The sequence below is a fragment of the Sciscionella marina DSM 45152 genome (assembly GCF_000379465.1).
Taxonomy (GTDB): domain Bacteria; phylum Actinomycetota; class Actinomycetes; order Mycobacteriales; family Pseudonocardiaceae; genus Sciscionella; species Sciscionella marina.
In genome coordinates, this window is record NZ_KB905388.1 from 1 (window position 1) to 55,305 (window position 55,305).

55 protein-coding genes, 1 tRNA gene, 1 rRNA gene and 2 pseudogenes are annotated in these 55,305 nt (G+C 67.5%); 28 read left to right on the forward strand and 31 right to left on the reverse strand.

Annotation, left to right across the window (positions count from 1 at the left end):
* The 3 genes from A37U_RS0114515 to A37U_RS0114525 all read right to left on the reverse strand — a co-directional run.
* A 16S ribosomal RNA gene (locus A37U_RS0114515) occupies positions 1-96 on the reverse strand; the annotation flags it as partial.
* Between the two features lie 372 nt (positions 97-468).
* Complete coding sequence (locus A37U_RS0114520; protein WP_020497368.1) at positions 469-1,497, reverse strand: ankyrin repeat domain-containing protein; 1,029 nt, start codon at positions 1,495-1,497, stop codon at positions 469-471.
* 49 nt (positions 1,498-1,546) lie between these two features.
* Positions 1,547-2,542: an amidohydrolase family protein gene (locus tag A37U_RS0114525; RefSeq protein WP_020497369.1), complete on the reverse strand. Its 996-nt coding sequence runs from the start codon at positions 2,540-2,542 to the stop codon at positions 1,547-1,549.
* A gap of 62 nt (positions 2,543-2,604) precedes the next feature.
* Between A37U_RS0114525 and A37U_RS0114530 the strand changes: the two genes are divergently transcribed.
* The 3 genes and pseudogenes from A37U_RS0114530 (at position 2,605) to A37U_RS54425 (ending at position 3,711) form a co-directional block, all read left to right on the forward strand.
* Positions 2,605-3,027, forward strand: a complete 423-nt coding sequence (locus tag A37U_RS0114530) for a MarR family winged helix-turn-helix transcriptional regulator (protein ID WP_020497370.1) — start codon at positions 2,605-2,607, stop codon at positions 3,025-3,027.
* Between the two features lie 121 nt (positions 3,028-3,148).
* Positions 3,149-3,334 (forward strand): annotated as a pseudogene (locus A37U_RS54420) (FTR1 family protein); the annotation flags it as partial.
* A gap of 35 nt (positions 3,335-3,369) precedes the next feature.
* Positions 3,370-3,711, forward strand: coding sequence for an FTR1 family protein (locus A37U_RS54425; protein ID WP_026197228.1), 342 nt, complete (start codon positions 3,370-3,372; stop codon positions 3,709-3,711).
* Positions 3,712-4,029: 318 nt separating this feature from the next.
* On the opposite strand, the gene A37U_RS0114550 is transcribed toward A37U_RS54425, so the two are convergent.
* Positions 4,030-4,482, reverse strand: coding sequence for a MarR family winged helix-turn-helix transcriptional regulator (locus A37U_RS0114550; RefSeq protein WP_026197229.1), 453 nt, complete (start codon positions 4,480-4,482; stop codon positions 4,030-4,032).
* Between the two features lie 121 nt (positions 4,483-4,603).
* Here A37U_RS0114550 and A37U_RS0114555 point away from each other — a divergent pair, with 121 nt between their 5' ends.
* A complete protein-coding gene (locus A37U_RS0114555; RefSeq protein WP_020497374.1) occupies positions 4,604-5,437 on the forward strand; it encodes an aldo/keto reductase in 834 nt (277 codons plus the stop codon).
* A 16-nt stretch (positions 5,438-5,453) separates the two neighbouring features.
* Positions 5,454-6,248, forward strand: a complete 795-nt coding sequence (locus tag A37U_RS0114560) for an SDR family NAD(P)-dependent oxidoreductase (protein WP_020497375.1) — start codon at positions 5,454-5,456, stop codon at positions 6,246-6,248.
* 16 nt (positions 6,249-6,264) lie between these two features.
* Here the strand turns inward: A37U_RS0114560 and A37U_RS0114565 are convergent.
* Together A37U_RS0114565 and A37U_RS0114570 are read right to left on the reverse strand one after the other, a co-directional pair.
* Positions 6,265-6,338 (reverse strand) — tRNA-Leu (locus tag A37U_RS0114565).
* 43 nt (positions 6,339-6,381) lie between these two features.
* On the reverse strand, positions 6,382-7,707 hold the full coding sequence (locus A37U_RS0114570) for an NAD(P)/FAD-dependent oxidoreductase (RefSeq protein ID WP_026197230.1): 1,326 nt from the start codon (positions 7,705-7,707) through the stop codon (positions 6,382-6,384).
* Between the two features lie 251 nt (positions 7,708-7,958).
* Here A37U_RS0114570 and A37U_RS0114575 point away from each other — a divergent pair, with 251 nt between their 5' ends.
* The gene (locus tag A37U_RS0114575; protein WP_020497377.1) at positions 7,959-8,522 is read left to right on the forward strand and encodes a dihydrofolate reductase family protein; all 564 of its coding nucleotides are present in this window, start codon (positions 7,959-7,961) and stop codon (positions 8,520-8,522) included.
* Here the strand turns inward: A37U_RS0114575 and A37U_RS0114580 are convergent.
* On the reverse strand, positions 8,504-9,238 hold the full coding sequence (locus tag A37U_RS0114580; RefSeq protein WP_020497378.1) for a uracil-DNA glycosylase: 735 nt from the start codon (positions 9,236-9,238) through the stop codon (positions 8,504-8,506). The genes A37U_RS0114575 and A37U_RS0114580 overlap by 19 nt on opposite strands.
* A 48-nt stretch (positions 9,239-9,286) precedes the next feature.
* On the opposite strand from A37U_RS0114580, the gene A37U_RS0114585 reads away from it, so the two are divergent.
* Positions 9,287-10,759 (forward strand): S10 family peptidase, encoded by a 1,473-nt coding sequence (locus tag A37U_RS0114585; protein WP_020497379.1) that lies wholly within the window; start codon positions 9,287-9,289, stop codon positions 10,757-10,759.
* Between the two features lie 173 nt (positions 10,760-10,932).
* Here the strand turns inward: A37U_RS0114585 and A37U_RS53640 are convergent.
* Positions 10,933-11,016 (reverse strand): annotated as a pseudogene (locus tag A37U_RS53640) (GtrA family protein); the annotation flags it as partial.
* 74 nt (positions 11,017-11,090) lie between these two features.
* Between A37U_RS53640 and A37U_RS52590 the strand changes: the two are divergent.
* Positions 11,091-11,459, forward strand: a complete 369-nt coding sequence (locus tag A37U_RS52590) for a hypothetical protein (protein ID WP_020497380.1) — start codon at positions 11,091-11,093, stop codon at positions 11,457-11,459.
* Positions 11,460-11,705: 246 nt separating this feature from the next.
* Here A37U_RS52590 and rpmF read toward each other — a convergent pair whose 3' ends face one another.
* Together rpmF and A37U_RS0114595 are read right to left on the reverse strand one after the other, a co-directional pair.
* Positions 11,706-11,882, reverse strand: a complete 177-nt coding sequence (rpmF, locus tag A37U_RS49685; RefSeq protein WP_083933520.1) for a 50S ribosomal protein L32 — start codon at positions 11,880-11,882, stop codon at positions 11,706-11,708.
* Positions 11,883-12,181: 299 nt separating this feature from the next.
* The gene (locus A37U_RS0114595) at positions 12,182-12,835 is read right to left on the reverse strand and encodes a GntR family transcriptional regulator (RefSeq protein ID WP_020497381.1); all 654 of its coding nucleotides are present in this window, start codon (positions 12,833-12,835) and stop codon (positions 12,182-12,184) included.
* A 70-nt stretch (positions 12,836-12,905) separates the two neighbouring features.
* On the opposite strand from A37U_RS0114595, the gene A37U_RS0114600 reads away from it, so the two are divergent.
* Genes A37U_RS0114600 through purU form a run of 5 tightly spaced genes read left to right on the forward strand, consistent with a single transcriptional unit; the run spans position 12,906 to position 18,675 of the window.
* Positions 12,906-14,123 (forward strand): sarcosine oxidase subunit beta family protein, encoded by a 1,218-nt coding sequence (locus A37U_RS0114600; protein ID WP_020497382.1) that lies wholly within the window; start codon positions 12,906-12,908, stop codon positions 14,121-14,123.
* A 19-nt stretch (positions 14,124-14,142) separates the two neighbouring features.
* Entirely contained in the window at positions 14,143-14,415 is a 273-nt protein-coding gene (locus tag A37U_RS0114605; RefSeq protein ID WP_020497383.1) for a sarcosine oxidase subunit delta, read from the forward strand.
* Complete coding sequence (locus tag A37U_RS0114610) at positions 14,412-17,258, forward strand: 2Fe-2S iron-sulfur cluster-binding protein (RefSeq protein ID WP_020497384.1); 2,847 nt, start codon at positions 14,412-14,414, stop codon at positions 17,256-17,258. The genes A37U_RS0114605 and A37U_RS0114610 overlap by 4 nt, the downstream gene beginning before the upstream one ends.
* Positions 17,248-17,817 carry a sarcosine oxidase subunit gamma gene (locus A37U_RS0114615; protein ID WP_020497385.1) on the forward strand — a complete coding sequence of 190 codons (570 nt, stop codon included), beginning with the start codon at positions 17,248-17,250 and terminating at the stop codon, positions 17,815-17,817. The genes A37U_RS0114610 and A37U_RS0114615 overlap by 11 nt, the downstream gene beginning before the upstream one ends.
* Positions 17,818-17,820: 3 nt before the next feature.
* On the forward strand, positions 17,821-18,675 hold the full coding sequence (gene purU, locus A37U_RS0114620) for a formyltetrahydrofolate deformylase (protein ID WP_020497386.1): 855 nt from the start codon (positions 17,821-17,823) through the stop codon (positions 18,673-18,675).
* 40 nt (positions 18,676-18,715) lie between these two features.
* Here the strand turns inward: purU and A37U_RS0114625 are convergent, their stop codons facing one another.
* Positions 18,716-19,369 (reverse strand): TetR/AcrR family transcriptional regulator, encoded by a 654-nt coding sequence (locus A37U_RS0114625; RefSeq protein ID WP_157182832.1) that lies wholly within the window; start codon positions 19,367-19,369, stop codon positions 18,716-18,718.
* A 69-nt stretch (positions 19,370-19,438) separates the two neighbouring features.
* Here A37U_RS0114625 and A37U_RS43800 point away from each other — a divergent pair, with 69 nt between their 5' ends.
* Both A37U_RS43800 and A37U_RS0114635 read left to right on the forward strand, forming a co-directional pair.
* A complete protein-coding gene (locus A37U_RS43800) occupies positions 19,439-20,101 on the forward strand; it encodes a hypothetical protein (RefSeq protein WP_020497388.1) in 663 nt (220 codons plus the stop codon).
* Positions 20,102-20,141: 40 nt separating this feature from the next.
* Entirely contained in the window at positions 20,142-20,675 is a 534-nt protein-coding gene (locus A37U_RS0114635) for a hypothetical protein (protein WP_020497389.1), read from the forward strand.
* Here A37U_RS0114635 and A37U_RS0114640 read toward each other — a convergent pair.
* Entirely contained in the window at positions 20,668-21,384 is a 717-nt protein-coding gene (locus A37U_RS0114640; protein ID WP_020497390.1) for an aminoglycoside 3'-phosphotransferase, read from the reverse strand. The two genes, A37U_RS0114635 and A37U_RS0114640, sit on opposite strands and share 8 nt — an antisense overlap.
* Positions 21,385-21,424: 40 nt before the next feature.
* Positions 21,425-23,857, reverse strand: a complete 2,433-nt coding sequence (locus tag A37U_RS0114645) for a GcvT family protein (protein WP_020497391.1) — start codon at positions 23,855-23,857, stop codon at positions 21,425-21,427.
* Positions 23,858-24,342: 485 nt separating this feature from the next.
* Between A37U_RS0114645 and A37U_RS0114650 the strand changes: the two genes are divergently transcribed.
* Genes A37U_RS0114650 through A37U_RS0114660 form a run of 3 tightly spaced genes read left to right on the forward strand, consistent with a single transcriptional unit; the run spans position 24,343 to position 26,979 of the window.
* On the forward strand, positions 24,343-24,687 hold the full coding sequence (locus A37U_RS0114650) for a bifunctional 3-phenylpropionate/cinnamic acid dioxygenase ferredoxin subunit (protein WP_020497392.1): 345 nt from the start codon (positions 24,343-24,345) through the stop codon (positions 24,685-24,687).
* Positions 24,687-25,841 carry an NAD(P)/FAD-dependent oxidoreductase gene (locus A37U_RS0114655; RefSeq protein ID WP_020497393.1) on the forward strand — a complete coding sequence of 385 codons (1,155 nt, stop codon included), beginning with the start codon at positions 24,687-24,689 and terminating at the stop codon, positions 25,839-25,841. Before A37U_RS0114650 ends, A37U_RS0114655 begins: the two co-directional genes overlap by 1 nt.
* 13 nt (positions 25,842-25,854) lie before the next feature.
* Positions 25,855-26,979, forward strand: coding sequence for an aromatic ring-hydroxylating oxygenase subunit alpha (locus A37U_RS0114660; RefSeq protein ID WP_020497394.1), 1,125 nt, complete (start codon positions 25,855-25,857; stop codon positions 26,977-26,979).
* Between the two features lie 24 nt (positions 26,980-27,003).
* Here A37U_RS0114660 and A37U_RS0114665 read toward each other — a convergent pair whose 3' ends face one another.
* From A37U_RS0114665 to A37U_RS0114675, 3 genes are all read right to left on the reverse strand, one after another.
* Complete coding sequence (locus tag A37U_RS0114665; RefSeq protein WP_020497395.1) at positions 27,004-28,026, reverse strand: LLM class flavin-dependent oxidoreductase; 1,023 nt, start codon at positions 28,024-28,026, stop codon at positions 27,004-27,006.
* Positions 28,027-28,031: 5 nt separating this feature from the next.
* Positions 28,032-29,480: an amino acid permease gene (locus A37U_RS0114670; protein WP_020497396.1), complete on the reverse strand. Its 1,449-nt coding sequence runs from the start codon at positions 29,478-29,480 to the stop codon at positions 28,032-28,034.
* A 158-nt stretch (positions 29,481-29,638) separates the two neighbouring features.
* Positions 29,639-30,421: a polysaccharide deacetylase family protein gene (locus A37U_RS0114675; RefSeq protein WP_205622939.1), complete on the reverse strand. Its 783-nt coding sequence runs from the start codon at positions 30,419-30,421 to the stop codon at positions 29,639-29,641.
* Between the two features lie 372 nt (positions 30,422-30,793).
* Here A37U_RS0114675 and A37U_RS0114680 point away from each other — a divergent pair, with 372 nt between their 5' ends.
* Complete coding sequence (locus A37U_RS0114680) at positions 30,794-32,290, forward strand: flavin-containing monooxygenase (RefSeq protein ID WP_205622940.1); 1,497 nt, start codon at positions 30,794-30,796, stop codon at positions 32,288-32,290.
* A gap of 78 nt (positions 32,291-32,368) precedes the next feature.
* A complete protein-coding gene (locus A37U_RS0114685) occupies positions 32,369-33,322 on the forward strand; it encodes an NERD domain-containing protein (protein WP_020497399.1) in 954 nt (317 codons plus the stop codon).
* Between the two features lie 37 nt (positions 33,323-33,359).
* Here the strand turns inward: A37U_RS0114685 and A37U_RS0114690 are convergent, their stop codons facing one another.
* Complete coding sequence (locus A37U_RS0114690; protein ID WP_240437589.1) at positions 33,360-33,998, reverse strand: TetR/AcrR family transcriptional regulator; 639 nt, start codon at positions 33,996-33,998, stop codon at positions 33,360-33,362.
* Between the two features lie 67 nt (positions 33,999-34,065).
* Between A37U_RS0114690 and A37U_RS43805 the strand changes: the two genes are divergently transcribed.
* On the forward strand, positions 34,066-34,422 hold the full coding sequence (locus A37U_RS43805; protein WP_020497401.1) for a nitroreductase/quinone reductase family protein: 357 nt from the start codon (positions 34,066-34,068) through the stop codon (positions 34,420-34,422).
* Positions 34,423-34,446: 24 nt separating this feature from the next.
* Here the strand turns inward: A37U_RS43805 and A37U_RS0114700 are convergent, their stop codons facing one another.
* From A37U_RS0114700 to A37U_RS0114725, 6 genes are all read right to left on the reverse strand, one after another.
* Entirely contained in the window at positions 34,447-35,388 is a 942-nt protein-coding gene (locus A37U_RS0114700) for a quinone oxidoreductase family protein (protein ID WP_026197234.1), read from the reverse strand.
* Positions 35,389-35,392: 4 nt separating this feature from the next.
* On the reverse strand, positions 35,393-36,295 hold the full coding sequence (locus A37U_RS0114705; RefSeq protein ID WP_020497403.1) for an N-acetylglucosamine kinase: 903 nt from the start codon (positions 36,293-36,295) through the stop codon (positions 35,393-35,395).
* Positions 36,295-37,221, reverse strand: coding sequence for a carbohydrate ABC transporter permease (locus tag A37U_RS0114710; protein ID WP_020497404.1), 927 nt, complete (start codon positions 37,219-37,221; stop codon positions 36,295-36,297). The genes A37U_RS0114705 and A37U_RS0114710 overlap by 1 nt, the downstream gene beginning before the upstream one ends.
* A gap of 93 nt (positions 37,222-37,314) precedes the next feature.
* Positions 37,315-38,217 (reverse strand): carbohydrate ABC transporter permease, encoded by a 903-nt coding sequence (locus A37U_RS0114715; protein WP_020497405.1) that lies wholly within the window; start codon positions 38,215-38,217, stop codon positions 37,315-37,317.
* Between the two features lie 13 nt (positions 38,218-38,230).
* Complete coding sequence (gene ngcE, locus A37U_RS0114720; RefSeq protein WP_020497406.1) at positions 38,231-39,625, reverse strand: N-acetylglucosamine/diacetylchitobiose ABC transporter substrate-binding protein; 1,395 nt, start codon at positions 39,623-39,625, stop codon at positions 38,231-38,233.
* 19 nt (positions 39,626-39,644) lie between these two features.
* Positions 39,645-40,418: a sugar isomerase domain-containing protein gene (locus tag A37U_RS0114725; RefSeq protein WP_020497407.1), complete on the reverse strand. Its 774-nt coding sequence runs from the start codon at positions 40,416-40,418 to the stop codon at positions 39,645-39,647.
* A 251-nt stretch (positions 40,419-40,669) separates the two neighbouring features.
* Between A37U_RS0114725 and A37U_RS0114730 the strand changes: the two genes are divergently transcribed.
* Complete coding sequence (locus A37U_RS0114730; RefSeq protein WP_020497408.1) at positions 40,670-41,563, forward strand: MurR/RpiR family transcriptional regulator; 894 nt, start codon at positions 40,670-40,672, stop codon at positions 41,561-41,563.
* Between the two features lie 4 nt (positions 41,564-41,567).
* Positions 41,568-43,892 carry a DUF4091 domain-containing protein gene (locus A37U_RS0114735; protein ID WP_020497409.1) on the forward strand — a complete coding sequence of 775 codons (2,325 nt, stop codon included), beginning with the start codon at positions 41,568-41,570 and terminating at the stop codon, positions 43,890-43,892.
* Here A37U_RS0114735 and A37U_RS0114740 read toward each other — a convergent pair.
* Entirely contained in the window at positions 43,874-44,305 is a 432-nt protein-coding gene (locus A37U_RS0114740) for a pyridoxamine 5'-phosphate oxidase family protein (RefSeq protein ID WP_020497410.1), read from the reverse strand. The genes A37U_RS0114735 and A37U_RS0114740 overlap by 19 nt on opposite strands.
* A 14-nt stretch (positions 44,306-44,319) precedes the next feature.
* Positions 44,320-44,712 (reverse strand): nuclear transport factor 2 family protein, encoded by a 393-nt coding sequence (locus A37U_RS0114745; protein ID WP_020497411.1) that lies wholly within the window; start codon positions 44,710-44,712, stop codon positions 44,320-44,322.
* Positions 44,713-44,723: 11 nt separating this feature from the next.
* Between A37U_RS0114745 and A37U_RS0114750 the strand changes: the two genes are divergently transcribed.
* Entirely contained in the window at positions 44,724-45,365 is a 642-nt protein-coding gene (locus A37U_RS0114750; RefSeq protein ID WP_083933526.1) for a TetR/AcrR family transcriptional regulator, read from the forward strand.
* Positions 45,366-45,375: 10 nt separating this feature from the next.
* Entirely contained in the window at positions 45,376-46,113 is a 738-nt protein-coding gene (locus A37U_RS0114755; RefSeq protein WP_020497413.1) for a class I SAM-dependent methyltransferase, read from the forward strand.
* On the opposite strand, the gene A37U_RS0114760 is transcribed toward A37U_RS0114755, so the two are convergent.
* From A37U_RS0114760 to A37U_RS0114780, 5 genes are all read right to left on the reverse strand, one after another.
* Positions 46,110-47,036, reverse strand: a complete 927-nt coding sequence (locus A37U_RS0114760) for an oxygenase MpaB family protein (protein ID WP_020497414.1) — start codon at positions 47,034-47,036, stop codon at positions 46,110-46,112. The two genes, A37U_RS0114755 and A37U_RS0114760, sit on opposite strands and share 4 nt — an antisense overlap.
* Positions 47,037-47,112: 76 nt before the next feature.
* On the reverse strand, positions 47,113-47,727 hold the full coding sequence (locus tag A37U_RS0114765; protein ID WP_020497415.1) for a TetR/AcrR family transcriptional regulator: 615 nt from the start codon (positions 47,725-47,727) through the stop codon (positions 47,113-47,115).
* Between the two features lie 250 nt (positions 47,728-47,977).
* Entirely contained in the window at positions 47,978-48,295 is a 318-nt protein-coding gene (locus A37U_RS0114770; protein ID WP_020497416.1) for an NIPSNAP family protein, read from the reverse strand.
* Positions 48,296-48,330: 35 nt separating this feature from the next.
* Positions 48,331-50,508 (reverse strand): ATP-dependent DNA helicase RecG, encoded by a 2,178-nt coding sequence (gene recG, locus A37U_RS0114775; RefSeq protein WP_020497417.1) that lies wholly within the window; start codon positions 50,506-50,508, stop codon positions 48,331-48,333.
* Positions 50,509-52,137, reverse strand: a complete 1,629-nt coding sequence (locus A37U_RS0114780; RefSeq protein WP_040587752.1) for a DAK2 domain-containing protein — start codon at positions 52,135-52,137, stop codon at positions 50,509-50,511. It abuts the gene before it with no gap.
* A 138-nt stretch (positions 52,138-52,275) separates the two neighbouring features.
* Here A37U_RS0114780 and rpmB point away from each other — a divergent pair, with 138 nt between their 5' ends.
* The 3 genes from rpmB to A37U_RS0114795 all read left to right on the forward strand — a co-directional run bounded on the left by rpmB (position 52,276) and on the right by A37U_RS0114795 (position 54,383).
* Positions 52,276-52,467 (forward strand): 50S ribosomal protein L28, encoded by a 192-nt coding sequence (gene rpmB, locus A37U_RS0114785; protein WP_026197237.1) that lies wholly within the window; start codon positions 52,276-52,278, stop codon positions 52,465-52,467.
* Between the two features lie 99 nt (positions 52,468-52,566).
* On the forward strand, positions 52,567-53,454 hold the full coding sequence (locus A37U_RS0114790) for an LLM class F420-dependent oxidoreductase (RefSeq protein WP_020497420.1): 888 nt from the start codon (positions 52,567-52,569) through the stop codon (positions 53,452-53,454).
* A 41-nt stretch (positions 53,455-53,495) separates the two neighbouring features.
* Positions 53,496-54,383, forward strand: a complete 888-nt coding sequence (locus tag A37U_RS0114795; RefSeq protein ID WP_020497421.1) for an LLM class F420-dependent oxidoreductase — start codon at positions 53,496-53,498, stop codon at positions 54,381-54,383.
* Here the strand turns inward: A37U_RS0114795 and A37U_RS0114800 are convergent.
* Positions 54,380-55,276, reverse strand: coding sequence for an SDR family NAD(P)-dependent oxidoreductase (locus A37U_RS0114800; protein WP_020497422.1), 897 nt, complete (start codon positions 55,274-55,276; stop codon positions 54,380-54,382). The genes A37U_RS0114795 and A37U_RS0114800 overlap by 4 nt on opposite strands.
* Between the last annotated feature and the right edge of the window lie 29 nt (positions 55,277-55,305).

Here is a 55,305-nt window from a genome sequence, read left to right on the forward strand (position 1 = left end):
CACTCAACCAACCCCGAAAGGAAGGTCGCGTTCGACTTGCATGTGTTAAGCACGCCGCCAGCGTTCGTCCTGAGCCAGGATCAAACTCTCCAACAACAAACCAAAAGTCGGAAAAAAATCCAAGCAAAAAAAATATAAACTCAAAAACCGCAAACAACCAGAAAACCAGACCCCAAAACACAGAGCCCACAAGCTTTCCACTGTTTAACGGGGGTAAAAACACACCAAAAAACATAAAAAGCATGACACACTGTTGAGTTCTCAAAGAACACACGCACACCCGACCACAACCAGAAACCGGGGGCTTGTACTCTCCACCAACGCTCGGCCCCATCTTTACCGGGTCCGTGCCGCGCTGACAGAAACAAAGTTACACCACACCAAACACCCCACAAACAGGGGGGTCCCCAAAATGATCATCCCAGGTCAGCGCGGCCGTGAGCGGGATGAACGCACAACCAGGCCCGCTCACCCGCCCGGCGGTGTGACCCAGGCCTCCAGAAGTGCGTCGATCGCGGGGTTTCCGATCGGTGGCTCGTGCCCGGTCGGCGCGCCCGCCTCGAGCAATGCCGCCACGGTCGCGGGGAAGTCACCATCCTCGGCGGGGTTGTTGACCACTCCCCACAGGGCGCAGTCCAGCGGGGTCGGGCCGTCTTCGTCGAAGGCGCGGTCGGTCAGGTCGGCGCCGCGTTCGATGAGCAAGCGGACCATGTCGGCGCGCCCGTGCATGGCGGCCTGGTCGATCGGGGTGAAACCACTCCAGCCGCGGCTGTCCACGGACAGGCCCGTGTCGAGCAGGGCACGCACCACCTCGACCCGGTCGAGCAGGGCGAACTGGCCGAGTATCCAGCCGTAGTCCTCCTCGGCCATACCGAGCGCGGGTGGCACGGCATCCGGGAGGCGCACCGAACGGCCTTCGGCGATCGCGAGCACCGCGGCGTCGACCTCATCGAGTTCGGCACTCGCGCCATGCGCGCGCAGCAGTTCGTAACCGTCGAGGTGTCCGCAGCGCGCAGCGAGGGCGAGCGGGCGCCGTCCGATATCCCAGCGGTCCCACGGCAGATTCACATCCGCCCCGGCCGCGATGAGGTCTTCGAGGATCGCCGTTCCCCGGCCACGCGCGATCGCGTGGTGCAGACAGCGGTGGACGTTCACCTCGATGCCCTGGTCCAGGAACCAATGCAGGCCCGCGCGGTCCTCGAAGTCGAGCTTGTGGTTGACCGCGGAGGCGTAGTCCGGTACCCACAGCAGCTCGAGCAACTGCGCTCCGCCGTGTTCACAGGCGTGATAGAAGGCGTCCTCGTCCGGCTCCGCCCCCGCATCGAGCAGGATGCGTGCGCATTCGCGGATCGCCGACGGCTTGGCCCTGGACCGGGTGAGCAGCACGAGCAGGGGCGCGAGACCGGCGACGGGCGCGGTGCTCCGGGATGGTTCCGCACCCAGCAGGAACATCAGGCTCGTGGCTTCGGCGCGGACGAGCGCGCGCTCGAGAGACATCGGCACCGTGCACCTCCGTCCACCACCGCCGGGAACGTATGGCGCCAGCCTACCGAGCGGACAACCGGGGCAGCAGCCGTTTCGCGTTGCCGTGCATCAGCCGATCGAGCAATTCGGGGCGATCGGTGCAGTACCGGTCCACGTTTCCGGTGTACCAGGCGGCGGTATCCCGTGGAATGGCCGGGAAATCGGTGCCGAAGAGGATCTGCTCGGCGGGCACGAAGTTCTCCAGCGCGAGCAGGTTGGTGTCGAAACCGGACAGCGCGGTCTCGAAATAGAAGGTGCGGAAGTCCGCGATGATCTCTTCGGGGGTGAGCTCACAGCCCACGAGCGGCGACAGCCCGGCGACCCGGGAAGCGAGGAACGGCGTGCTGCCACCGGAGTGGGACAGGATGATCCGCACGTTCGGGAACTGCCGTTTGCGGCTACTGGTGACCAGGTCCGCGGCGCCCTTGTAGGTCTCGTTGGGCACCTCGCTGACCGGGACCGGAAGGAACCGGCTCGGCGCGCCGTTACTGCCGGCTGTCTGTTCGCCGTGCAAGAACACCAGTGCCCCGCGCCGGTCGAGCTCGGCCCACAGCGGCTCGAAGACCGGGTCACCGAGTGAGCGGGCTTCGGCGCCGGTGCCGTATACATTGGTCAGGGTCACCCCGTCCGCACCGAGGGTGTCGAGGGCATAACGCAGTTCCTCGAGGGCGCCGTCGATATCGGTGGGCGTCGGCAGGTGGGTGAAGAAACCGAAACGTCCGGGATGTTCGGCGGCGATCCGCGCGGCACTGGTGTTGACCTCACGCGCGAAGCTTCGCCGGTCCTCGGGCGCGAGCGCGTGTTCCAGATCGTTCGGCAGGGACAGGATCGCGGTCCGGATACCGAGCGAGTCCATGGCCGACAGGCTGATCTCCGGCGTCCATCGCGGGAACGGCACGTCCGCACTCGACCAGTCCGTGTTCGCCATGAGGTGCTGGATCATGGCGGTGGCCTGTTCGCCGCTGGGGGCGAAGTGATGATGGAAGTCGACCCGATTCGGGTCCGCTGCGGTACTCATGCTTTTCAGTACAGCGCTGTAATTAACATCTGTCAATAATAGCCATCTGTTAAAGTAACGTCATGAATGAGCAGGCCCTGGCCCTGATCGACCTGCTGTACCGGTTGAACCGATCGATCGTGGACGATGCCCGCGAACACGTCTCCGCGGTGGCGAACCTGGAGATCGGCGAATTCGTCCTGCTGCGCGCGATCACCGCGGGCACCACCTCCCCTGGCGAACTGTCCAGGGCGCTGAGCAACCACCCCGCCGCGACCAGTCGGACCCTCACACAGCTGGTGCGCGCCGGGTTGATCGATCGCCGACCGGATCGGCGCGACTCGCGGCGTACCGAGGTGGTGCTCACCGAGCAGGGCCGGACGGTCACCGAACAGATCGCGGCCCATATCCGCCCCCGGTTGCAGCACCGGCTGGATCAGCTCGACCCCGCCGAGGCGGCGCGGCTCATCGAAACCCTGGAGCGCCTCCTCGGCACCGACTCCTGAGCCTGGAGCCGATCGCCCGCGCAGTTCCCCGTTTCCCCTGCGTAGAAGTGCCTCAGGGCGGGTACTCGGCGCGGTCACGGTCGCCGCCGGGTTCGCGACCATCCGGACCTACTCGACCGATGTGCTCTCCTCCTCGGCGCAGGAGATCGTGGGCGGAACGCTGAGCGTGCTCGCCGTGGCACTGGTGACCGAGATGGTCTTCTGGATGCGCAGAACCGCGGCGAGCATGTCGGCGCAGCTGCGCGGGGAGGTGCACCGCGCGGTCGCTATCGGCGCGGGGGCGCTCACGCTCACGGCGTTCCTCTCCGTCGGCAGGGAGGGCCTGGAGACCACACTGTTCCTGTGGACGGCGGTCAAAGCTTCCGGGCCACGGTCACCCCGTTGCTCGGCGCGGCGCTCGGCCTGGCCATCGCGATCGGCCTGTGCTGGCTGCTCTGCCGGCAGGCGGTGCGGCTCAACCTCGGCGTCTTCTTCGACCGCACCGCCGCCGTGCTGCTGGTGACCGCGGCCGGAGCGCTCGCCTATGACCTCGGTGACCTGCAGGACACCGGGGTACTGCCCGGACACGCCTGGGTCGCCTTCGACCTGACCGGGAGCATCGATCCGGGCTCCCGATGGGGATCGAGCATCACCGGGGTCACCGAACCGGTCCCGCGGATGATCGTGCTGCAGGTCGTCGCCTGAGTGGTCTACCTCGCGATCACCCTGATCGTGTTCCTGCGCGCCAGGAACACCGCGCCACGTCCGGCTCCCCGGCCGGGCAGCCGGAGAACCCGAGCCGCTGGCCTTTTCTGGCCGGGCGGCACACCTGGCTGGTGGCCGCTCGACGACGCAGGCCGGGCACATTTTCGTCTGCTGCCAACAGGACCTGCACCGCCGGTTCGAGACGTGCAGACCAGGCTGATCGACGAACCGCTCGTCGACTACGTACAGCCCTTCGGCGGCGGGTACTTCTTCGCGGTCCCCGGGGTGACCGGGCCGAGCGACTGATTCGCGCGCGGGCTACTGAGCCGACTTCGGGAGTTTCGCGAGCGCGCGCACCAGCGGGGCGAGCTCGGCACGACCACCCGCCTCCTCGAGCGCCTCGGCGAGCGCGGTGTCATGGGTCGGGGTGGCCTCGCGCAGTAGCCGCTGCCCCGCCTCGGTGAGCTCGGTGTAGATGCCGCGCCGATCGGTCGGGCACAGATAACGCTGCAACAGCCCGCGATTCTCCAGCCTGCTCACCAGCCGGGTGGTCGCCGACTGGCTCAGCACCACCGCGTTCGACACCTGGCTCATCCGCAGGTGGAACCCGTCCTGCCGGGAGAGCACCTCGAGCAGGGTGAACTCGCTGACGGACAGCTGGTGCCGGGCCCGGAGCGCGCGCTCCAGGCGGTCCTCGATGCGCGCATGCAGCGAGGCAAGGGTGCGCCAGCCCGTCGCTCGTGCCTCGACGGCATCCTCGGCCAGTGACACCTTCACCACTCCCGCGTTTCTGTTACAGTTGCCCCTGCAATAACCCGCGTGTGCAACTACCGGCGTAAGCTGGTAACTGCTTCACACGCTCTATATTACCGACTCGGAAGGAATCACCGCCATGCCCGCCATTCCGAACGTCACACTGAACAACGGTGTGACCATGCCCCAGCTCGGGTACGGGGTCTTCCAGGTACCCGGGGCCGAGACCGTCGCGGCGGTCAGCGCGGCACTCGAGGCCGGATACCGCAGCATCGACACCGCGACCGCCTACGGCAACGAGTCCGGGGTCGGGCGGGCCATCGCCGAATCCGGGCTCGCCCGCGAGGACCTGTTCGTGACCACCAAGCTGTGGAACGCCGACCAGGGCTACGACAACACGCTGCGTGCCTTCGACACCAGCATGGGCGAGCTCGGCCTGGACTACCTCGACCTGTACCTGATCCATTGGCCCGCCCCGGCACTCGAGCAGTACCCGGAAACCTGGCGCGCCTTCGAGAAGCTGCACGCCGACGGCCGCATCCGGGCGATCGGCGTGTCGAACTTCCAGCCCGCGCACCTGCGCAAGCTGGCCGAGACCAGTGCGCTCATACCCGCGGTCAACCAGATCGAGCTGCACCCCTACCTGCAGCAGGAGCCACTGCGCGCATTCCACGCCGAGCACGGCATCATCACCGAGGCGTGGAGCCCGCTGGCCAAGGGCGGGGAACTGCTCGGCGAACCGGTCATCACCGAACTCGCCGCGAAACACGGCCGCACGCCCGCGCAGATCGTGCTGCGCTGGCATCTGCAGCGCGGCACCGTGGTCATCCCGAAATCCGTGACCCCGGCGCGGATCCGGGAGAACCTGGATGTGTTCGGGTTCGAACTGGACACCGCGGACTCCGAGCGCATCTCCGGTCTGGAAGCGGGGCACCGGACCGGGCCCGACCCGGACGTTTTCAACCGCGCCTGAATTCGCAGGAGAAACCATGCGTATCGATCTCAGCGGGAAAACCGCACTCGTCACCGGTTCCACTCAGGGAATCGGGCTGGCCATCGCCGGGAACCTGGCCGCGGCCGGTGCCCGGGTCGCGATCAACGGACGCAAAGCCGAGACCGTCGACCGCGCCGTGGCCGAGCTGGCCGAACAGGTGCCCGGGGCGGAACTCATCGGCGCACCGGTGGATGTGACGAGTGCGGAAGGCACCGAGGAACTGCTCGGCACACTGCCGAAGGCCGACATCCTGGTCAACAACCTCGGCATCTTCGGCGCACAGCCCGCCATGGAGATCACCGACGAGGAGTGGCGGCGCTACTTCGAGGTGAACGTGCTCGCCGCGATCCGCCTCACCCGCGCCTATCTGCCGGGCATGACCGAGGCCGGTTGGGGACGGATCCAGTACATCGCCAGCGATTCGGCGATCGTCATCCCCGCCGAGATGATCCACTACGGCGTGTCCAAGACGGCGCTGCTCGCCGCCTCACGCGGGTTCGCGAAGGAGGCGGCGGGTACCGGGGTCACGGTGAACGCCGTGATCGCCGGGCCGACCCACACCGCGGGTGTGGAGGATTTCGTCTACCAGCTGGTGGATCCCGCGCTGCCCTGGGATCAGGCGCAGCGGGAATTCATGCGCCTGCACCGGCCGCAGTCGCTGCTGCAGCGGCTCATCGAACCGGAGGAGATCGCCAACCTCTCCGCCTACCTGGCTTCCCCGCTTGCCTCGGCGACGACCGGGGCCGCGGTGCGGGTGGACGGCGGCTACGTGGATTCGATCCTGCCCTGACCACGAGTTCTTTCCGTGCCCCAGACGGGATTCGAACCCGCACCGGTGGCGATTTTAAGTCGCCTGCCTCTGCCATTGGGCTACTGGGGCACGTCAAGCGTAGTGCGACGTGCCCCCTCCGGCCATGGCCGGGTCAGCTCTCGGAGGCCTTCTTGAACGCCTTCTTGGGCTCGTTGATCTGGCCCATGGACACGATCTCGCGGCGGAAGACACCGTTGATCGCCCAGTCGAGCTGGATCTGGATCTTGCGCGGGAAGGTCGGCATCATCATCACGTGATACGCGCGGTGGAACAGCCACGCGAAGAAGCCCTTGATCTTCATGCCCATCGCGTCCGCGACACCCTTGTGCAGGCCGAGCGAGGCGACCGAGCCGAGATTCTTGTGGACGTAGTCCTTCGGTTTGCCGCCGCGCAGCACGGTGAGCAGGTTCTTGCCGAGCAGCTTCGCCTGGCGCACCGCGTGCTGGGCGTTCGGCGCGCAGGTCGCGGTCGGGTCGTCCGCGGTCCTCGCGAGATCGGGCACGGCCGCGCAGTCACCGGCACTGAACACCATGGGCTGTTCCTCGACCTGCAGGCCCGCGCTGACCTTGAGCCGGCCGCGCTTGTCGATGGGCAGGTCGGAGCTGCCGAGCACGGGGTTCGCCTTGACGCCCGCGGTCCAGATGATGGTGTCCGAGTCGAACTCCGTGCCATCGGAGAGCTGCACGTGCCCACCCTCGAAGGACTTGGCCAGCGTGTCCAGGTAGATCTCGACGCCACGAGCCTCGAGCTGCTCCGCGGTCCACACCCCGAGCGATTCGCGCACCTCGGGCAGGATGCGGCCCGTGCCCTCGACGAGCACCCAGCGCAGGTCCGAAGACTCGATGTTCTCGTAGTAGCGGCAGGCGTAGCGGCTCATGTCCTCGAGTTCGGCGAGGGTCTCGATACCGGAGAACCCGCCGCCGACCACGGTGAAGGTGAGCAGCTTCTTGCGTTCCTCCGAGTCGAGCGTGGACGAGGCGAGGTCCATCCGGGACAGGACGCGGTTGCGCAGGTAGATGGCTTCACCGATGGTCTTGCAGCCGATGCCCTGCTCCGCGAGGCCGGGGATCGGCAACAACCGGGTGATGGAACCGAGCGCGACGACGAGGTAGTCGTAACCGATCTCCTCGGTGTGCCCGTCCGCCGCCTCGACGGTGACCCTGCGCTCCGCGTGCTCGATCTTGTTCACCGAAGCGGTGACGACATGGCATTTCTTGAGCGTCCGCCGCAAGGGCACGACGACATGGCGCGGCTCGATGGACCCGGCAGCGGCTTCCGGAAGGAACGGCAGGTACGTCATGTGCGGCTGCGGATCGATCACCGTGACGGAGGCTTCCTTCGCACGGAGCTTCTTCTGCAAGCGCAGAGCGGTGTATAACCCGACATAGCCGCCGCCGAGGATCACTATCCTGGCCGGCTGTTCCTTACCTTTCGCCATGCCTCTATCGTCTCACTGTTTGACCAAGACTTCACCGCAACCCCACCGCAATGTGACCGGGCTCGCTGACCTGCGCTGAATCGTGTGCGGAACCGATCAAGCAACCCGCCATACGATCCGGTAAGGCCATCCGGTAACGAATGTTTTCTCCGCGTTCGAGTGGACACGCGGAGTCAATCGCCCGGCCTCCGATTACCCGCACGGCATCCGGCGGTCACACCGTCGAACCCACTCGGCGAGGAGGACTTCCGATGCGCAGTGTGATCTGTTCGATGAATGTCTCGCTCGACGGCTACATCACCGGACCCGACGGCGGATTCGACTGGACGGAGCCCGATGAGGAGGTCTTCCGCTCGCACATCGACGAGCTCCGCGGGCTCGGTGGCTATCTGCTGGGGCGACGGCTGTACGAGACGATGCTGTACTGGGAGACCGCCGAGCAGGACCCCTCGCTCGACGACGCACAGCTCGAATGGGCGGCGCTCTGGACCGCGCTTCCCAAGGTCGTGTTCTCCGGCACCCTGTCGGCGGTGCGGGGCACTGCCCGCTTGGCTTGCGGGGGTGTGGCCGAGGAGATCGAGCGGTTGCGCACCGAGCCCGGTCGCGGCGACATCGCGATCGGCGGCGCGACCCTCGCCACCGAGGCGAGCGGACGGGGCCTGATCGACGAGTACCGGGTCCGGGTCCACCCGGTACTGGTCGGCGGTGGCATTCCGTTCTTTCCCCGGCGTGAGCACCGGGTGGACCTCGAACTCCGCGAAACCCGCACCTTCGGTTCGGGGGTCGTCTACCTCCGTCACCGGGCGGCGCGCTGACCGTCCACTCCGGCCACCCGCTTCGCCTCTCGCAACACCGCGCGGACCATGTCCGGGGTGAGCCGTCCGGTGAAGGTGTTCTGCTGCGACACGTGATAGCAGCCGAGCAGGGTCAGCTCCCCGATCTTCGCGCTCGCCCCGTGCGCGAACTTGGGCCGGGGTTTCGGCACCGGCCAGCCCGCACCGGCCAGTTCGGTGAGCGCGCACGACCAGCCGAAGGCACCGAGGGCGAGCACCACGCGCAGAGTGGGCGCGAGCAGTTCGAGTTCCCGGTGCAGCCACGGCCGGCAGGTATCGCGTTCGGCCGTCGTCGGCTTGTTCTCCGGCGGTGCGCAGTGCACGGGCGCGGTGATCCGCGTGTGGCGCAGGAACAACCCGTCGTCGGCGGCGATCGCGTGCGGCTGTGAGGCGAGCCCTTCGGCGTGCAGTGCCGCGTAGAGCACGTCGCCGGAGCGGTCCCCGGTGAACATCCGCCCGGTCCGATTGGCTCCGTGCGCCGCCGGAGCGAGCCCGATGATCAGGATCCGTGCGTCCGGCGGACCGAAGCCGGGCACCGGTCGGCCCCAGTACGGCTGATCGGCGAACGCGGCACGCTTGACCTCGGCGATGTGCTCCCGCCACGCGACGAGCCGCGGGCAGGCACGGCATTCGGTGACGAGGGAGTCGAGCTCGGCGAGCCCGCCAGCCTCCGGGGCGATCCGTTCCGGCGTACGCATACCGGTCATCCTCCCGCGCGCCGCCGGAAAAACGAATAGGGTGCGGGCATGGCAGACGAGCAGACCGAGAAACCCGCGGAGAAAACCGAAACCGAGGCCCCGGCCGATGATCTGGTCACCACGAGCCACCAGATGACGGTGAAGCGCAGGAAGCTGAACTACACCGCGACGACCGGAAGGCTCGTCCTGCGCGATGAGGTGTTCGAGGACGGCAAGGTCGACGGGGTCAAACCGAAGGCCGAGGTTTTCCTCACCGCGTACACCCTCGACGGGGCCGAGGCGGGGAGCCGCCCGGTCACCTTCGCGTTCAACGGCGGGCCGGGCGCGGCCAGCCTATGGCTGCACATGGGGCTGCTCGGGCCGCGCCGGGTCGTCTCCGGGGACGCCGGAGCCCTGGAACCGCCGCCCTATCGGCTCGTGGACAATCCCGAGACCCTGCTCGCCAGTTCCGATCTGGTGTTCATCGACCCGGTCTCGACCGGTTACTCACGCGCGGCGAAAGGTAACAAACCGGGCGACTACCACGGTTTCACCGGCGATGTGGAATCCATCGGCGAGGTGATCCGCTTGTGGACCTCCCGCAATGGCCGCTGGATGTCGCCGAAATTCCTCGCCGGAGAATCCTATGGCACCATCCGCGCGGGCGCGCTTGCCGAACATCTGCAGCAGCGCTACGGCCTTTTCCTGAACGGGATCATGCTGCTTTCCTCGGTCATCGACATGGGAAGCGTGTTCTTCTCCGAAGGAAACGACCGGCCCTACGCCCTTTTCCTGCCCACCTACGCGGCGATCGCGAACTACCACGGTAAACACGGGGATCGCCCGCTCACCGAGGTCGTCGCCGAGGCCGAGGAATTCGCCAACCGTGACTATCCGTACGCCCTCGCCAAGGGCGCGCGCCTTTCCGAGCAGGAGCGCACCGCCACCGTAGCCAAGCTCGCCGAGCTGACCGGGCTCAGTGGCGACTACGTCGAGCGCAGCAATCTGCGCATCGAACACCTGCACTTCTTCGCCGAACTGTTGCGGGACAAGGGGTTGGCGATCGGACGCATGGACGGCCGATTCACCGGTTCCCCGGTGGACGGGATCGGCGAACAGATCACCGCCGATCCGTTCATGCAGATCACCGGTTCCTACACCGCTGCCTTCAACCACTACGTGCGCGCCGAACTCGAATACGAGAACGACCTTCCCTATGAATACATCAACCCGAAGGTCATTCAGGAGTGGTCGTACAAGGAATTCGAAAACGCGTCCACGACGGTTACCGACAAACTCGCCTCGGCGATGCGCGGCAACGAATTCCTCAAGGTGCACGTCGCGTTCGGCTACTACGACGGGGCCACCCCGCACCACGCGGCCGAGGACTGCCTTGCCAAGCTCAAGATTCCCGAGCACCTGCACGACAACATCGAGCGCGCCTACTACGAGGCGGGCCACATGATGTACGTGCACGAGCCGAGCCGGATCCAGCAGTCCAAGGATCTCGTGAAGTTCGTGCGGGACGCCTCGAACCGCTGATCTTCCGGGTTTGAATTCCGACCGGTCGGGCCGCGTGCTCAGCGCGATCCTCGGGCAACACGGGATTCCGCCGGGGATCGTGGTTTCGGACTGCGGGAAAGCCCAGCCGGTGAACGTCCACCACCGGAATACCGTCGTGATCAGGGTTCCACGATGATGCCGCGGACGACATCGGCGGCTTCATGGGAACGTTCGCGGCCGCCCCGGGTGCGAAACGACCATTCCCGGCTCAGCACAGCGGAAACGATCGCCGTGACGCGGACCGTAACAGTCCGAGTGGGCGGAGTTATCCGGTCGTGTAACGGGCGGGCCGCTGCGGCGATAAGCGGGAATGAATCCCGTGCGATTCGCCGTGGCGGCCGCCTGTCTCGCGGTCGCTCTCTGTGGCTGCGGCGTGGGGCATTCCGCTCCCCCGGTCTCCTCGCCCACCGCCGCCCGCGTCTCGCCACTCTCCACGCCGACGCCGATGAGCCGGGACAGGGCGCACTGCGGCCCGGCGAGCTACGTACAGGCGAAGCGCGCGCTCGAAACCTTGGAACAGCGGTATTCGGAGCGCGACGGAGTGCACGCATTCGGGATCACCAAGATCGGCCCCGGTTTCGTGGTGCGGCTGCTGATCGCCCCGGGTGCCCAGCCGCCGCGATGTGTGCGGAATGTTCCGGTCCGGTTCGGTTTCGGCGGGCCGATCAAGGTGCAATAGCGATGGCGACCCGGTTCGCCGTGCTTGACCGGGATACAACCGACAGGTACTGGCGGCGCTGAATCTGCGGCCCGGTGCAGCACCTTGAGGATCCTGCCGCGGCGTTCGCGGCGTTCTGCTGGGTGCGGCGACCGGGCGAGATGAACCGGGCGGCCGACCGGTTGGTCTGCTCCGGTGGCCCCGGCCCCCTGACCGCTCGCCCCGGAGCGTGGTGGCCCGCCACTGTCGACGGGCCACCACGTTCACTCATCGGATCGACCGGCCCCGGTACGTACCGCACGCCGGGCAGGCGTGGTGCGCCGGTGTGGGCGCGCCGCAGGCCGGGCACCGCGTCAGCTGCGGGGCCACCGCCTTCGCTTTCCACCGCGCGCGATGCCTGCGCACCCGCGCGCGGGATTTCTTCCGGAACATCGAACTGGACATGAGAATCCTTTCCGCTCGTCGTGGTCGCTCGGTCGCGGCCGGCGGCGGACCCCTGCCCACTTCGGGGCGAACGATCGGCAGGCGTGCTGCGGGCGCACGGAAACAGAAAACGCGCAAGGGGAATTCCAGGAATGTGGATCGGCCAGGGCATACCGAGACGGCCCTGCCGCACCACGGCAGGGCACGCGAAGGTCCTCAGGACGCCTTCGGGGTCTCGGAGCTCACTGGTGCCACGGCGCGAACGGTAACAGCGCGGCGTGGGCGCGCACATCCGATTTTTCGGTGGCGGCGCGGGAGAGTCAGAGCACGTCGCGCACGGACTGCTCGAACTGGTCCACGTGCGCGACCGCGAGCTTGCGCGCCTGCTCGGCATCGCCTTCGGTGATCGCCTGCAGCATCCGGACGTGTTCGCCCGTGTGGTCCGCCTCGGGCAGCCGATCGAGGAACAGGTACCAGATGCGCAGCGAGAGGTTGAAGTAGTGGCTCAGCGTGGCTTCCAGGTACCGGTTGTGCGCGCTCTCGTAAACCCACCGGTGTACCTCGGCGTCCTGCTGCATGCTGCGTTTCTTGTCGCCGCGCTGTTTACGCAGGCTGGTCACCAGGGCGCGCATCTCGCGGCGCTGTTCCCCGGTGGCCAGTTCGGCGGCCCGCGCGGCGGCGTGCCCTTCCAGCTGGCGGCGCACATCGGCGATCAGGCCGTGGTCGGTGATGTTGACTTCGGTGACGAAGGTGCCCCGGCGCGGATAGATCACCACGAGGGTTTCGGCCTCGAGCCGTTTGACGGCATCGCGCAGCGGGGTGCGCCCCACCTCGAGCTCCGCGGAGAGCCGTTCCTCGTGGATCGGCGCCCCGGGCGGTAGCCGGAGGGTGACGATCATATCGCGTAGCCCCAGGTAGGCACGCTCCGCGAGCAGCGGTGCGCCCTGATCGGCGGCATTGACACGTCCTGCCATGCGCCCTATCGTAGCCGACGACTGATATATCAGTTTGCAGTTCAATTGCTCAGCAGACTGGAGGGCAGTCGTGGCGCACACACTCCCCGAGCATCCCGCGAAACTCTGGCGCAATCCCGAGCCGAAGCGTTCGTACGACGTCGTGATCATCGGCGGCGGCGGGCACGGCCTCGCGACGGCGTACTACCTGGCGAGCGAGCACGGCATCCGGAACATCGCGGTGCTGGAGAAGGGCTGGCTCGCCGGCGGCAACATGGCGCGCAACACCACGATCATCCGCTCCAACTATCTGTGGGACGAGAGCGCGGCCATCTACGAGCACGCGCTGAAACTGTGGGAGCGCTGGCCGGATGAGCTCGACTACGACTTCCTGTTCAGCCAGCGCGGGGTGCTCAACCTCGCGCACTCGCTCCAGGATGTACGGGATTCGGTGCGCCGGGTCTCGGCGAACAAGCTGAACGGGGTCGACGCGGAGTGGGTGGATCCGGACGAGGTCGCGAAGATCTGCCCGATCCTGAACACCTCGCACGACACCCGGTATCCGGTGCTCGGCGCGACCTGGCAACCGCGTGCGGGGATCGCCAAGCACGACCACGTCGCCTGGGCGCTGGCCCGGCGCTGCGATCAGCTCGGTGTCGATCTGGTGCAGAACTGCGAGGTGACCGGTTTTCTCAAGGACGGGGACCGGGTCGTCGGGGTGCAGACCGAGCGCGGGCCGATCCGGGCGGGCCGGGTCGGCATGGCCGCTGCCGGGTACTCGAGCGTGCTCGCCGAGGCGGCCGGTTTCCGCCTTCCGGTGCAGAGTCATCCCTTGCAGGCCTTGGTTTCCGAGCTGCTCGAACCGGTGCATCCGACCGTGGTGATGTCCAACCACGTGCACGTCTACGTCAGCCAGGCACACAAAGGTGAGCTGGTGCTCGGCGCGGGCATCGATGCCTACAACTCCTACACCCAGCGCGGATCGGTACACACCATCGAGCACCAGATGGCCGCGGCGATCGAGCTGTTCCCGATCTTCGCGAGCGCGCACGTGTTGCGCACCTGGGGCGGGATCGTGGATGTCTGCCCGGATGCCTCGCCGATCATCGGGCCGAGCCCGCTCGAAGGACTGTTCGTCAACTGCGGCTGGGGAACCGGGGGCTTCAAGGCGACACCGGGGGTCGGCTCGGTGTTCGCGCACACCATCGCCATGGGCAAGGCGCACCCGCTCGCCGAACCGTACGGGCTCGAGCGGTTCACCACGGGCGCGCTCATCGACGAACACGGCGCCGCGGGCGTGGCGCACTAGGCCGCTTGAAGGAGTACCGATGCTGCTGATCGAGTGCCCGTGGTGCGGGCAGCGCGAGGAGACCGAGTTCCGCTACGGCGGACAGGCGCACGTCGACTATCCGAGCGCCCCGGCCGAGACCGGTGATACCGAATGGGCCGAATTCCTGTTCTACCGGGACAATCCGGCGGGACCGTTCGCCGAGCGCTGGATGCACGCGGCGGGCTGCCGCCGGTGGTTCAACGCGGTCCGGGACACCCGGACCAATGAATTCCTTGGCGTGTACCGGATCGGGGAAGGACAACCGGCATGACCGCGAACAGCGAACGGCTCCCCGAGGGCGGCCGGATCGACCGCACGAAACCGCTGCGGGCCACCGTGGACGGCATCGAGATCCTCGGCTATCGGGGCGATACGGTGGCCTCGGCGATGCTCGCGAACGGGATCCGTACCGTCGCCCCCTCGCTCTACCGTTCCCGTCCGCGCGGGATCCTCGGCGCGGGCAACGAGGAACCGAACGCGCTCGTCCGGGTCGAGAGGCGCGGCAGCTCCCCCATGCTCCCGGCGACCACGGTCGAACTCACCGAAGGCCTCCCCGTGCACACGCTCTCCGGGATCGGTGCGCTGGAACCGAATTCGGAGGCCAAGGACCTGGACACCCGGTTCGCGCACACCGATGTGCTCGTGGTCGGCGGCGGCCCGACCGGTCTCGCCGCCGCGCTCGCCGCATCCGAGGGTGACGCGCGGGTGCTGCTGCTCGACGATCAGCCCGAGCTCGGCGGCGCACTGCTGCGCGGCACGGATGCGGAACTGCTCGACTGGGCGGGCGGCGCCGCCGAGCTGCTGCGCGCGCGGCCCGAGGTGACTGTCGTGTCCCGGTGCACCGCCTTCGGCTACTACGACGAGAACTACCTGCTCGCCGTGGAACGCGGGGAAACCCTTGACCGGCAACGGCTCTGGAAGATCCGCGCGCACCACGTGGTGCTCGCGACCGGGGCGAACGAGCGGCCGATCGTGTTCGCGGGCAACGACCTTCCCGGGGTGATGCTCGCCGATGCCACCCGCGCCTATGTGAACCGGTACGCGGCGCTTCCCGGTTCCGAGGCGGTCATCGCGACCACGAACGACACCGCCTACGAGGCCGCGCTCGATCTCGCCGCGGCCGGGGTGAGTGTGCGGGCCATTGTGGACAGTCGCGCCGAGCCCCCGGAGGATCTCGCCGCGATGGCCTGCCAGGCGGGCATCGAAGTGCTCGCCGACTGCGTCGTCGCCGAGGCCACCGGCACCGATTCCGTGGCAGCGGTGCGGATCGTCCGGTTCGAGCAGCCGCGCCGTACGGTACGCACCATCCGGGCCGATCTGCTCGCGGTATCCGGTGGCTGGAGCCCGGATGTGGGACTGTTCAGCCAATCCGGCGGCAAACTGCGGTGGAACGAGACGCTCGCGGCCTTCCTTCCCGAGCACAGCCGCCAGCGCCAGCACATCGCGGGGGCGGCGCGCGGGCGTTACGGCTTCGCTCGCTGCGTTGCCGACGGCCGGTTCGCGGGCGTGAGCGCGGCGGAGAGCTGCGGCTACCCGGCGCCGGATTCGCCGCTGCGGCCGGGGATCTCCGAACGCGCCACCCGGGTGGAGACCGAGCAGCGTCCGGTGTGGATCGTGCCCGCCGAAACCGGGAAACCGGCCGAATGGCGCGAGCACTTCGTCGATCTGCAGCGGGATGCCACGGTCGCCGATATCGCGCGCGCCTGCGGGGCGGGTATGCGGTCCCCGGAACACATCAAGCGGTACACCACGATCGGCACCGGTTCCGATCAGGGCAGGACATCCGGGCTCACCGCGGTCGGGGTGCTCGCCTGGTTGCGCGGAATGGGATCGCCGGGCGCGCTCGGCACCACTTCGTTCCGCGCGCCCGCGGTCCCGGTGTCCTTCGAACTGCTCGCCGGGCGGGACACCGGGAAACTCCTCGATCCGGTACGCACCACGCCGATTCATCCCGCACACCGGGAACTGGGCGCCGAGTTCGAAAACGTCGGCCAGTGGAAGCGGCCGTGGTACTACGCTCGCGAAGGCGAGGGCATGCACGAGGCGGTGCTGCGCGAATGTGCGGCCGCGCGCACCGGAGTCGCCATGATGGACGCCTCGACGCTCGGCAAGATCGACCTGATCGGCCCGGACGCCGGCGAGTTCCTCAACCGCCTCTACACCAACGGTTTCAAGAAGCTGGCGATCGGTTCCGCGCGGTACGGGGTCATGTGCGGCTGCGACGGAATGGTCTTCGACGACGGGGTCGTGCTGCGGCTTTCCGAGAACCACTACACACTCACCACCACGACCGGGGGCGCGGCCGGGGTGCTCGACTGGTTCGAGGAATGGCTGCAGACCGAGTGGATCGAACTGGATGTGTGGGCCACCTCGGTGACCGAGCAGTGGTCCACGGTGGCCGTCGTCGGCCCGCGCTCCCGGGAAGTCATCGGCGCGATCGCCCCGGAGCTGGCCGTGTCGAACGCCGAGTTCCCGTTCATGACCGTGCGGGAAACCGTGCTGGGCAACGGAATCCCCGCCCGCATCGTGCGGGTCTCATTCTCCGGGGAGCTCGCCTATGAGGTGAACGTTGCCAACTGGCACGGGCTCGCGGCCTGGCGGGAGATCGAGCGGGCGGGTGCGGGGTTCGGGATCACCCCGTACGGCACGGAAACCATGCACGTGCTGCGCGCGGAGAAGGGTTTCCCGATCGTCGGGCAGGACACCGACGGCACGGTCACCCCGATCGATCTCGGCATGGACTGGATCGTCTCCAAGCGCAAGGATTTCATCGGCAAACGGTCCCTTTCCCGGCCGGACACCGCGCGCGCCGACCGCAAACAGCTCGTCGGTCTGCTGCCCGATGAGCACGGGACGCTGATCCCGGAGGGATCCCAGCTGATCGGCGAACACACTCCGGTCACCCCGGAGGTGGCCCCGGTTCCCATGCTCGGCCACGTGACTTCCAGCTATCACAGCGCGGCGCTCGGCAGGACCTTCGCGCTCGCCCTGCTGCGTTCCGGTCGCGAACGCATCGGGCAGACCGTGCGCACCCCGGTCGGTGACCGGCTGGTTTCGGCCACCGTCACCGAACCGATCTTCTACGACAAGGAAGGAGCCCGCCGTGACGGCTAGTCTGCTGCGAACCAGTCCGCTCGGCGAACGCGAAGCCGAGTTCGCCGCCTCGGGCATGGACATCCGCGAGGCGGGATTCCGCGCCATGGTGAACGTGCGCGTCGACTCGGCGAGCGCGGCGGCGGACGCGATCGGGATCGCGCTCGGTGTCCCGCTTCCCGTGGTGCCGAACACCGTGTGCGGCGGCGAACGCGCGGCCGTCTGGCTCGGGCCGGACGAGTGGCTGATCTACGGCGCGGACGGGGACACACCGCGGATCACCGCACTGGCCACCGAAGCACTGGGCCCGGTCAGCGGTTCGGTGCTCGACCTTTCCGCGAACCGCACCACGATCGAGATCAGCGGGGCCCGGGCACGCGAGGTGCTCGCCAAGGGCTGCGCGCTCGACCTGCACCCGCGCGTGTTCGGCGAGGGGCACTGCGCACAGACCCTGATCGGCAAGACTCAGGTCCTGTTGTGGCAGTACGGGAACGCGCCGGACTACCGGATCCTGGTACGCGCCTCGTTCGCGAACTACCTCGCCGACTGGCTGCTCGACGCGGCCGCGAGCGGGTGGTGAGGCGTGGACAACGGATTCGTACTCACCCTGACCTGCGCCGAACAACCGGGAATCGTGCACGCGGTCACCGGATATCTCGTCGAGCACAACTGCGATATCGTCGAGCACCGGCAACTCGATTCACCGCGCACCGACCGGCTTTTCATGCGTATGCAGTTCGTCAGCAAGGACGAGAGCACCGATATCGAAGGGTTGCGTTCCGGATTCGCCGACCTCGCCGCGCGGTACGGGATGCAGTGGGACATGCACGAGAGCACCGAGCGCTCCCGCGTGCTGCTCATGGTCTCGAAGTACGGGCACTGCCTCAACGATCTGCTCTACCGGTGGAGCACCGGGCAACTGCGCATCGACATTCCCGCCGTCGTGTCCAATCACCGGGATTTTCAGCGGCTCGTGGAGTCCTACGGGATCCCGTTCATCCACATCCCGGTGACCAAGGAGAACAAACCACAGGCCGAGGCCGAACTGTATTCGCTCATCCAGGAATACCGCATCGATCTCACCGTGCTCGCCCGCTACATGCAGGTGCTCTCCGATGAGATGTGCAAACTGCTCGAAGGGCGGGTCATCAACATCCACCACTCCTTCCTGCCGAGCTTCAAGGGCGCGAAACCGTATCACCAGGCCTACGATCGCGGGGTCAAACTCGTCGGGGCCACCGCGCACTACGTCACCCCGGACCTGGACGAGGGGCCGATCATCGACCAGGAGGTGATCCGGGTCGATCACGTGTCCACTCCGGAGGAACTGGTCGTGGTCGGCCGGGACGCCGAACGGCTCGCGCTGGCCAGGGCGGTGCAGGCGCACGTGGAGCACCGGGTGCTGATCGACGGCCTGCGCACCGTGGTGTTCTCCTGAGCACTCCCCGCAGAACGGATTCCGGAGTGGGGGCGAGCCGTCACTCCGCGGGCCAGTAGGTACCCGCGCCGAAGCGTTCGAAGCCGATCCACAGCACATTCATGGCCGTGGCAACGATCTGGTCGCGCGATACATGCTGGTTTTCGTGCCACCAGAGTGCGAGCCCCTGCAATGCGGAACGGACGATTTCCCACACCATCTCGATCTGCTCGTCGTGACCGGGTTCGCTCATCTCGGCCGGAAGCACCGTGAACAGTTGCGGCAGGATCGCCTCTTTACTCGCCTCGGCGGCCGCGTGATGCATGGCGTGCACCGCCGAGTCACCGGTGGTGTCCCGGAACAGGAGCCGCCACGCATAGGGATGCGCTTCGACGTAACCGAACCACGCGTCCAGTGTGGTGGCGATGCGCTGTTCCAGAGGCCGCTTCCGGCCCAGTTGTGTTCGCCACAGCTGCCGCAGCTCGGCGAAGTGCCGTTCGAGCAGGTGCTCGTGCAGTTGTTGCTTCGACGGGAAATGGTCGTAGACGACCGGCACGGAGACCCCTGATCGCTTGGCGATGTCCTCCATGGAGGTCCCCCGATATCCGTGCTCGGCGAACAGCTCGGTCGCGACCTGCTCGATGAGGCCGCGGCGCTGCGCGGCGGGCATCCTGCCCCGGCCCGCAGGGGGGCGCGAGCGTGAATTCGGCGACAACCTAGTCATCCTTAGGTTAGGCGGGTACAGTACCTAGTCAATACTAGGTTAGCGTCGATCGGAGTTCACATGATCGCCTCGGTCCATATCGCCGATGTGGGTTTCCCCGCCGCGCTCGCCGATCTGCGCACCCCACGAGTCGCCGGTCTCCGGTACGGCGTCATGCTCATCGCGGCCCCACTGAGCGGATCCCTGATACCGCGGCCTCAACCCGGGCGGATCGGTCTGATCGCGTTCTGGCAGGACGATGACGCACTCGACTCTTTCCTGAAACGCCATCGCACGGCCGCGCGGCTGGCAGGCGGATTGCGGGTGCGACTCGCCCCGGTTCGCGCATCCGGCGAGTGGCCAGGGTTCAACCACGATTCCGTGTCCGGCCGCGCCGAGGCGGGCGCGGTCACGGTGACGTTGGGCAGTCTGCGGACCCGGCAGACCGGCCGGTTTCTCCGGGCCAGCGCACAGGCCGGGGCAAGCGCGCTGGCAGCGCCGGGGTTCATCTGGGGCACGGCGCTGGCCCGCCCACCCATCGTCGCCACCTGCTCGCTGTGGCAGGACAGCGCTGCCATCGCCGCCTACGCTTACCGGCCTGGCGCGCACGCCAGTGTGATCGCCGCCGACAACCAGAAACCGTTCCACCGCCGGTCGACCTTTCTCAGATTCCGCCCATACGAGACGACCGGGCAGCTCGGCGGCACGAACCCGCTTCCCGCCGGCCGGTTCCCGGCGGGCTGACCTGCCGGCCGACCGCGACGACACCGACAAGGAAGTACGGATGACGAACACCCGAACGCGTCACCTCGGCCGCAGGACCCGAAAAGCTGTTCTCGTCGTGCACCTCGTGTCGGTCGGTACCTGGATCGGCTTGGACGTGGCGATGGCGATTCTCATCGGTACCGCCGCGATCACCGACGATCGGCGCACCGCCGGAATCAGCTACCAAGCACTTTCCCTGTTCGCCGTATGGCCGCTGCTGATCGCGGGTGTCGTTTGCCTGCTGAGTGGTGCCGTACTCGGGCTCGGCAGCAAGTTCGGGCTCCTGCGTTACTGGTGGGTCGCCGTGAAACTGGTGCTCAACATACTGCTCAGCGCTCTGGTCCTGATCGCGCTGCGGCCCGCGGTCGAGATCGCCGAGGCAACCGGCCGGGAACTGCTGGATGGGTCGAGACGATCCGCGCCGGTCGGTGATCTGCTCTACCCGCCGATCGTCTCGCCGATCGCTTTGTTGGTCGCTGTCGTTCTCGCGGTATACAAGCCGTGGGGCCGGATCCAACGGCGCTCCCGCGAACGACAGGCCGGCGTCAGGTGATGTCCCAAAGCCTGCGGTAGTACGCGATCCGCTCCGGATTGGGCTCGATACCGTAGCCGCGGTACACGGTCTGCTCGTATCCGGGACCGTAGTTCCATTCGGTGCTCCAGGCGGCGACGGCGAGATCGGCCCAGCGGTCGGCGACCCCGAGCGCGTCGAGGTCCACGTGCCCCGCGACGGCGCCGTCCTCGGCGAGCAGGGTATTGGGGGCGCACGCGTCTCCATGGCAGACCACGGCATCGACCGGCGGAGGCGGCCCGATCTCCTCGCGGGCCCGGACTTTGCGGTGTTCCACGCTCCAGTCGAAGGGGCACTCGGTCACCGGAAGCGTGTCGTGCAGCATCCGCAGTCCCTGACCGATCGCAAGGCACGCGGTCTCCGGTTCGGCGACCCAGCGCGGATCCACCGCGGACCGGCCCTCGATCGCCTCGGTGATCAGCCAGGCCCCTTCCTCGTCCGCGCCCTGCTCGAGCACGTGGGGAACCCGCACCCACTGCCGCGCCCAAGTCATCCGCTTCGCCTCGCCCGCGAGATCGAGCTCGGGTTCATCGGCGGGTGCCCACTTCAGATACCGCTGCCCGTCGATCCGGAAGGTGAGGCCACCGAGCTCGTTGCGCCACACCGGAAGCGCGCTGTTCGCACCGACCAGGGCGGCGATCCCCCGTGGCACGGCGACCGGCTTGGTGGGCACCTGGGAGGTCTCCGACATTCCGGCATGTTCGCACAACCACGACTCGCGGGCGAACCCGTCAACAGCGCATCCGCTTCATCTCCGGGTCGAGCAGCGGCTCCTCGGTCACGGTCGCGGCCACATCCCGGTCGAAGTATCGGATGGTCAGCGAGGTGCCCGGTTCGGTGAGGTTCGCGGGCAGCCAGGCGTAGGCGATGCCGCGGCCGATGGTGTACCCGTAGGCCGCACTGGTCACGTAACCGACCGAGCATCCGTCGTGGAACACCGGCTCGTGCCCCATGACGACCTCGACCGGATCGTCCAGGGTCAGACAGGTCAACCGCCGGGTCACCCGATCCTTGCGAGCCAGGACCGCGTCCTTGCCGAAGAACTCGGCCTTCGCCTCCTTGACCGCGAATCCGACTCCCGCCTCCCACGGATCGTGCTCATAGCCCATGTCCCCACCGAAGGAGCGATAGCCCTTCTCCAGGCGGAGACTGTTGAACGCGCCGCGCCCGGCCGCGATGATGCCGTGTTCCCTGCCGGCCTCCCACAGCGTGTCCCAGAGCTTGAGCCCCAGATCGGCGGTGGTGTACAGCTCCCAGCCGAGTTCGCCGACATAGGACAGGCGCAGCGCGGTCACCGGAACGTTCCCGATGTAGGCGCGCTTGCCCCGGAAGAACTTCAGCCCCTCGTGGGAGAAATCCGAAGCGGTGAGCGGCTGCAGCACCTCCCTGGCCAGCGGGCCCCACAGGCCGAGGCAGCAGGTTCCGGAGGTGATGTCCTGAATGGACACTCCCCGCGGGGCGTGGCTGCGCAGCCAGTCCACATCCGCGTGCCCGTTCACGCCGAGCTGGAACTCTTCGCGCCCCAGCCGGGCGACGGTGACATCGCTGCGGATCCCGCCGTCCCGGTCGAGCAGCAGGTTGTAGCCGACCGAACCGACCGAGCGGGTCACGTTCCCAGTGGCCATGTAGTGCAGGAATTCCGCGGAACCCGGGCCGGTGACCATGACCCGGCGCAGTGCGGTCATGTCGTAGAGGGCAACGCGTTCGCGGGTGTACTGCGCCTCGGCACCCACGATCGGCGACCAGTACCGGGCGGCCCAGTCATTCGGCGCCGGAATATCGCGGCCCTCGACCAGATCCGCGTTCGCCGCGTACCACTGTGGGCGTTCGAATCCATGCGCTTCGAGGAAGTACCCACCCAGTTCCTCCTGGCGCGCATGAAACGGGCTGACCCGCAGCGGCCGCGGCTCGGCCATCGGCTGCAGCGGGTGCTTGATGTCGTACACCTCGGCGAAGTTCTGGCAATCCCGGGCGAGCACGTAGTCGGGGGCGAGCTGGTACTCGTCGAACCGGGTCAGTTCGCAGGAATGCAGATCGAAGGAGGAGCAGTAGCCTTCGGTGATCCATTCCGCCATGGCGAGCCCGACCCCGGCGGACTGCGTGACCCACACCGATTCCGCGACCCAGAACCCACGCGCATCCGGGGCCTCACCGAGCAGCGGCATATCGTCCGGGGTGAACGAGAACAGCCCGTTGATCCCCTCCTCGATCTTCGCCTCGGCGGTCGCGGGCAGCAATCCACGCGTGGTTTCCCACGCGGGCGCGAAATCCTCCTCGGTGAACGCGTGCACCGAAGGCATCACCTCGGCCTCCGTGCAGCTGAGGATGCCCTCCTGGGCGACCGGCATCGGCCGGTGCCCGTAGTAGCCGATACCGAGGCCGTCGAACCGTTCCCGGTAGTAGAGGTCGCCGTCCTGATTGCGCAGGATCGGCCGGATCGCCTCGTCCCGCTGCCCGGCGTTGACCGGAACCTGGCTGGTCCACGCGAGCTGATGGGCCAAGGGAGTGAGCGCAAGGGTGAGCCCGACCATCGCGGCGACCTTCGGGCCCCAGATCCCGGCGCAGCACACCACGACATCCGCGGCGAATTCGCCCGCATCGGTGGAAACCCCAGTCACCACACCGTTCTCGGTGTGCACGTCCAGCACCTCGGTGCCCTCGACCAGCCGGGCCCCGCGTGCGACCGCGCGGTCGAGCTGCGCGGTGACCCCGCGGACCGCCTTGGCGATCCCGTCCCCGGGAACGTGCAGCCCGCCGTGCACCTTGGAAACGTCGAGCATCGGCCACAGTTCCTGGCAGCGCTGCGGAGAGATGACCGCGCAGTCGATTCCCCATGCGGCATTCCAGCCCGCCCTGCGGTGCAGTTCGGCGAGTCGTTCCGGGCTGGTCGCCACCTCGAGGCCGCCCACCGGAAGGAAACACGGCCCTTCTTCGGTGTGCAGCTCGGAGAACTTCTCCACCGTGTAGCGCGCGAGTTCCGCCATGGTGCGCGATCCGTTGGTCTGGAACACCAGCCCGGGCGCGTGCGAGGTGGAACCACCTGGGGTCGGCAGCGCCCCCTTGTCCACCACGGTCACCTCATCCCACCCGCGCGCGGTGAGTTCATCGGCGAGGGCGGCACCGACCACACCGGCACCGATGATGACGACCCGTTTTCCGGCCATGACGCAACCTCCGAAATCCCGGCGAGCGATTCGATTGGGGAACCCAGGAGCAGGATATGAAAGTCTCTCGATACGCAACGCGACCCGCGAGACGCAACAAGGATGGCGACGAAACCCGCCAGGTGTCAAGACGGTAACGTTAACAACTTTGTCCATTTGGTGAACTCGGCCCGGGGGTCACTCGGCGCACCGGCCACGGCGGCCGAACCGGACACCGACACACCCGAGAACCGAGGCTCCCACCAGCACTCACAACTCAGCGAACACACTGCGCTTCCGGCACTACATCACGTCACGGTGCGCCCGAACGGAGTATTGAATTTGTCTCGCATTACGCAATGTGACGCGTAATGCGAGACAAATTCTCGTCGTTACCCCATTGACACCGACTTCTTAGTACGGGCATCCTTGTTCCGTATCACACAGATCGTTGCTTATTGAGCAACACATCACCCGCCCCGACGCCCCCGAAGCTGGTGGTACCCATGATCTCGGTTTGTTCCATCGACGACATCCCGGAAGGCGAAGCGTTCCGGTTCAACGCCGACGTGCCGATCGCCGTGTTCAACACCGGTGACGCCCTCTACGCCATCGACGACACCTGCACGCACCAGGACGCCTCACTCGCGGACGGCTGGGTCGAGGACGGCTGCGTCGAATGCCCGCTGCACGCGGCCTGCTTCGATCTGAGCACCGGAATGCCATCCGGTCCGCCCGCGAAGAAGGCGGTGCGCACCCACCAGGTCATCGTCTCGGATCGCACCGTCTACGTGGCGATCAACGAGACACCCGCGGAGCTTCCGGTCGGCGAGGAGATCGGGGTCGCCTGATGCGTTCGATCGCCGTCGTCGGCGCGAGCCTCGCCGGGCTGAACACCGCGCGAGCCTTGCGCCGCAAGGGATTCGACGGAACGGTCACCCTGATCGGCGCGGAATCGGCCGCACCGTACGACCGTCCGCCCCTGTCCAAAGAATTCCTCGCGGGCACGGTGGACGAGGCCGATATCGGGCTCGGTGAACCCGAGGACGATGGCCTGGAACTCGATTGGCGGCTCGGGAAAACCGCGGTGCGGCTGGACACCGGGGACACCGCGGTGGAACTCGAGGACGGCTCGCGGATCCGCGCGGACGGGATCGTGCTCGCCACCGGTGCGGGCGCGAACCCGTTCCCCGGGGCACTCGGGCTGCGCACCATCGAGGACGCGAAGGCGCTGCGCGAGCGGATCACGCCAGGTGCGCGGGTCGTGCTGATCGGCGCCGGGTTCATCGGCGCGGAGATCGCGGCCACGGCGGCGAACCTCGGCGCCTCGGTGACGATCGTGGAACGGGCCCGGGTCCCGCTTTCCGGTCCGCTCGGCGCGGAACTCGGCGCGGTGTGCGCGGGCTGGCACGCCACGAACGGGGTCGAGCTGATCACCGATACGGCGGTGCGTTCGGTCGGCGAACACGAGGTAGAGCTCGCCGACGGGCGGGTGCTGGCCTCGGATGTGGTCATCGCCGGAGTCGGTGCCCGGCCGCACGTGGACTGGCTCGCCGGTTCCGGGCTGCGCATCGACGGCGGTGTGGTCACCGATTCCCAGTGTGCCACCGGGATTCCCGGGGTGGTCGCGGTCGGCGACTGCGCGAGCTCGCACCGTCCGTTCGCCGGACGGGTGCAGCGCATCGAACATTGGACGAACGCGATCACCCAGTCCGCCGCCGCGGCGGGCACCCTGCTCGGCAGCCCGGAGCCGCCCGCCCCGCGCGATGCCATCCCCTACTTCTGGTCCGATCAGTACGGCATGCGGCTGCAGTTCGCCGGGCAGCGCGCCGAAGACGATACCGTCTCGATCGTCGACGGTGACCCGGCGAGCGGGAAATTCGCCGCGACCTATTCCCGCGAGGGCGTACTGCACGCCGTGCTCGCGGTGAACAATCCCAAGCAGTTCGGCAGGCTGCGCCGAGACCTCAGCACCCAGCAAGCAAGCGTCGTCGCACTCGCGTGAAGGACCTATGACTATGACCGCCTCCACAGCGCTTCCCTCCAGTCTCATCGCCACGTTGCCCGGTTACTCGTACACCGAAAGCGAGACCTTCGCGCTCGAGCAGGCGCGAATCCTCGAACAGTACTGGTTCTGCGCGATCCGTTCGGCGGACCTGCCCAATCCCGGTTCCTTCCGCAATGTCCAGGTGGGCAGGGAAAGCGTGCTCGTGGTGCGCGGCCGGGACAAGAAGCTGCGCGCCTTCCTCAATGTGTGCCGGCACCGGGGCGCGAAGCTGTGCACCGAGGAATCCGGGGAGGTGCGCCGATCCCTGCAATGCCCGTACCACGCCTGGACCTACGGGCTGGACGGGAAACTCGTCGCCGCACCGAACCTGTCGAGCATGGCCGATATCGACCGCACCGAATTCGGGCTCATCGGCGTGCACCTTCGGGAATGGCTGGGCTATGCCTGGGTGTGCCTCGCAGAGGAACCGCCGTCGTTCAGCGAGACCGTGATGGGTGCGGTCGCCGAGCGGATGGGCGACGAGAACGCGGTCGAGGAATGGCACATCGAGGATCTCGCCCTCGGCAAGCGGATCACCTATGACGTGGCCGCGAACTGGAAACTGATCATCGAGAATTTCATGGAGTGCTATCACTGCGCGACGATCCACCCGGAACTGACCGAGGTGCTCCCGGAATTCGCCGATGGTTACGCCGCGCAATACTACGTCGGGCACGGCGCGGAATTCGGCGAGGAGGTCGGCGGGTTCACCGTGGACGGAAGCGAGGGCTTCGACCGGCTCACCGATGTCGGCGAGGACCACGACCGGCGCTACTACGCGATCACCGTGAACCCGCAGGTCTTCCTGAACCTGGTGCCCGATCACGTGATCCTGCACCGGATGTTCCCGGTGAGCGTGGACCGCACCATCGTGGAATGCGACTGGCTCTACGACCGCTCGGTCGTCGATTCCGGGACCGATCTCAGCGCGTCCTTCGAACTGTTCCACCGGGTCAACCAGCAGGACTTCGACGCCTGCGAACGGTGTCAGCCGACCATGTCCTCGCGCGCCTACGGCAACGGCGGGGTGCTCGTGCCCAGTGAGCACCACATCGGCGCCTTCCACGAGTGGGTCAACAAACAGCTGGCGGGTTAGGGCGCGTCGGACACACCCGCGGGCTCAGGCCTCGAGCACCGAGCGCATTCCGGCCCGGAAGCGCTCGGTGCCCTCGGCGTCGGCGAACCGTCCGATGTCGTAACAGACGACGTGCTCGCATCCGGCTCGTTCGTAGGCGTGCAACTGTTCGCGCACCTGCTCCGGCGAGCCGTGCAGCACGGCATCGGCGACCACCGCGTCCGGAATGGATTCGAGCAGTTCCGTGGCCCGCTCCGCGGGAACATCGTCCGGGTTGTAACCCTGTTCGAGCGGGAATTCGGCGCCGTGCCTGGCGAAACCATCCGGACCCCGGTACAGGGCGACCGCGCGCACGCTCGGATGCCGCAGCAGGGCCCGGCTTTCCGCGCCACTCGGGGCGAGCGCGGTCCACACGAACAGTTCCGGGCGGATCGCTCCCGGATCGCGCCCGATCGCCTCGGCATGCGCGCGCACCGTGGCGAGCCGTTCGGCGTAGTGCTCGGCGGGCAGACTGGTGGGCAGCCACCCATCGGCGTGCCGCGCGGTCAGTTCCAGCATCCTGGGACCGTGCGCGGCGATGTGCAGACCGAACCCGGCGGTCTCGGTGATCGCGAGCCGCCCATCGGTGCGCAGCGTGCTCAACGTGTCCAGCATCGGGCGCATATAGCCGAGCCGCCCGGTCCGCGAGGTGCCCGAGTGCAGTTCGAACGGGCGCAGCTGGCCGGGATCGCCGACCCCGATACCGAGCGCGAACTCGCGCCTGCCCAGCCAGCTCACCGTGCTCGCAGCGTGCGCGAGCGCCACCCCGGTGCGGCGCAGCGGATCGGTGACCGCGACACCGAGCCGGATCCGTTCGGCTGCCGTGGCCCCTGCCGCGAGCACCGCGAACGGGTCCAGCAGGCGATGCGGATCGGCGAGCGCTCCCGGTTCGGTTCCGCGCGGGTACCAGCCGCGCAGGTGATCGATGGACCAGGCGGCCTCGATTCCCGGTTGCCGGTCCGCCCATCGGATGTCCTCGAGCGGATCGACATCGGGGTGCACCGAGACGGGTGCGCCGAAAGTGAGCATGCTCCTCAACCGACCTCCTCGCGTATCGGGGCGGGCATTCCGGCCTTCTCCAGGCTCGAATGCTTGGCGCCGTAGGTGAAATAGTAGATCAGCGCCGCGCCCACCCACAGGGCGAACAGCAGGTAGGTCTCGGCAGGCAGGCCGATGATCAGGTACACGCAGGCGGCGATGGACAGCAGCGGAGTCACCGGATAACCGGGCACCCGGAACGGCGGGGGCTCCGGGTCGCGGCGGCGCAGCTGGATCACGCCGATCGAGACCACGATGAACGCGACCAGGGTGCCCATACTGGTGAGATTGGCCAGAGTGGACAGTGGAACGAATCCGGCGAGCAGGGCGACGAACACGCACACGATCCAGGTGTTCGCCACCGGGGCGCGGGTTTTCCGGCTCACCGAACGGAATCGCGCGGGAAGCATGCCGTCCCGGCCCATCGAGTAGAGCACCCGGGTCTGGCCGTAGATGGTGATCAGAGTGACCCCGAAGATGGAGATCACCCCGCCGATCGCGATCACCAGCGAGGGCCAGCCCGCTCCGGTGACCGCGTGCATGATCCCGGCGAGGTCCCCATTCGTGCCCGCGAACTCGCCCCAGGGCAGGGCTCCGACCCCGGCCAGCGCAACGAGCGCGTACACCACGGTGACCACGATGACCGAGAACACGATCGCCAGCGGAACCGTGCGCTTGGGATTGCGCACCTCCTCTCCCCCGGTGGCCACCAGGTCGATGCCGATATAGGAGAAGAAGATCATCGAACCGGCCGAACCGATCCCGGCCATCCCGAGCGGGGCGAACGGCGCCAGATTGTGCGAGCTGAACGCGGTGAAGGCCACGCACACGAACAGCGCGAGCACCGCGAGCTTGAGCACCACGGTGATCGCGTTCATGGTCGCCGACTCGCGGACCCCGCGCACCAGCAGCAGGCAGCAGCCGAACACGAGCACCACCGAGGGCAGGTTCACCACGCCGCCCTGGGCCGGTGCCATGCTCAGCTCCGCGGGAAGCGCGGTGCCGAAAGCCTCGGTGAGGAACTGGTTGAGGTATTGGCCCCAGCCGACGGCCACCGCGCCCGAGCAGATCCCGTACTCCAGCAGCAGGCAGGCGCCGATGATGTAGGCGACGAACTCTCCCATGGTCGCGTACGCGTAGGTGTAGGAGGCACCGGAAACGGGAATGCGGGAGGCCATCTCCGCATAGCACAACGCGGTGAGCGCCGCGGTGATCCCGGCGATCAGGAACGAGAGGATCACCGCGGGCCCGGCCTTCGGCACCGCCTCGGTGAGCACCACGAAGATCCCGGTCCCGATCGTCGAGCCGACCCCGACCATGGTGAGTTTGCCGAGCCCGACCGAGCGGTCCAGGGCACCCGAATCGTCCTCCGAACCGGACTCCGCCAGCAGGTTCTCGATCGATTTTCGCCGGGTCATCCGCTGCCAGGTCAGGCTGGACGGCATCCGCGTTGCCCCTTCCTCCGTGTCGACAGCAGGCCGGGCTGGCGGAACCACCCTCTGGCGCAGACCTCGTCGTCCGAAACAGAACTTGTCGGAGAGAAGAGTATTGACGCAAAAAACTTCGGTCAAGACCGGCTAGGCGCTCAATTTTTTCGCGAACTTCACACCGCGGTACGACTCGGGAAGTCGAAATGCCAACCCTCGGCGAGCAGCTTCGGGATGAGCTGGCGCAGCGCGGCGATGGTCTGCGCGCGGTTTCCGCCACCGTCGTGCATCAGGATCACCCCGCCCGGTTTGAGCTCGCGGCGCACCTTGGCCAGGATCACGGAAACCCCGGGACGCTTCCAGTCGGCGGTGTCCACGGTCCACGCCAGCGAACGCAGGTCGTGCCCCGCGGCGACCCGGCGAATGGTCTGATTCCACTTCCCGCCCGGTGCGCGGTAGTAGAACACGTGCGTGTTCGGGCCCGCGGCGCGCGAGATGGCATCCGCCCCGCCGACGATCTCGTGATCGATCGCGGTGAGCTTCTTGCCCGGCAGGCGCTCATCGTGATCGAGGGTGTGATCGCAGAGCCGCATCCCGGCCGCGGCCACCTCGCCGACCACCGCGGGCTGGCCGGCCGCCTGCTTGCCGATCATGCAGAAGGTGGCCTTGACGTGGTATTTCTTCAGCACCTCGAGCACCTCGTGGGTGTAGTTGCCATTCGGCCCGTCGTCGAAGGTCAGCGCGGCCCATTTGCCGCCCTTGTGTTCGGTGCTCGTGGAACTGCTCAACAGGGTCTTGGGTGGCGGGATCACCGGTTCGCTCATCGAGGGGACGGGGCGCCCCTGCGGATCGGGGCCGGGGCTCGAACCACTACACCCGGCGGCGAGCACTCCGCACAGCACCGCGACCGCGATCGCCGCACCCGCTCTCGGCCGTCTACAGCCCACGCGATCGAGCATCAGAATTCCCCTCCCAAGGATTCACGACTCCCGCACACAGCCTATCGATGCAGGTAGCGGCGCCCGAATTCGCACGCATTGACTCGATTGGGACTTTGAGTGCGCCTGGAGGCTCTGGTCCGTCGCGAGCGGGAGTCAGCGTGACGGTGCCCCCGCGGGGCGCTCGCACCCGAGATCGGCAAGGCGGACGACGACAGCGCGGCGGCGTTGCAACGTCGAAAGCCCAGCGGGAGGAGGACGACACCGCGAGGCGCCGCGCCGGCATGCGAAGGCAGTTCGCCGACGTCGCGGCGCAGCAGGGCACGGAGCCCCGGGCTAGACCCTACTCAAGAGTAGGTGTGTGCGTTAGCCTGGTTCGCGGAGGTGGTCAGCGTGGACCACGAGGTCATCATCGTCGGCGCCGGATTCTCCGGGATCGGAATGGGTATGCGGCTGGCCGCGGCGGGGATCGAGGACTTCCTGATCCTCGAATCGGGTACCGAGATCGGCGGGACCTGGCGGGACAACACCTATCCCGGGGTCGCCGTGGACACCCCGCTGGTCTACTCCTATCCCTGGCCCTGGGCCCCGGCCCCGAAGTTCAGCCGCGCCTTTCCCCCTGGGCACGAGATCAGGGCCTATGCCGAGCGGTGCGTCGCCGAGTGCGGGCTCGAACCGCACATCCGGTTCGGGGCGCAGGTCACCGCGGCGCGGTTCGAACCGGACCGGGACACTTGGCTGGTCGAACTGGCCGATGGGGACGGTGACTCGACAAGATACCTGCGCACCCGGTTCCTGATCCCGGCGACCGGAGTACTGGCCCGCCCCAGACCGCCGGAGATCCCCGGACTCGAGGACTATGCGGGCACCCTGGTGCACAGCGCGGACTGGGATCCGGAAGTGGAGCTCGCGGACAAGGCTGTCGCGGTGATCGGCACCGGTGCCTCCGCGCTGCAACTGATCCCGAAGGTGGCGCGGCGGGCCCGTTCGCTCGCCGTCTATCAGCGCACGCCGATCTGGGTGTTCCCCAAGCTCGATCCGCGATTCCCGCGCCCGCTGCGCACCCTGTTCGACCGGGTCCCCGCGGCCCAGCGCGCGGTGCGCACCGGGGCACTGCTCGCCGTGGAAGCGGTGTTCACCGTCGCCGCGCTGCAGTACACCCGGCTGCCGTTCGTCGCGCACATCGCGGAACGAATCTGCACAATGCATCTGCGCGCTCAGGTGCCGGATCCCGAACTGCGCCGCAAACTCACCCCGGATTACGGATTCGGGTGCAAGCGACCGTCCATGTCGAACAGCTACCTGCGCGCCTTCACCAAGAATCACGTCGAACTGGTCACCGATCCGATCGGGAAAATCACCGCGGACGGGGTACTGGGGTCGGACGGCCGCGAACGCCGGGCCGAAGTGCTGATTCTGGCCACCGGATTCCTCACCACCGAACGCGGTAACATCCCGAGTTTTCCGGTCTACGGCAGCGAAGGACGCGAACTCGCCGATTTCTGGGCCGAGCACCGATACCAGGCCTACGAGGGCGCCTCGCTGCCGGTGGCACCGAATCTGTGGCTGATGTTCGGCCCGTACGCGTTCACCGGCGCCTCGTATTTCGGGCTGATCGAGGCGGTCACCAACCACATCCTGCGCTGTATCGAATACGCCAGGGGAACCGGCTCGACCAGGGTGACCGTGCGCGCGGAGGCCAACGATCGCTATTTCGCCACGATGCGGCGGCGATTGCGGTACAGCGTGTTCCACAACAACTGCGCCGGGGCGAACAGCTACTACTTCGACGCGCGCGGGGACGCACCGTTTCTGCGCCCGACAACCACCTACGAGTCGATCTGGCGCAGCAAGCATTTCAGCCTCGCCGATTACGAATTCAGCCCGTAAGTTTGGCGTGGCCTGCTGCAAAATCTCGCTTCGCACAGCATGATGGAGGCAGGGCGCACCAAATTACGGAGAAGAGGAATGCTCGTCAAGGTCGGACCCACCCATGTCCGGCGTGCGGAGGATTCGTCGGGGGCACTACGGCGGATCGCGGAGCTGTTCGCCAGCTCGCTGGACACGCCGGGACTGCTGCTCGTCGGTGCCCGGGTGCCGCATCAGCTGCACGGCCACCGCACGATCGGCGCGCTCGCGATCACCCCGCACGGGATCACCGCGATCGAGGTCGCCGACCTGCTGCAGCGCCAGCGCGGCACCCTGCGCTGCCCGCCCTCGGCGAGCTGGACCGTCGACGGCCAGCCGGCGCTGATCCGCACCCGGCAGGCCAATCCGGCCAGCGAGCTGGACACGAACATCTACGCGCTCGGCGAGGCGCTCGAGGACTACGGCGTGGACGTCGGGCGGATCGGCGGTCTGGTCATCGTCGTCCCCGCCGAGGAACACGACCTGCACATCGCCGGGCACGGCCGGCTGCGCCGGGGGATGAACGTGGTACTCGCCCAGGACCTCGGCAATGCCCGCGACCTGCGCAGACACCTGCACCACCAGGGCAAGCGCAAGGACAACTGGTCCGCGGACGGGGCACTCGCCGTCTGCGAGGCACTCGGCGCCGCCGAGCAGGCCCCGAGCCGCGAGGAACTCATCGCTGAGGGCTTCGCCGCGCAGCCGACCGGAAAGACTCCGTCCCGGGCCACTTCGACACTGCGCGCCCCGGCGCTGCGCACCCCGAAGCCCGCCGTGCTGACCAGCCCCGAACCACCACTGGCCGAGGCGGGTGAGGATCCGCCGACCCCGCCGCACGGTATCGCGGCGATCGTGCAGGAGGAAGAACCCGAGTTCGAGGCGTTCCCGCAGCGCAGGCGCACCATCAGCACCAAGCGATACCGCGGTTTCATCCCCGCGGTGATCGCCCTGTTCATCGCCGTGCTGCTCGGCCTGATGCTGGTGGAGTGGCTACGTCAGGTGTTCCACCCCTAGGGGCGCCCGCGCCGCTAGGCAAACCCCGGCGGCACCGCTAAGAAGTCGCGCCGATCTCCACGGCAAGGGCCTCCGCCGCGAGACGCAGATGGCCCTTCGCCCGCTGCCATCGCTGCTGCAGGCGTCGCTCGTCCGCGTCGATGAACTCGGCAACGAGCAGTCCGCGAATGGTGTCCATGGCGGTGTAGACCCAGTGCCGGAAGCTGGTGTGTTCGGCGAAGGAGGGGAAGATCGCGCTGCCGCGTTCCACGATGCTCGCGGTGACCGCGGGTTCGATCTGGTTGAGCTGCGCCCGCAGTTCCGGATCGGTGCGCGCGGCGGTCCACAGTTCCATGGTCGCGGCGAACACCGGTCCCTGGTGCACCGACCACAGTAAGTCGAGCCCGGCGTCGATCTTGTCCGGGGCCCGCCGTAACCGTTCGATCTGTTCGGCGTCGAGCACGGAACGGCGCTCCGCGAGGTGCCGCACGGCCGCGATGACCAGTTCGGCCTTGGTGTGGAAGTGGTGGACCTGGGCGCCCCTGGTCACCCCGGCGCGGTCGGCGACCCGGGTGGTCGTGGTCCCCGAATAGCCGTGCTCGATGAGGCAGTCCACGGTCGCGTCGAGCAGTTTGCGCCGCATGGACGCGCTGCGTTCCTCCTGGGAACGGCGCTGCTTTCGCGGTTGCTCGGACACGGCCGGAGAATAACACTCACATACAGGCGTGCCTGTCTTTTGAGCGCGCCGCACGCATCGGGTAGAGATGGGCTATGCCACGACGGGGAGAGAGGAGCCCAGCCCCTTCGAGCCGGCCCGCGAACAGGCCGAGGAATTCGAGAAGTCCGGTGGCCAGGAGGCCACGACCATGCACGACCTGCCGATCATCGTGCTCACCAGCAAGGGAGCCAAGACCGGCAAGCTGCGCAAGACCCCGCTGATGCGGGTGGAGCACGAGGGCAGCCACGCGGCGGTGGCCTCGCTCGGCGGTGCCCCGAAGCACCCGGTCTGGTACCACAACCTGAAGAAGGAACCGCACGGCGAGGAGCGGGACATCTGGTGGCGGCGTGCCGTCGAAGCCTTCCCGCCGTACGCCGGATACCAGTCCAAACGGGCCGGGTGATCCCGGTTTTCGTGCTCGATCCGGTCAGCTGATCTCCAGCAGTACCTTGCCGAGCGCCGCCCGGTCGAGCAGTACCCGATGCGCATCGGCGGCCTCGGCGAGCGGGTAACCGGTGGTGCGCGGCCGCAGTGCTTCCGAGGCGGCAAGGCGCAGCAGTTCCCGCCCGTGTTCGGCGTAGCGTTCCGGATCGGCGCGCACGTACGGGGCCATCCCGAATCCGCGTACGCACCGCATGCCCATCCGCAGCGGGGTCGCGTCCACGTACCCGTCGGCCGCGCTGTAGCTGACCACCGTGCCGAACGGGCGCAGCGCGGCGACCGAACGGCCGAGCACCGCACCGCCGACCCCGTCCACGACCCGGTCGGCCACTTCCCCGGCGCCGAACTCCGCGTAGTCGAGTACCTCCGCGGCACCCAGTTCACGCAGGAAGCCCGCCTTGGCTTTGTCTCCGGTCACGCCGAGCACCGATCCCGCGCCGAGCAGTCCGGCCAGCTGCACCGCGAGGTGTCCGACCCCGCCCGCCGCCCCGGTGACCGCGACCGCTTCGCCTTCCCGGATGCCCGCCGTGCGCAGTGCGCCCAGCGCGACCTGGCCGTTGCGCACCAGTGCGGCACCGGTGGCGAAGTCCACCTCAGCACCGAGCGCGATGCTGAACGATTCCGCAGAGAGGGCGTAATCGGCGTAGGCACCGGTGAACGCGACCGCGGCCACCCGGTCCCCCTCGGCGAATCCGGTCACCCCATCACCGACCGCGACCACGGTGCCCGCGATGTCTCCGCCGGGTGCACAGGGCAGGTCCACCCCGTTGCCGTCCGGGCTCCCGCGCAACTGCCGCACGACGGGGGCGCTCAACCCGGCGCAGGCGACCCGCACCAGCAGCTGTCCCTCCCCCGGCTCGGGAACCGGCGCCTCTTCCAGGCGCAGTACCTCCGGACCACCGTATTCGGCGAAGCTCACCCTACGCATTCGTTCATCCTCGCAGCTCTGAACCTTCCGCGCAGGAGATTTCCCGCAATGCCAACCGGGCGGCGGTTTCCGCACCGTCGCCCGCCCGGTGCACCCGGGCCCAGCGTTCCCCGGCGAGCGCGTGCACCCGTTCGGCGAGCGGACCGTTCCCGGTGAGCAGTCCCCCGGCGAGCACGAGTGGTTCGGTCTCGTGTTCCCGGACCAGGGTCGCGGTGGCGAGCAGCTGCGCGGCGGCCTCGTCGAGGATGGCGCACGCCGCGGGCACCGTGCGATCGAGCACGAGCGGGGCGAGCCGGGCGAGGCTGCCCGGAAGGTCCGCGTAGACGACGGCGTAGATGGCCTCGCGATCGCGCGCACCGAGTGCCGTGTACACCCGCTCGGCGAGCTCGTCCGGCCGGTCGTTGTCGAGCGCGTCCAGGGCGTGCTGCACGGCGTGGCGGCCGAGCCACACCCCGGATCCGCGGTCCCCGAGCGCCCAGCCGTGCCCATCGGCGTACCGGACCGCACACCGGTTCCGGATCCGCCCGGCGATCGCGCCGGTTCCCGCGATGAGCGCGCAGCCGTCCGGTTCTCCGGTACCGGCGGCGAAGGCGAGCGCCACATCCCCGATGTGCCGCGGTACCACGGCGATGCCGATCCCGCGCAGCGCCGCGCCGATCGCTTCGAAGGTCCCCACGAGCACGTGTCCGCCCGCCATGCCGAGCAGTACCGCGCGCACATCCGCGCCCCGGTGGCCATCCAGCGCGCGACCGGCCGCCTCGCCGATCCGTGCCGCGCTGGCGGGCACCCCGGCGCTGACCGGGTTCGCCCCGGCCGCGGTCCCGGTGCCGCGCACCGTTCCCGACTCGTCGAGCAGCGCGGCCCGAGTTCGGGTGCCGCCGATGTCCATGCCCAGCGCGAACGGCACTATTTCACCGCGCCCGCGGTGAGTCCGGCCTGAATATGCCGTTGGAAGAGCACATACACGATGATCATCGGCAGGATCGCCATGGACAGCGCGGCGAACAGGGCGGGCCAGTCCGCGCGATAACTGGAACTGATCGCGATGTCCGCGATGCCCTGGGTGAGCACCCATTTGTCCTTGGCCTGACCGGAAAGCAGCACCAGCGGCAGCAGATACTGGTTCCACTGGCCGACCACGTTGAAGATGGTGATGCTGATCAGTCCCGGTTTGGCCATCGGCATCATCACCCGGAAGAACAGCCGGGTGTTCGAGCAGCCGTCGATCACCGCGGCCTCGGCCACCGGGGTGGGCAGGGTGCGGAAGAACGCGGTGAGGAAGAATACCGTGAACGGCAACGAATAGGCGATATAGACGAGGATGACCCCGCCGTAGGAATCGAGCCCGATGAACTGGCCGATTCCCGGAATCTGCCCGATATTGCGCACCACGAAGAACAGTGGGGTCAGCGCGAGAAACACCGGGAAGGCCAGCCCGGCCACGAACACGAAGTAGATGAACCTGGCGCCCCGGAACGGATAGCGGGCCAGCACATAGGCGGCCATCGAACCGAGCACCATCGTGCCGAACGTCCCGGCTGCGACCACCAGAATCGTGTTCAGGAAGAATCGGCCGATGTTCCCCTCACTGAACGCGCGGGACCAGTTGCCGGTGCGCAGCTGCCCGGGAATCGACCACGCATTGGTGAACAGTTCGGTATTGGATTTGAACGAGGAAACGAATATCCAGATGATCGGCACGACGATGAGCACGGCCCATACGAAAAGCACCACGTGCGAGACACCGCCGAGAAAACCCGATGATCTGCGGGTGTTCACGTTCGCGGGTTCGATCTCGCCACGGCCGGTGCGCGCGGGTGCGTCGATACTCATGCCTCGCCTCCTCGCCCGGTGCGCTCCTCACTCGCTGGCGCTCGCTGCGATGCTCCCGCGCTCGTTGCCTTCGGAGCAGTCATGCCCTGCCTCCTAGAGTTCCACCCGCTCGCGCCTGGTCAGCCCGAAAACCACGCCCGCGAAGATCAGGATCACGAAGAACAGCACTACCCCCATCGCCGAGGCGTACCCGAATTTCGAGTACACGAAGGCATTGCGGTAGATCTCGGTGGACAGCACCTGGGTGGAACCGTCCGGGCCGCCCTGGTCGACGGTGAGCACCCAGACGATCGCGAACACGTCGAACGCGGCGATTCCCATGTAGACCCACGCGGTCTGCACCGTGTCCCACAGCAGCGGGAGCGTGATACGGAAGAACATCTGGATCCGGTTCGCCCCGTCGAGGCGCGCCGATTCATAGATCTCCAGCGGTACATTGCCCATGGCGGCGCTGAACAACACCACGTAGAACCCCACCTGCTGCCAGACGAGCACCCCGAGCACCGACCACAGGGCCAGATCCGGGCTGGTGAGGAAACCGATCGGCTGCGCGCCGAGACCGATCAGCGGGCCGTTGATCATGCCTCCGGTGTCGGTCTTGAGCACCGACTGGAACAGCACCGCGACGATCACCAGCGAGAGCACCTGCGGCAGGAAGATGATCACCCGGTACACCTTCGAACCGCCGACCCCGCCCTTGCGCCCGCCCGAGGTGAGCAGGAAAGCGAAGAACATCCCGAGCCCGAGCACGATCAACGGGCCGAGCACGAGCAAAATCGCGTTATGCCCGATCGCGTGCCAGAACGTGGAATCGGCGAACAGCGCCTCGAAATTGGCGAACCCGACGAAGTTCTGGGTCTGGCTCGCTCCGTGCCAGTCGGTGAACGCGATCTGGAACGCCTGCACATACGGCGAGATCACGTACACCACGTAGATCAGCGCCGGCAGGGCGAGGAAACCGACGATGAACAGGAATTTGCGCCGGGTGGCCAGCATTCGCCTGCTCCGCTCAGCGGTGGTACTTCTTGACCGAGGGGTCCTTCTTGAGCTGATCGGCCTTCTGTTGCACCTGATCGCAGAACGCGTCCGGGGTCATGCGCCCGGCCATGAGCTCATTGGTCGCCGATTTCACCGCGTCGAAAAGCTGCTTGTACCAGTATTCGAAGCGCCAGGAAAAGGCGTTCTCCCCGGCGGCCGTGTGCATCTGCACCGTCGAGGCGAGTCCCGGGCTCTGTTTCTCCGGGATCGCGTCCTTGACAACGGTCATCGAGGCCGTCATCGCCGAGTACCGGGTCGCCCCTTCCTTGGACAGCATGGCGCGCAGGTATTCCAGGCCACCGCCCGGGTTCTTCGCCTTGGCCGGGACCAGGAAACCGCCGATGGGGATGGAGTGGATCGCGGTCTGCGGCAGCTTGTCCGAACCGGTGAGCGAGGGAACCGGGAGCACGCCGTAGTCGAATCCCGGTGGAATGGATTTCTTCTGCTCGTTCTCGATCCAGGAGCCGCAGGGCAGCATCGCGACCTGACCGTTGTTCTGTTTGGTCTGCGATTCGGTGTGCGAAATGCCCGCGGTCCCCTCCATGAGGTATTTCGCGCCGATCTCCTGCCAGGCGGCCGCGGCCTGCTTGATCGGCTCCGCCTTCCACGCCCCGTCCTCGAGATTGTCGATGTTCTTCATCACCTCGAGGCCACCGGTCTTGATCGCCATGGTCAGCATGGGTTCCATCTGATACTGCGGGTATTTCCCGGCATAGGTGTACGCGGCCATCCCGGAACCCTTGATGGTCTGGCACAGCTTCACGAACTCGTCCCAGGTCTTCGGCACCTGCCAGCCGCGCTCCCGGAACAGTTTCTGCGAATACCAGATCCCGTAGGAGTTCAGCGTGTACAGCACCTCGACGAGCTTTCCGTTGTAGGTGCCGAATTCCTTCGCCGAGGGATCGAGCAGATCGCCGACCTTCTTACCGGGCACATCCCAAGCGGGCGCGTCCAGCAGCCGCGTGAGATCGGTGAGCTGGCCGTCCCCGCTCAGCGAACCCTCGTCCATCTTGTTGTCGCCGTCGTTGTCCACCACATCCGGTGGGGTTCCGCCGGCGAACTGCGGTTGCAGCACCTTGTTGATTTCCTTGGTGACCTGGATGTCGACCTTGGCGCCCTTGTGTTTCCCCTCGAGCATCGGTTTGTGCACGCTCCTGGCGTATTCGGAGCCGTATCCGCCGTCGAAGATGTACACCTTGACCGGGGTGTCGACGGCCATGCCAAGCGGATTGTCCGGGGTGACCTTTCCGGTGACCGCGGTGTTCCCCCCACCGCCGCCACCGGTCGCGCAGCCACCGACGACCGGGACCGCGAGCAGGCCCGCCAGCGCACTACCCCTGATGAACGTCCGCCTGTCGAGGTTCATTGGTGATCTCCTTTGATCCCTATGCGCTGCGCCGAATCCTCCCGGCGTAACGCGCTTCGAGTGTTTTGTTGTGCTCATCCCCATCCGGAATGTTCGCCGAGCGGTACACCGGGGCGGGCTCACCGTCGAGCGCGAAGGCGCGCACCACTTCCGCGATCGTCAGCTGCACGAGCAACGCCCCGGACATCGAGGAAATGGCACACACCGAACCGCCGTCGGCCATGCGCAGAATCGCATCGCCGTACGGCGCCCCGTTGTCGAGTACCAGGTCGGCGTAATCCCCCAGTTTGTTACCGCTCGGATGCCGAGACGGTACTCCCTCGGAATGTGCCCGCGAATTCACCGCGATCAGCGCGTGCCCCTTGTCCTTGACCAGCTTGGCCATTTCCACGATGCAACCGTTGACCCCGGAATTCGAGGCGATGACGAAAAGATCATCCGGACGCGGATCGGTGAGCGTGTACAGCCGGTGCGCCACTTCCGGATCGCGTTCGAGTTTCGCGTCGAACAGCACCTGCGCCGGTTCGCCGCCGAGCACGACCAGGTCCCGCAGTGCCACCTTGTTCGTCGGCACGAGACCCCCCGCGCGACCGGCGATCTCCATGGCCAGCCCCTCGGAATGCCCGGTGCCGAAGGCCTGCACGATTCCCCCGGAACGCAGGGCATGGGTGATCATCGTGGCCGCTTCGGCGACCGCTTCGACGTTCCGCTCGGCCACCTGGTCGAGCAATTCCCGCGCACGGGTGAGAAATGCGCCCGCACCGACCTCGCTTGCCCCTGCCGGTTGTCCCATGGGCCGACCTCCTGTTGACGCCCCGTAATCGCAAATCCGGATGTGGTGAAGAATTTTTCGCCACGACCGGATCCGCTCGGCGCGTCGAGTAGGGATTGGTGGATACTGTGGAACCCCGGTGCCCGAATGTCAATAGGCCATACGATCCGGGCTTCGGCGCGCGTTCACCGCCCGTTCGTCCTATTGACGCCGAGTGGGTACTGCGCATAATTTTTCTTTCCTCACCGTTCGCCACATCACGCGGAGTGCACGTGGCACCACTTTCCAGCAACGAGCCGGGCGTCAGCGAACGACTGCGCGCGATCCTTCCCGCCCTCCCCGAGGTGCAGCGCGGGATAGCCGAACTCGTCCTCGAGGATCCGGCGGCCGCCTCCCGATCGACGATCGTGGAACTGGCCGATGCGTGCGCGGTGTCCACCGGGAGCATCACCCGGTTGTGCCGGGCACTCGGCCTTTCCGGATATTCCGAACTGCGCCTCGGGCTCGCCTCGGACAGTGGGCGCTCGTACCAGGATTCGCTGGCCGCCACGATCGGCACCGATGTCAGCGCCGAAGATGATCTCGCACAGATCGCCACCGTCGTCTCGGCGAATGTGGGACACGCCGTCACGGAATCGGTCACCAAACTCAACCTCACCGATATCGACACCGCGGCCGGCCGGCTCGCTTCCGCGCGCCGGGTGCAGATCTTCGGCACCGGTGGTTCCGGGGTCATGGCCAATGATTTCCAGCAGCGCGCCTACCGGATCGGGGTGCCCTGCTGGACGTGGGCCGACACCCATCTCGCCCTTTCCGCGGCCGCGCTGCTCGGCAACCGCGATGTGCTGCTGGCGATTTCGCACAGCGGCCACACCCGCGATGTGTACGACGTGCTCACCGAGGCCGGGGACAAGGGCGCGTTCACCATCGCCGTCACCGATGACGCGCAGTCCCCGATCGGAACACAGGCCCGCCTCGTGCTCACCTCCAGCGTCGGGGATCTCGGCTATCACACCGAAGCCATCGCCGCGCGGCATGCCCAGCTGGTCGTGCTCGACGTGCTCTACGTGGCGGTGGCCCAGCGAACCCAGCAGCAGACCCGTGCGGCGATAACGGCGACCGCAGCCGCGGTGAGTGGATACAAACGGCCCGGAAGAGTGAGGTGATCGCATGCAGGCCCGGTCGAAGCAGTCCCCGGCACGGCGCACGCTCGCGCGGTTGGGTGTCGCCGTGCTCGCCGTCATCCTCGGCACGCTCGGGTTCACCGCCCCGGCCGGGGCCGCAGCGAATTCCGGGCCCGCGGTGTGGACCAAGGATTCCGCCGACCGGGTGTTCTCTTCCTCCCCCGAACCGGCCGGCGCGACACGTTCGGTATCACTGGACGCGGCGCGCGGCGAACAGGAAGCCGCACAGATCGCGGTGCGCGCCCCGGCCTACCGGGACCTGAATTTCGTGCACGTGACGACCGGCCTGCTCGCCGGGAGCCGGGGCATCATCCCGCCATCGGCCGTGCAGCTGCGCAAGGAATACAACCATCCGCACATCCAGAAGATCGGCGGCGACATCCAGCAGCCACCCGATGGCGGGAATTCCTATTACGATGCGCTGGTCGACAACAATCCCGGACGGGTCGCCGCGAATTCCACCCAACCGTACTACTTCAGTGTCCGGGTTCCGGAGGACCAGCCGCCCGGGGTGTACCGCGGCCAGATCATCGTGCTCACCGAGGCGGGCGCGCGCGTCCTCCCGGTTTCCCTGCGCGTCTACGATGTGACCCTGCCTCCGGCGAACGAGCAGCATTTCCAGATGAACAACTGGTTCACCTCGGCGGGCTGGGACTACAAGGGCACCGTCGAGGCGATCCCGCTGCAGTACGGGGTGCAGATGTACGACCCGCGCTGGTGGCAGGTGATCCAGAACATCGCACGGAACATGGCCGAGCACCGGAACAACGTCATCTACACCGACTTCCAGGCGCTGCTCATTCCGGCGACCACGATCGACGACAACGGTATCTACCATTTCGACTGGTCTGTCTTCGATCGGTTCGTGCAAACCTTCATCGACGCGGGCGCACTGGAATACATTTACACACCGACCCTGCTCGAACCCAATTCCACGGGCGGATCCGATCTGGAAATGCTCAAGAAGGTCAACGGCAAGACCAAACGGGTCCTGGTACCGCCGGGCAGCCAGGAATCGAACACCTACCTGGACATGCTGCTCCCCGCGTTGCGCGCACACCTGGACGAGAAAGGCTGGACGAAACGGTTCACCATGAGCGCCGTCGACGAGCCCTCGCAGCCGAGCCAGGCCACCGCGGCGAACTGGTTCTACCAGAAATACCGCAACTATTTTCCGGACGGGAACTACAGCACGAACGAGGCGCACAACCACCAGATGCCGGGCATCGATCCGAACCTGACCACGGTCACCCCGGTCATCAATCTCTACGAGCAGAACATCTCCTACTACCAGGATCTGCGCATTTCCGGGACGAAACTCTGGCTCTACACCGCGATCGGTCCGCAGGGCGATGAGATGAACCGGTTCATCTCCTACCACCTGGACAAGACCCGGCTCATCCCCTGGCTCATCTGGAAGGTCGGCGGAATCGGTTACCTGCACTGGGGCTGGAATTACTGGTACCAGTCACAGAATCCGCCATGGGAGAAGATCAACACCTTCGACGCGCCACAGACCGGGGACAATTATCTGGTCCGCCCGGATGTGAAACGGCTCGGCATCTACGACAGCCTGCGCAGCGAAACCCAGCTCGACGGGGTGGAGGATTACGAACTGCTCAGCAAACTCGCCGAGAACAGCCCGCTGACCGCGCGCTCGATCAGCCAGCGAGTCATCGACAGCATCACCGCCTACACCCGCGATGGCAACCGTGTAGTGGACGCGCACAAGGCGCTGCTCGAAGCCCTCGACAAGGGGCAAGGCGATGCGAGCGAACCGTTCCAGGACTCCTTCACCGGCGGGGACACGGCATGGACGCACACCGTGGGGAACTGGTCCGCGGCGAACGGCCAGTACACCCAGAGTGATCCGGGTGCGCCCGATGCCGTCTCCGCGGTGCGCGACCGTGCCTGGGGCGATGCGGAAGTGCGCACCACCCTGTCGCTCGGTTCGGGTGGGTACACCAGCTGGGCCGGGGTGATCCTGCGCAACTCCAACGCCGCCGAGGTCGACACCGGTTATCTGGTCGGCGTGCACCCGGACGGTGAGCTGTTCATCGAGCGCACCGGGAAAACCGTGGCCAGCACGCGTATTTCCGACTACCGGCCGGGCACAAAGCTGCCGCTGCGCATCACCATCCGGGGCACCGAGATCGGCGTCCACCTCGGCGAGAAGCTGCTACTGCGGTACAGCGATCCGCAGAACGGGTTCACCGACGGGCAGATCGGGCTCGCCACGAACGGCACTACGGCCACCTTCGGCCCAGTGCGCATCGATCCGCACCCCGATACTCAGACCTCGCCCGAGTAGTCCTTGGTGCTCCAGCGGTCGGGGCGGATGGTGAACAGCACCGCCTGATCACCATCCGCGTTCTCGGCGAAGGCTCGACCGCTCTCCGGGCCGAGGTAGCGCACCGCGATTCCCTCGCGCGCCTCGAACGGGGAAGGAGTGACGGCCTCGGTGACGGTGCCCTCCACGATCACGTACTGGTACGGCAGGGTGCCGCGCTGGATGGTCAGCGTCACCGCGCCCGACTGCTCGATGAGCCGCGCCTTGCGGGTCGCGGCGCCGGTGTTGATCAGGAAATCGCCGCCCGAGGTGTACTCGTACCAGATCGGGAAGGCCATCGGCGGGCGTCCGTCGTCCGCGGCGACCGAGACCACGGCGATGTGGTCCCCGGCCAGGAATTCCTCACGTTCGGCTTCGGTGAACGATTTCGGCATGGTGAAGCTCCTCCCTACGCCGCGACCAGTTGCAGCGGGTTCATGTAGTCACGGATGTGGGTCACCTTGCCAGCGCGGCGGGTGATGATGAAGACGTAGTCGATGTCCCGTGGCGCGTCGTCGGCGACCGAGTGGTGATGGCCGGTGAATTCCACGATCGTCTCGTCCTCGGCCTGCCGCACCCGGATGTCGGTGAACGGCCCGAAGCGGAGCAGGCCGGGAAGCCCGCGCATATAGGCCGCGATCTCCGCGCGCCCTTCCAGACGGCGGGGCGCCCCCTCGGGAGCGAACGGGAACTCGTGCACCGCGTCGGGCGCGTACATCTCCAGATAGCCGTCCACATTCCCGGACTTGAGCGCCTCGAGGCTACGCGCCAGCCACTCGGGCAGCGTGGAAGTTGGTGCCATGCGATCCTCCGATGTATTTTCGGACTGTGAGTCCACATCAGCCTAGCAGACTTACGGACCATCAGTCCGAAACCTCTGCGCGGCGCGGCCGTCCGCCGGTCCCCCGCGCGCGCGTCCTCGCCGCGGCCGGGGAACTCTTCGCCGAGACCGACGCCCCGCACACCATTTCGATGGACACCATCGCCGCCGCGGCCGGGGTCGGAAAAGGAACCCTGTTCCGGGCCTTCGGCAACCGCGACGGACTGCTCGACGCCCTGTGGAACGCCAAACTCACCGCACTGCGCGAGGCCGTGGAGAACGGCGAACCGCCACTCGGCCCCGCGGCCCCGTCCTGCGAACGCATCCTCGCCTTCCTCGACGCGGTGCTCACTTTCAAACTCGAGAACCGCCACCTCATCAGCGCGCGGGAAACCGCATCCGCCGGGATCCGGCAGTCCGACCACTACCGGTGGATGCACGCCCTGCTGCGGGAGCTGATCGAGGACGCCGTCCCCACGGTGCCCGACGCCGGATACACCGCGCACGCCCTGCTCTCCGCGATGTACATCGACCTCATCGAGGAACTGCTCGCCAGCGGGCGCTCCGCGCAGGACATCCGCGCCGCGCAGTCCGCGTACGTCAAAGCAGTCGTGGACGACGCCCGGCGACACTAGGCTCGGTCCGGTGACCGAATGGACGAATGAAGCGGCGATCCGGCGGTGGGACTCCGCGAACACGCGCCAGTACATGGCAGCCACCGCGGAGGACGGGGACTTCGCCAAGCGGCACCTGGTGAATCCGGTACTGCTGCGGCTGCTGGGGGACGTGTCCGGCAAGCGGGTGCTGGACGCGGGCTGCGGAAACGGATATTTCAGCCGGATGCTCGCCGACCGGGGAGCGCAGGTGGTGGGGGTCGAACCCGCGGACAGCCTGTTCGCGTTCGCGCGGGACACGGAAACCGGGCGGCGTCAGGGCATCGAGTACGTGCAGGCGGAACTGGCCCGGCTACCGGAGCTCGGCGCTGCCTTCGACGCCGTGGCGTGCAGCATGGTCCTGATGGCGATCCCCGAATGGCAGCCCGCGATGCGTGCCTGCGTGGAAGCCCTGCGCCCGGGCGGTCAGTTCGTGTTCGCCATCGTCCATCCGGCGTTCGAGGGACTCTGGGGCACCTGGCGGGACCACGGCGAGTACCGCATGCGGCGGTACCTGGCGGAATACGAGATCACCGGGCAGCACGCGCCCGATTTCCATCGCCCGGTCTCGGCGTATCTCAACGAATTGGCCTCCCTCGGCTGCCGCCTGCACGAGGTCGCCGAGCCCGGACTGGATCCCGCGGTCGCCGCCGAATCCGGTGTTCCCGGCATCGAGAGCTATGTGCACCTGCCGAATTTTCTCCTCGTATCGGCCTATGCGAACGGCTAGCTCGCGTGCGCGGCGAGCCGCTCCTTCGCCAGGGCGGGTGTGGTCGTCTCGGCACGCAGTGGTGGATCGCCCCAGAGCGCCCAGTTCCAGATGGGGCCCACGGAAGGGGCGAGGTATCTGGCCGCGCGCAACCGGGCGCGCCTGGGCGTGAGGGCGCGGACCAGGGCCTTGGCGGGCAGGCGCACCGCGAGATCGAGCACCCTCGACTGATCGAATCCGCCGAGTTCGCGCATCCAGCGCGGAATGGTGGCGATGGTCGCGACCGAGATCGATTTACCGGCGGGCCACAGTATTCCCTTGGTGAATTCCGGGTTGAGGAAGCGGTCGATGAGATCGTTCGACTCAGCGGAGAGATGCAGTTTGTCCCGCACCGATTCGTAGTACTGGCACAGTTCCTTCCGGTTGCGCGGAACCCGTTCGGGATCGCAGGTCTGCAACTCCGCGGCGATCGCGCAGTCGGCCCAGTATCGTTGCTCTTCTTCCGGGCCGAGCTTTCCCGGGCCGTATTTCTCGTAGCAGAGCAGCACGGAATGCCAGCCGGTGATGTGGATCCAGAGCTGACTTTCCGGATTGTTGGCGTTGAACCGTTTTCCGCTGTGCGGTTCGACGCCGACGGCCTTGGCGTGCACGCCCATCAATTGCCGGGAGGCCTCGATCGCGGACCTGCTGTCCCCGATGGCCACGATGGTGAAATAGGCGAGCGTACCGTCCATCCGCCCGCGTGGGTCCTCGCGCACCCCGTTCTGCTGATCGACCGCCGCCGCGAGAAAGGGATCGAAGGTTTCCACCACGATGGAGCGCTGGAAAGCGATCAGCGCGGCCGGGCTGGTCCACACCTTCCAGGTCGGCGAATCGGGCCCGAAGAAGCCCAGATCCTCGCGGGGACGGTCTTGCCAGAAGGTGTGCCTGGTGTAGCCACTCATCGCCGCACCTCGCTGAGGCTCGGCTCGGCCAGTCGCCTGGACCGCTGTGTTGTTGATTCACTTGCAAGTTCGCTCATCAATCCTCCTCGGGTTGGAACGCGCGGTAGGCCATCCGGCCGACCAACGCGCCGAGTTCCTCGGCCGTCCACTCCCCCTCCCCGTGCACCAGGCTGCGCACGGCGCCCTCACCCATCGACATGAACTGCTCGACCAGCACCGGAAGAACGCGGTCCCCGGTTTGCCCGCGCGCGATACCGAATAACTCCGCCGCACGGCTCGCAACCAGCGTGCGTGCCCGCGCGAAACGTTGTGCCACAAGGGGATCGGCGGCCGCCGCGAACACCAGCCGCCACGAATCCCGATGCTCGGCGACCGTGGCCAGCAGCGCGGTGAACCCGGTGGCGAACACCCGCTCCGGATCCCCGGACACATCCTGTTCCAGGGCCTCGAGCACGCCGTCGAGCAGCGCGCGCTCCTCACGTTCGAGCAGCGTGGCCAGCAGTTCCTCGCGGGTCGCGAAGCACGCGTACACCACGGGACGGGTGATCGCGAGCCGCTCGGCGACCGCGGCGATCGACACCGAGGCGAGTCCCTGCTCCACGGCGATCGCCAGCGCCGCATCGAGCACCGCAGGCCTGCGCCGCTCCGGTCCCAGATGCGCGGCCCTGCGCCGCTCCGCCGCTACCACCATGCTGTTCCTACGGTCATGTAGGAAAATCCTACAGATACGCATGAACTGTGGTCAAGGCTCGCCGTTGGTCGCATCCCCAGGCGCAGAGGTGCCGGGGAGCCACGTACGCGGCGGTAGGCACGATCCGGTACAGCACCCTGACGAGACCGGAACGGGTCCGCTGAGAAACTGTCCGGACAGGACGTGGTCTATCTCAGCGACAAGCCAGCTGCGCCTGCTCGCGATCACAGGCAAAGCTCTAAGAAAGCTGTCACTGAATATCTTCGGGCAGCAGTGGGCGCATGAAAGTGCGCTCGTAGCGCACGACGCAGCCCGACTCGTCCCGGATGCGGTCCGCCGCAAGGAATTCGGGGGCTTCGCCGAACCGGGAACGGTAGATCTCGTAGTCGGCAAGGCTCGGGAAACTGAACAGGGCGAGCGCGGCATCGCTGGCGCCTTCAGCGGGCAGGAAGTATCCGTGATGGGTCCCTCCGTGCTTGCCCACCAGCTCGATCCACCGGCGCGCGAATTCCTCGAATGCTTCGGTCTTCGACGGGTCGATGACGTAGTGCACGACGCCAGTGATCACGGTGGCCAGTGTACGAATCCCAAGGGAGCAGCACCTCATGCCTTGAACAGGTAAGCCGCGCGTTCCTCGTCCAGCACTTCGGTGACCATGGCGCGCATTCCCGGATGCGCGGCCAGTTGCGGGTCCTCGGCCACGATCGAGTCGGCGTAGGTGCGCGCGACCGCGATGATCTCCTCGTCGCGCAGCAGGGAGAGCATCTTGAGCGCGGAACGGGTCCCGGACTGGCTTGCGCCGAGGATGTCGCCCTCACGGCGCAGTTGCAGATCGAGTTTGGCGAGTTCGAATCCGTCGGTGGTGGAGGCCACGGCGTCGAGTCGTTCGCGGGACAGGGATCCGCCGGGTGATTCGGTGACGAGCAGGCAGAGCCCGGCCGCGGAACCACGGCCGACGCGGCCGCGTAACTGGTGCAGCTGGCTGATGCCGAACCGTTCGGCGTCCATGATCACCATGACAGTGGAGTTGGGCACGTCCACGCCGACCTCGATCACCGTGGTCGCGATGAGCACGTCGAGCTCCCCGGCTGCGAAGGCGCGCATGCACGCGTCTTTCTCGTCCGCGGGCAACTGTCCGTGCAGCACGCCGACCCGCAACTCGCGCAGTGCCCCCTCGACGAGCATCGGGGCGAGTTCGAGCACGGCGATGGGTTTGCGCTGGCCGTTGTCGTTCTCCGCCGGTGGTTGCTCGTCCTCGGCGGCGTCGTCCTCCCCGATGCGCGGGCACACCACATAGGCCTGGTGCCCGGCGGCGACTTCCTCGGTGACCCGCTGCCACGCACGCTCGAGCCAGGCGGGTTTCTCCGCGACCGGAACCACATTGGTGCCGATCGGGGACCGCCCGCGCGGCAGCTGGCGCAGCGAGGACACCGCGAGGTCACCGTAGACGGTCATGGCGACGGTGCGCGGGATCGGTGTCGCGGTCATCACCAGCACGTGTGGGGTGGAATCGCCGGATCCCCTGCCGCGCAAGGCATCCCGCTGTTCCACGCCGAACCGGTGCTGCTCGTCGACCACCACGAGTCCGAGTGCGGCGAAGGAAACGGTCTCCTGGATGATGGCGTGCGTACCGACCACGATCCCGGATTCCCCGCTGACCACTTCGAGCAGCGCCTTCTTGCGCGCGCTCGCCGTCATCGATCCGGTGAGCAGGGTGACCCGGGTGGCCTTGTCCGCGCTGCCGAGTTCACCGGCATTGCCCAGTTCGCCCAGCATCTCCCGCAGCGAACGCGCGTGCTGGGCGGCGAGCACCTCGGTCGGGGCGAGCAGCGCGGCCTGGTTGCCCGCGTCCACCACCCGCAGCATCGCGCGCAGGGCCACGATGGTCTTTCCGGAACCGACCTCACCCTGCAACAACCGGTTCATCGGATGCGCGCCCGCCAGCTCGGCCTCGATCGTCTCGCCGACCTCGCGCTGGCCCTCGGTGAGTTCGAACGGGAGCCGTTTGTCGAAGGCGGCGGCGATCCCATCGGGTTCAGGCGGGCATTCCGGGGCCGGATGCCCGGCGGCCTCGGTCCTGCCGAGCGAGAGGGCCAGCTGGACCGAAAGCGCCTCGTCCCATTTCAACCGGTCCTTGGCGGCCTCGACCTCGTGCTCGGTCGCGGGCCGGTGGATCGCCCGGATCGCGGTGTCCAGCTCCATGAGGCTCAGTTCCTCGCGCAGGCCACCGGCGAGCGGATCGGGCACCGTCTCCATCGTGTCCAGCACCTGGCCGACGCTGGCCGCGATGCTCCACGACTGCAGGGTGGTCGCGGCGGGATAGACCGGGATCAGCTCGCTGGTGAACTCCTGCGCGTCGAGCGCTTCATCGTCATCGAGCAGCCGGAACTCCGGGTGGGCCAGCTGCAGAGATCCGCGGTACACGGTGACCTTGCCCGCGAACAGTCCCTGCACGCCCGGCGCGAGCCGGTTCAGCCCCTTGACCCGCTTGGTGAAGAACACGCAGGACAGCTGCGCCGCCCCATCGGTGATGTGCACCGTGGTCATGGTCCCACTGCGGTTGCGCATCCGCCGCTGGTCGACCTTGACCACCTTGGCCATCACCGTGACGTGTTCCCCGGTCTCCAGCCCGCGGATCGCGGTGAGTTCCCCGCGGCGCGCGTACCGGAACGGGTAGTGCCGCAGCAGTTCGCCGACCGTCCGGATGTCCAGCGCGTTCTCCAGCGCGTCCGCGCTTTTCTTGCCCAGTAAGGGAAGCAGCCGCTGATCGTCCCGCATCATTCACTCCACCCCGAGTACGAGTACCGCGTCGAATTGGTCTCCGGTGTACACGGTCAGGTCCACTTCCGGATGCTGGGCACGCACCCGGGCGCGCAGGCCCGGACCGAGTGTCTCGCCCGCCTGCATCCCGAGCAGTGCGGTGACCAGTTCACCGCCGTTGCCGAGCATGCGGGTGAGCAGCTCCCCTGCCGCCTCGGTGACCAGGCCCTCGATGTCCTGCACGACCGGGTGCCTGATGAACACCACCTCACCGTCCACCATGCCGAGCACATCCCCGGGAACACAGTGCCCCGCCCAGGTCAGCGCCTCCTGCTCGGCGAACACGAGCGCACCACGCCGGGTCGCGGCCGCGGCCTCGGCCATCGCGACCACGTCGTCCTCCGCGCGCCGCGCCGGATCGTGCACCGCCAGCGCGGCGAGGCCCTGCACCGGAGACATGGTGGGGATCACGGTCACCGACTGACCTGCGTGCCGCGCGGCCTGAGCCCCCGCCTCGATCAGTTCGGCGAGTTCGGGTTCGTTGCTCAGCACGGTGACCGTGGCCGCACGGCTACCGGTGAGCACGGCGAGCACCTCGGAGACGCCCGGTTCGGCGCCGGGTTCGAGCACGAGGACCGCGGCCCCCTCCGCGCGGAACAGCTGGGCGACCCCGGGGCCGCGAGCGATGGTGACCAGTGCGCGTTCCTGAGCGAACCGGCTGGGCACCGCGACCTGATCGGCGAACCGCGCCACGGTGATCCGGTACGGGCGCCCGGTCTCGATCCCCGCCTCGATGGCCGCCCCGACGTCATTGCAGTGCACGTGCACGGTGCTGGTCCCGGCCCCGTCTCCGGCAATGGAGACACAGTCCCCGATCGAACCCAGTGTGGTAGCGAGCGCCTCGGTCGGTGCCTCGGTGTCCAGCAGGTACATCACCTCGTACTGGAACTCGCTCGCCCCCGATTCACGCACGGTCAGCAGCGCGTCCGCCTGCCGGGCGAGCACCCCGGCGCGACCGGGTCCGGGCGGCGGCAACGCGATCGTGCCCGCCCCGGCCACGGTGTTGTGCAGCTCGGTGAGCAGGACGAGCAGCCCGTGCGCACCCGCGTCGACCACCCCGGCCGCGGTGAGCGCGCCCAGCTGGACGCGGGTTCGCTCCAGCGTCTCGCTGCCCACGGCCACGACCGATGCGGTCAGCTCGGCGGGCTCGGTACCGTGCGCGCGCTCGGCGATCTCGGCGAGCACGGTCAGCATGGTGCCGTCGGCGGGCTCGCTGACCGCGTCGAAGGCCAGGATCCGCGCCTTGTGCAGTGCGGAGCGCAGCTGCCCGGTCCCGAATAACCTTCCCGGCTCGGCCACGTCCGCGAAACCGCGCAGGACCTGCGACAACAGCACCCCGGAGTTGCCCCGCGCGCCCGCGAGGGCCCCACTGGCCACGGCCCGCAGCGCGGCGGCCGCATCGGGTGCCTCCGCGCGCAACAGGGCGTCGAACCCCGCACGCAGGGTGTGCGCCAGATTGGTCCCGGTGTCCGCATCGGCGACCGGGTACACGTTGATAGCGTCGATGGCAGCCCGATGCCGTTCGAGCGTGCGGACACCAGCGGAGATCCACGCCCGCACGTCACCCGCTCCCAGACCCGCGCAAGCCATGCGCGCAGGCTACCGAGTCGGGCTCCCCCGCGCCCCCTTCGCGGTACCCGTGTCAAGCCCCCGATCGCCGTACCGTTATGCTTGTCCGGAACTGATGCGTTCTCAAGGACCAATCCTCAAGCGATAGGGGTGTTCGACGTGGCTTCCGTTTGCGACGTCTGTGGCAAGAAGCCGGGCTTCGGCAACTCGGTCTCGCACTCACACCGCACGACACGTCGCCGCTGGAACCCCAACATCCAGACGGTGCACGCGAAGGTCGGCGTTTCCGCGCGCAAGCGGATGAACGTCTGCACCTCGTGCATCAAGGCGGGCAAGGTCGTCCGCGGCTGAGCGCCACAGACTTTCCGGAACCCCCGTTCGCCCGCTCGGGCAACGGGGGTTTTTCGTGCGCTTGACCTGGACCGCGCTCCAGGACCTAGCGTCATCGGTATGCAACTCGGCACACACATCTGGTCGTTCACCGGATACGAGAACACTCAGGGCGGCTTCGGCGGCGAGCTCGCCAGGGCGGGCGAGGCGGCCGAGCGCGCGGGGCTCACGCACCTGAGCGTGATGGATCACTTCTTCCAGCTCGAACACCTGCAACCGGCCGAGACGCCGATGCTGGAGGGCTACACGGCCCTCGGTCATCTGGCCGCGCACACCTCCACCGTGCGGCTGGGCATGCTGGTGGGCGGGGTCACCTACCGGCATCCCGGGCTGCTGATCAAGACCGTGACCACCCTGGATGTGCTCTCCGGCGGCCGCGCCTGGTTCGGCATCGGGGCCGGCTGGTACGAACGCGAGCACCGCGGACTCGGGGTGCCGTTCCCGCCGACCGCCGAACGGTTCGAACGCCTCGAAGAGACGCTGCGGATCAGCCAGGCCATGTGGGACCCGGCGAGCACGGCCCCGTTCGAGGGCAAGCATTTCCAGCTCGCCGAGACGCTGTGCGTACCGGCCCCGGTCAGCAAGCCGCGGCCACCGGTCATGATCGGTGGTGAGGGCGAACGCAAGACGTTGCGGTTCGTCGCGAAGTACGCGGACATGACCAATATGGGCACCCATTCCGACCTGGACGGGATCCGGCGCAAGCTGGACGTACTGCGCGGGCACTGCGCGGATCTCGGGCGCGATTTCGACTCCATCGAGAAGACCGTGCTGTACAACAAGGCCCAGCTCAGCGAGGACGAGGTGGACGGATTCGTGGAACTGATGTCCGGCTACGCCGAGGCCGGGATCGACACCGTGTTCCTCATGCCGCTCGCGGACCGGCCCGCGAGCGAGTGGATCGAGGCAGTGGGCGCCCCGCTCGTGCCACGGCTGGCGGCGCTGTAGACCTTGACCTGGAGCGCACTCCAGGATCTACGGTCGTGTGCATGCAACTAGGCACACATATTTGGTCATTCACCGGATCCGAGACCGCGGACGGAGGCACCGCCGGGGAGCTCGCCCGGGTCGGCGCGACCGCCGAGCAGGTGGGCGTCCACGCGGTCAGCGTGATGGATCACTTCTTCCAGATGGACCGGGTCCGCCCCGCCGAGGAACCGATGCTGGAGGGGTACGGCGCGCTGAACTTCCTCGCGGCGCACACCTCTTCGGTGCGGCTCGGCCTGCTGGTCGGCGGGGTCACCTACCGGCATCCCGGGCTGCTCGCCAAGACCGTGACCACCCTGGATGTGCTCTCCGGCGGCCGCGCCTGGTTCGGCATCGGGGCCGGCTGGTACGAACGCGAGCACCGCGGACTCGGGGTGCCGTTCCCGCCGACCGCCGAACGGTTCGAACGCCTCGAAGAGACGCTGCGGGTCTGCCAGGCGATGTGGGACTCCTCGAGCACCGCCCCGTTCGAAGGCAGGCACTACCAGCTCGCCGAGACCCTGTGTTCGCCCGCACCGATCAGCGATCCGCATCCGCCGGTGCTCATCGGCGGTGGCGGCGAACGCAAGACGCTGCGGCTGGTCGCGCAGTACGCGGACGCGTGCAACCTCGGCACCGACGCCCGCTCGGTCGACGCGATCGCGCACAAGCTCGAGGTGCTGCGCAACCACTGCACCGACGTCGGCCGGGACTACGCGCAGATCCACAAGACGATGCTCTACAACGGCGGCGAACTGCACGCGGGTGACCATGACGGGTTCGTGGAGGCGATGGCGGGCTACGCCGAGATCGGCATCCAGACGGTGTTCGTACTACCGCCCGGGGACCGGCCTTCGGAGTGGATCGAGCAGAACTGTGCCCCGGTGGTACCAAGGCTGGCCGCGCTCTAACTGACCGATTCGAGCGTGGCGAACAGTTCGCGTTCGCGCGGTGGCCGCCGCTTCTCCAGGCCGTACGGTTCCAGGTGAGCGGCGAGCACCCCGTCGAAGGCGCGGCGCACCGATTCGCTGTCCCAGATCTCCCGTTCGAGCACCGGCTGCTTCATGTACGGCTGGCCGATGATGTGCAGCTGGTTTCCATTGCAGCGCACCATCTGCCCGGTGATCCCGTCCGCCTCGTCGGAGAGCAGGTACAGCACGACGGGCGCGATCTTGGCCGGGGTACGTGAGGGCGGTGCACCGCGCAGCGCCCGCTCGGAGTTCCACACCATGCGGGTGTGCGCGACCGGGCAGACCGCGTTCACCCGGACCCCGATCTCCTCGCAGTCCAGCGCCCAGGAGTAGGTCAGCGAGGCGAGCGCGCCCTTGGAGGCCGCGTAGGTGGCGAGGTTGTGCTGTCCGAAGGAGGCAGCCGAGGAGATGTTCACGATCGAACCACCGCGGCCCGCTTCGGCCATCGCGCGCAGGGCCGTGGTCCCGGTGTACATCGAACCGAGCACGTTCACCGAGATGAGTTCGCGGATCCGGTCCGGCTCATCGCGCCAGGACGGGGTGTCGTAGTTCAGCCCGGCGTTGTTGACCAGCCCGTCGATCCGGCCGAATTCCTGGACGCAGCACTCCACGATGGCCGCTGCCTGGTCCGGATCGGCGATGTCCCCCGCGCTGACCACGGCACTCCCGCCGTAGGTGTTGATCGTGTCCGCGACCTGTTTGGCGAGCCCCTCTTCGATGTCGTTGACCACGACCAGTGCGCCAGCCTGCGCGGCATGGGTGGCGAACGCCTCGCCAAGCCCGCGACCCGCTCCGGTCACGGCGACGGCCTTACCCTCCAGCATCCCGTTCATCTCTGCCTCCCGCACCTGGCGACGCAGCC

What these genes read in the sequence shown, in the direction of transcription:
- A37U_RS0114520 (WP_020497368.1), bottom strand. Translation starts at nt 1,497, where the DNA reads ATGTCTCTCGAGCGCGCGCTCGTCCGCGCCGAAGCCACGAGCCTGATG.
- A37U_RS0114525 (WP_020497369.1), bottom strand. Translation starts at nt 2,542, where the DNA reads ATGAGTACCGCAGCGGACCCGAATCGGGTCGACTTCCATCATCACTTC.
- A37U_RS0114530 (WP_020497370.1), top strand. Translation starts at nt 2,605, where the DNA reads ATGAATGAGCAGGCCCTGGCCCTGATCGACCTGCTGTACCGGTTGAAC.
- A37U_RS0114555 (WP_020497374.1), top strand. Translation starts at nt 4,604, where the DNA reads ATGCCCGCCATTCCGAACGTCACACTGAACAACGGTGTGACCATGCCC.
- A37U_RS0114560 (WP_020497375.1), top strand. Translation starts at nt 5,454, where the DNA reads ATGCGTATCGATCTCAGCGGGAAAACCGCACTCGTCACCGGTTCCACT.
- A37U_RS0114570 (WP_026197230.1), bottom strand. Translation starts at nt 7,707, where the DNA reads ATGGCGAAAGGTAAGGAACAGCCGGCCAGGATAGTGATCCTCGGCGGC.
- A37U_RS0114575 (WP_020497377.1), top strand. Translation starts at nt 7,959, where the DNA reads ATGCGCAGTGTGATCTGTTCGATGAATGTCTCGCTCGACGGCTACATC.
- A37U_RS0114580 (WP_020497378.1), bottom strand. Translation starts at nt 9,238, where the DNA reads ATGCGTACGCCGGAACGGATCGCCCCGGAGGCTGGCGGGCTCGCCGAG.
- A37U_RS0114585 (WP_020497379.1), top strand. Translation starts at nt 9,287, where the DNA reads ATGGCAGACGAGCAGACCGAGAAACCCGCGGAGAAAACCGAAACCGAG.
- A37U_RS52590 (WP_020497380.1), top strand. Translation starts at nt 11,091, where the DNA reads ATGAATCCCGTGCGATTCGCCGTGGCGGCCGCCTGTCTCGCGGTCGCT.
- rpmF (WP_083933520.1), bottom strand. Translation starts at nt 11,882, where the DNA reads ATGTCCAGTTCGATGTTCCGGAAGAAATCCCGCGCGCGGGTGCGCAGG.
- A37U_RS0114595 (WP_020497381.1), bottom strand. Translation starts at nt 12,835, where the DNA reads ATGGCAGGACGTGTCAATGCCGCCGATCAGGGCGCACCGCTGCTCGCG.
- A37U_RS0114605 (WP_020497383.1), top strand. Translation starts at nt 14,143, where the DNA reads ATGCTGCTGATCGAGTGCCCGTGGTGCGGGCAGCGCGAGGAGACCGAG.
- A37U_RS0114610 (WP_020497384.1), top strand. Translation starts at nt 14,412, where the DNA reads ATGACCGCGAACAGCGAACGGCTCCCCGAGGGCGGCCGGATCGACCGC.
- A37U_RS43800 (WP_020497388.1), top strand. Translation starts at nt 19,439, where the DNA reads ATGATCGCCTCGGTCCATATCGCCGATGTGGGTTTCCCCGCCGCGCTC.
- A37U_RS0114635 (WP_020497389.1), top strand. Translation starts at nt 20,142, where the DNA reads ATGACGAACACCCGAACGCGTCACCTCGGCCGCAGGACCCGAAAAGCT.
- A37U_RS0114640 (WP_020497390.1), bottom strand. Translation starts at nt 21,384, where the DNA reads ATGTCGGAGACCTCCCAGGTGCCCACCAAGCCGGTCGCCGTGCCACGG.
- A37U_RS0114645 (WP_020497391.1), bottom strand. Translation starts at nt 23,857, where the DNA reads ATGGCCGGAAAACGGGTCGTCATCATCGGTGCCGGTGTGGTCGGTGCC.
- A37U_RS0114650 (WP_020497392.1), top strand. Translation starts at nt 24,343, where the DNA reads ATGATCTCGGTTTGTTCCATCGACGACATCCCGGAAGGCGAAGCGTTC.
- A37U_RS0114655 (WP_020497393.1), top strand. Translation starts at nt 24,687, where the DNA reads ATGCGTTCGATCGCCGTCGTCGGCGCGAGCCTCGCCGGGCTGAACACC.
- A37U_RS0114660 (WP_020497394.1), top strand. Translation starts at nt 25,855, where the DNA reads ATGACCGCCTCCACAGCGCTTCCCTCCAGTCTCATCGCCACGTTGCCC.
- A37U_RS0114665 (WP_020497395.1), bottom strand. Translation starts at nt 28,026, where the DNA reads ATGCTCACTTTCGGCGCACCCGTCTCGGTGCACCCCGATGTCGATCCG.
- A37U_RS0114670 (WP_020497396.1), bottom strand. Translation starts at nt 29,480, where the DNA reads ATGCCGTCCAGCCTGACCTGGCAGCGGATGACCCGGCGAAAATCGATC.
- A37U_RS0114675 (WP_205622939.1), bottom strand. Translation starts at nt 30,421, where the DNA reads ATGCTCGATCGCGTGGGCTGTAGACGGCCGAGAGCGGGTGCGGCGATC.
- A37U_RS0114685 (WP_020497399.1), top strand. Translation starts at nt 32,369, where the DNA reads ATGCTCGTCAAGGTCGGACCCACCCATGTCCGGCGTGCGGAGGATTCG.
- A37U_RS43805 (WP_020497401.1), top strand. Translation starts at nt 34,066, where the DNA reads ATGGGCTATGCCACGACGGGGAGAGAGGAGCCCAGCCCCTTCGAGCCG.
- A37U_RS0114700 (WP_026197234.1), bottom strand. Translation starts at nt 35,388, where the DNA reads ATGCGTAGGGTGAGCTTCGCCGAATACGGTGGTCCGGAGGTACTGCGC.
- A37U_RS0114710 (WP_020497404.1), bottom strand. Translation starts at nt 37,221, where the DNA reads ATGAGTATCGACGCACCCGCGCGCACCGGCCGTGGCGAGATCGAACCC.
- A37U_RS0114715 (WP_020497405.1), bottom strand. Translation starts at nt 38,217, where the DNA reads ATGCTGGCCACCCGGCGCAAATTCCTGTTCATCGTCGGTTTCCTCGCC.
- ngcE (WP_020497406.1), bottom strand. Translation starts at nt 39,625, where the DNA reads ATGAACCTCGACAGGCGGACGTTCATCAGGGGTAGTGCGCTGGCGGGC.
- A37U_RS0114725 (WP_020497407.1), bottom strand. Translation starts at nt 40,418, where the DNA reads ATGGGACAACCGGCAGGGGCAAGCGAGGTCGGTGCGGGCGCATTTCTC.
- A37U_RS0114735 (WP_020497409.1), top strand. Translation starts at nt 41,568, where the DNA reads ATGCAGGCCCGGTCGAAGCAGTCCCCGGCACGGCGCACGCTCGCGCGG.
- A37U_RS0114740 (WP_020497410.1), bottom strand. Translation starts at nt 44,305, where the DNA reads ATGCCGAAATCGTTCACCGAAGCCGAACGTGAGGAATTCCTGGCCGGG.
- A37U_RS0114745 (WP_020497411.1), bottom strand. Translation starts at nt 44,712, where the DNA reads ATGGCACCAACTTCCACGCTGCCCGAGTGGCTGGCGCGTAGCCTCGAG.
- A37U_RS0114750 (WP_083933526.1), top strand. Translation starts at nt 44,724, where the DNA reads ATGTATTTTCGGACTGTGAGTCCACATCAGCCTAGCAGACTTACGGAC.
- A37U_RS0114760 (WP_020497414.1), bottom strand. Translation starts at nt 47,036, where the DNA reads ATGAGTGGCTACACCAGGCACACCTTCTGGCAAGACCGTCCCCGCGAG.
- A37U_RS0114765 (WP_020497415.1), bottom strand. Translation starts at nt 47,727, where the DNA reads ATGGTGGTAGCGGCGGAGCGGCGCAGGGCCGCGCATCTGGGACCGGAG.
- recG (WP_020497417.1), bottom strand. Translation starts at nt 50,508, where the DNA reads ATGATGCGGGACGATCAGCGGCTGCTTCCCTTACTGGGCAAGAAAAGC.
- A37U_RS0114780 (WP_040587752.1), bottom strand. Translation starts at nt 52,137, where the DNA reads ATGGCTTGCGCGGGTCTGGGAGCGGGTGACGTGCGGGCGTGGATCTCC.
- A37U_RS0114790 (WP_020497420.1), top strand. Translation starts at nt 52,567, where the DNA reads ATGCAACTCGGCACACACATCTGGTCGTTCACCGGATACGAGAACACT.
- A37U_RS0114795 (WP_020497421.1), top strand. Translation starts at nt 53,496, where the DNA reads ATGCAACTAGGCACACATATTTGGTCATTCACCGGATCCGAGACCGCG.
- A37U_RS0114800 (WP_020497422.1), bottom strand. Translation starts at nt 55,276, where the DNA reads ATGAACGGGATGCTGGAGGGTAAGGCCGTCGCCGTGACCGGAGCGGGT.